A 43,039-nucleotide genomic window follows, 5' to 3' on the forward strand; every position below is an offset into this window, starting at 1 on the left:
AACTCAAATGTCAGGCTGGTAGACAATATAAGCAGTCTTTACCCAAACGTTTTGAACAAGAGGCGCAAACTCTAGCTAAACTAACCAACTGGAAAATCCAAGATATTCGCAACAAAATGAAATTGAGTGTAGGTAATCTGAGATATTCTTGGTGGGAAAATGTCCTATCCTGGCTGGGATTATATTAAAGAGAGTGATTTTCAAAAAGATCCAGTATCTTGACGAAAGGTAATTCTTTCGGGTGTTGTTATACGCAATACTAAGATATTCTTGCTTTCTTCGCCAAGATTGTCATGGTTCAATTCGATGAACAGCTACGCCGCTTAGTTACAGAAGCCTGTGGACACCAACCTGGAAGCCCTCAGCGTCAGAAGCTGCTCACGCAAATTATTCGCTTGACAGCAAGTAGACTCTGGAGGGAAACTACTCCCTACTATCAAGACGCACTACAACAAACTTGGTTGTATTTCTGTCGCAATGTTTGTGAAGGTTTGACAGGTCAAATCTACGATCCCAATTATGGCAGTGTGATCACGTGGCTGAATGCTTACCTAAAACGGAGACTACAAGACTTTTACCTTAAGCAGAACCGAGAACAAGCCACAACAGTCCCTCTGAGAATTCGTCAGTCTACATCTGGTGGAACAAGTGAAACCATCGATCCTGTAGATAATCTACCGGCTAGCCCCCAAGCACCTCCAATTTTGGAAGACTTGGAGATATGGGCGAAGACAGATTCGGATGGGGAACTGCGCGGTACTTACATTAAAGGGCGTCCAGATGTGAATTGTCAGGTGTTAATTCTCAAACGCTTACCCCCAGAAGTTAGCTGGAAAGATTTATCTGAGGAATTTGGGTTGTCAATTCCGACATTAAGCAGTTTTTATCAACGCCAATGTTTACCGCGTTTGCGTAAGTTTGCAGAATTGGAGGGATTATTATGATTGGTGCTGTTTCGGTGGGTTTTTGGTTAAGGTTCGCGATCGCCTTTTAACTATAGCTAATCAAGTTTCACTGCGATCGCCATAAATAAGAAAATTGTGGAAGCTCAAAGATTGGTGAGGAATGGGAATGGTAACATTACCCTGGTAGCCTAATATTTCATCCTATGTGTTTCTGGTTATCACCTACCTCTCGTCATGCTTATGGCTAAAACAACTAGGATTTTTGGCGCGAATTCTCTAAAGTTTAAAAGCAGGGTTCGCTGGCTTACCTCCCTAACTCACTTTTTACGTTTGCCTTTGTACTTCCTGATCGCTTTGCTATGCATTGTCGGTTCACCAGTGCTAGCAAAAGTTCCTAGCTCTATCAATTCTTTATCCCAATTGCCAATAAATAGTATAATATCGCTGGCTGTGGCCACTGATGCCGCCTCACTCCTACAGCAGGGCAAAGTTTTATACAGTAATGGCAACTTTGCCAAAGCTGTAGAAGTGTTACAACAGGCTGTCCAAATATATAAGCACACTTCGGCATTGCTCAGTGACCAGCAAGGGGAGAGCCTTGCACTGGCAGTCACATTGAGTAATCTTTCCCTCGCTTACCAGCAACTCGGTGCATGGAGTCAGGCGCAGCAGGCAATTACAGAAAGCTTAAATTTACTCAAAGGACTGGATAAAAACCAAAATTTGCCAATATTTGCCCAATCATTAGATATTCAAGGTCGTCTGCAATTGGCAATGGGACAGTCTGAGGCAGCTTTGGCAACTTGGCAGCAAACAGAAGAAATTTACAAACAAGCAGATAATCAAAGTGGTGTGGTGCGATCACTAATCAATCAAGCACAGGCGTGGCGCACCCAAGGATTTTACCCGCGAGCGTTCAAAACACTCGATAGAATAAGTCAGACGTTAAAATCTCAACCAGATTCTCTAGAAAAGACAGTGAGTTTGCGATCGCTCGGTGATGCCCTTTTGGTATTGGGCGATTTGAAAAAGTCACGCCAAGCATTAGAAGAAAGTCTGATAATTGCTCAAAATCTCCAATCAAGCGCTGATATTGGGGCTAGTCTGTTCAGCTTGGGGAATAATGCCCGTAAACAAAACCAAAAGGAACAGGCGATCGCCTATTATCAAAAAACAGTCGCAGTATCTCCCTCACCCCTGACAAAAGTTCAGGCACAACTCAATCACCTGGGACTACTGATTAAAGATAGAGAATGGGCAAAGGTGCAAACTATTTTGCCGTCGATTCAGTCCCGCCTCAAGCAACTCCCCCTCAGCCGTGCGAGTATTTACGCTCAGGTTAACTTTTCACAAAGTTTAGCAAAAGTCAATAGTGGTGTATTGCAAGCATCAAGTCAAACTTTTTACTCAGGATTAAGCACAAAAGACTCAGCAAAATTACTCGCTAGTGCCATTCAGCAATCCCGCAGTTTAGGGGACAAACGGGCAGAGGCTTATGCTCTGAAGAGTTTAGGCGGCTTGTATGAAGAAACCAAACAGTGGTCAGAAGCGCAAGATTTGACCCGGCAAGGATTAGCTTTGGCGCAGAGTAGCAATGCACCAGAAATTACCTATAGCTTGGAGTGGCAGTTAGGTAGATTGCTTTGGGCACAAAAAGATATTAATGGTGCGATCGCCGCTTATGATGCTGCTGTAGACACTCTTGAGTCTCTCCGCAGAGATTTAGTAGTCAATAAAGATGTAGTGAACCAGGATGTGCAATTTGACTTCCGAGACAGCGTAGAACCCGTCTACCGCCAGTCAGTAGAGTTACTGCTGCAATCTCAAAAAGGAAAACCAAATGAAAAAATATTGGAGAAAGCACGTCAGCGAATTGAAGCACTCCAACTAGCCGAATTAGACGACTTCTTTCAGGAAGCTTGTCTGCAAGGTCAGAAAGTAACCCTAGATCGAGTAGTAGACAAAGATAATTCCAAGGCTACCATCCTTTATCCAATTATTCTTCGTGACGAACTCCAGGTAATTGTCAAAATTCCTACACAACCTCTGCAAAGCTACAGTACCAAAATTTCCCAAGGAGAAGTAGAGAAACTCTTAATAGAACTGCGAAGAAATCTTGTCGATCCAACTGCTACTAAGATCGTCCAAACCCAATCGCAACAAGTTTACAACTGGCTACTTAAACCCATTGAGTCACAACTGCAACAAAGTCGCGTCGATACGTTAGTGTTCGTCCTAGATGGGCCATTACGCAATTTACCAATGGCAGCTCTCTACGATGGTAAACAATATTTAGTAGAGAAATATGCGATCGCCCTGAGTGTCGGTCTACAACTCCTCGACCCGAAACCGTTGGTAAAACAGCAGCTGAGAGCGCTAACCGCAGGACTGACTCAGCCACCGCCAGGATTTCCCAAATTTGCACCATTGCTGGCGATCAAATCTGAATTTGACGGTATTGCGAAAGCAGGAGTTTCGACAACCAGCCTACTGGATGGCGATTTTAAGAAAAAGAATTTGGAAAGTGAAATTGGTGCTACTTCATTCAACATAGTGCATTTGGCAACCCACGGTCAGTTTAGCTCCCGCCTCGAAGACACTTTTATTTTAGATTTCGATGGTCAGATCAATGTCAAAGATTTTGATACTCTCTTCCGCAGTCAGGGTAAAACCGTAGTAGAGTTATTGGTTTTGAGTGCTTGCCAGACAGCAACAGGAGACAGCCGTGCAGCACTCGGTCTAGCAGGAGCAGCTGTCCGAGCTGGGGCACGTAGTACCATCGCTTCCCTGTGGCAAATTGATGATGAATCAACAGCGATGTTTGTTAGTGTCTTCTATCGAGAACTTAAGAGTGGCAAGATCACCAAAGCCGAAGCAGTCCATCGTGCCCAACTACAACTGCTAAAACATCCCAACTACAGAGCGCCAAGCTTTTGGTCTGCCTATGTATTAATTGGTAATTGGTTGTGATTTGGAGAGTCAATCTTCGTAATTGAACGCTCAAATTGTCCGCTCAAAATTTGGCAATCTATCTGCTAGTTGATAAGCAGCTTTTAGCAGCTTGAAGCTATCTTGATAAAAGTATAAATACTCAAAATCTCTATCTCTAGATCATTGCAATATACAATCTTTTAATTTTGTGGGATATTTTTACCTAATCCCCAGTCCCCAATTCTCTTTTTCCAGTATTCAGTTTTGTGGCATAAATTTATTGAATGCGGGTGATATATACATAGCAGCATTGATCCCTAGAAATTGACTTATGAATAACTCCACCTATCAGCTAGATGATTTCGCTTTAACATTGCCGATTTCCCAAACAGCCCGCATAACTGCCCAGCAATTTGCTAACCAGCAACCAAATCTTGAAAAAGCAGAGCAAGTCCGGCTGAATACTTTAGCTGTATGGGTGGTGAATGACTACTTGCAGATGATGGATATTCCTACCGATCTTCAAGCTAGTGACAGTTGGAACCCCATCATGCGTCTTTGTGGGGATATCGCTGATTTAGAAGTGCCCTCAATTGGCCGTCTGGAGTGTCGCCCTGTCCATCTGCATCAGGAGATATGTTTTATTCCTCCAGAAACTTGGGAAGAACGGGTGGGTTATTTAATAGTTCAATTTGATGAATCGCTCGAAGAAGCAAGGCTGCTTGGTTTTATTCCTACTGTAGCAACTGAAACAGTTCCTTTAGCACAACTACAACCATTGGAAGCGTTTATTGACCACATCTGGGAACTGCATCAATCCCCACTTAATTCATTAGTGAATTTGAGTCAATGGTTTGCTGGTATATTTGAGACTGGTTGGGAGACTATTGAATCGCTGTGGAACGTGCCGGAACTCAGTCCAACTTATGCCTTTCGCAGTGTTGAAACTTTGGAATTAGATACCCTCAAACAACCAGAATCAATTACTAAACGGGCAAAAGTGATTGATTTAGGTATCCAAATCCACAACCAACCTGTAATGTTGATTGTGGAAATCAGCCCCGAAAAAGATCGACAAACTAATATTCATCTGCAATTGCACGCCACTGGAAATCAAATCTACTTGCCACCAGGAGTTCATCTCACTGTTATAGATAGTTCAGGAGCAATATTTCTCGACGCTCAATCTAGAAAATTAGACAACTACATTCAGTTGCAGTTTCGTGGTGAACCTACAGAGCAATTTAGTGTTAGGGTAGCCTTGGATAATACCAGTATTACCGAATATTTCCGAATTTGAAATATGTAGCTATCTTCCTTCTTTCGTCGGTAATTTATTAAGTGATAATTCATTAATTGAAAATTAAAAATCCCAGCTAGCTTTTGGGGATTTTGAAAAAATCTGTAGACGCTTGTGAAGCTTGCGATCGGACATTAGAACAGGGCACGATCTTGGATGGGGAAATAGCGACGGTTATGGGTAAATTAGTGGCGATCAAATTTGGAGAGGGTAGTTTTGAGCAGGGGTTTGCTGTCACCCTCCAAATTGGTGAAGAACACGAGCGTGCTACAACCGAAATCACCGGGAGGCTCCCTTCATTCCCGGAAATGCCGCTCTATTATAGTCATTGGCAGTCTAGTTATCGGCAGATAGGCAATCGTTATCGCCTCCATGCTGACCAAATGCAGGTGACGAATGTATCGATGGTGCAAGACTGCGAAAACGCTTCTCATATTTTGCGGGCACGCTTTAATACCTGGCTGCGAGCAGAGGAGTTTCGCCCGTTGAGGGAAAAATGGTTAGAGAGATTATCGTCCAGTGACGAAGTACGGGTGATTCTGCAAACAGAAAATAGCCAATTGCAGCTATTACCTTGGCATCTGTGGGACTTGTTAGAACGCTATCCCAAAGCTGAAATTGCCCTTTCTTCACCATCTTACGATCGCATTCACAAGCCACACACTCTCAATCAATTAGTCAATATTTTGGCAATTGTGGGCAATAGTAAAGGGATTGACACCCAAGCCGATCGAGCTTTACTGCAACAGTGTAGTAACGCAGAGGTGAGCTTTTTGGTAGAACCACAACGTAAGGAACTCACTGACCATCTTTGGGGAAAAAACTGGGATATTCTTTTCTTTGCCGGACACAGTTCCAGTAACAAAAATGGAGAAAGCGGACGAATTTACCTGAATAGAACTGATAGTCTGACCATTGGCGAGTTAAAGTACGCTCTCAAAAAAGCCATTGAAAACGGTTTGCAATTAGCTATATTCAACTCCTGCGATGGATTGGGGTTGGCGCGAGAATTGGCTGATTTGCAAATTCCTCAAATAATTGTCATGCGCGAACCCGTCCCAGACCAGGTTGCGAAGGAGTTTTTAAAATATTTTCTCCAAGGCTTTGCTGGTGGCGAGTCTTTATATCAAGCGGTACGCCAAGCGCGGGAACGCTTGCAAGGACTTGAGGATAGATTTCCTTGTGCGACTTGGCTACCAGTAATTTGCCAAAATCCGGCGCAGATACCACCAACTTGGGATCAATTAAGGTATACAAAATCTAAAGAGGAAGAGCAAGCAAGTTTACCTTTGTCTAACAGACGCAGATTTAAGAGAACTGTATTATCCAGCTTGGCAGTTACAGCTTTGGTTTTTGGCGTGAGATTGGTGGGATTGCTAGAAAATCCAGAGATTCAAGCCTTTGACCTAATGATGCGATCGCGCCCTGGCGAAGGACTCGATCCCCGACTTTTGATCATCACAATTGACGATGACGATTTAGCGACTCAAAGACAAAATGGTGAGTCCTTGATCGGAGCTTCTATTTCCGAAAAATCTCTCAATAAACTCTTAGCAAAACTGAATCAATACCAACCCCGCGCGATCGGATTGGATGTCTACCGTGATTTTCAGGCCAAAGAGCCAGATTTAATTACTCGTCTCCAGCAAACTCAGAACTTGGTTGGCGTGTGCAAGGGGAGCGATCGCTCAGGAAATATCAAAGGCATTAAGGGGCCACCAGAAATCCCTGAAGCAAATCTGGGATTCAGTGACTTTATTCACGATCGCGATGGAGTTATTCGTCGGCATCTTCTGTTCATGAATCAGGAGACGACATCATTGTGTTCTGCTCCATATTCCTTCAGTTTACAACTAGCATCCCTTTATCTACACCCTTTAGGAATTCAAACAAAGTTCACCCCTGAAGGAAATTTGCAATTGGGTAAGACTATTTTTCCAAATCTGAAGTCTCGTACTGGTGGCTATCAAAATATTGATGCTAATGGCGGTCAAATCTTACTCAACTATCGTTCTTCAAAAGAAATAGCCGAACAGGTAAAGCTAACGCAATTTTTATCTAGTCCAATTAACCCCAACGCCATCAAAAACCGGATTGTTCTCATTGGTGTGACTGCAAAGGGCGATTCTCCAGACACCTGGCCTACACCTTATGGCATTCCTTTAGATGAGCAAATGCCAGGAGTACTGGTACAAGCTCACATGGTCAGCCAGATCCTTGGTGCAGTCCAGGATGGGCGGCCTTTGCTGCGGGCTTGGTCATGGTGGGCTGAGGTCGCCTGGATTTGGGGCTGGTCTTTGATTGGGGGAGTCCTAGCTTGGCGCAGACTTTCGTTACCCTGGTTGGCATTGGCAATCGGTGTTACTTCTAGCCTTTTGTATCTACTTTGCTTTGGTCTGTTCATTTCGGGTGCTTGGGTGCCTTTCGTACCCTCGGCTTTATCGTTGGTAGCTATGGGGGTTTTGATGTCAATTTATAATAATTCAAAAACAAAAGTGCGGGCGGGGAATGGGGAATAGGGGGCAGGGGAGCAGTTGCAGTAAGTTTTTTCCCTTTGCCCCTCTGCCTCTTGTGCCCAATCTAAAATCTAAAATCTAAAATCCTATGAGGTCAGGTTTCTATGAATTTAAATTCACAACCGATAAAACTGTTGTTAGTAGTAGCTTTTAGCTGTACAAGTTTATTAGCTAGTCTGACTCCAGTACTAGCGAAACCAACCCCTAATCGCTCTGATGCTAAAACGATCCTTGCTCAAGCCAAAACCTTTAATCAACCTCCAATTCCAGCTGGCTCCCCTCCTGGAGGTCGCGTTCGTGGTGGAGCGAAGCGCGGAGAACCTGGATGTCCTACAACTAAAATTGACTTGACTGCTTTAGTGCCCTTTACTCAGGAAGCTAACTCTGTAATTAATGTCTGGGGACAAACAACAGTAGAACATCCAAGTTGGTTTTTCTATGTCCCATATACCAAAGATTCGCCATATACAGTTGAATTTGTGTTGCAAGACCAGGACGATAACGAGGTATACAAAAAAGCGATCGCTCTCCCAGATAAGCCAGGAGTCATCCGCGTTTCTTTGCCTAGCAATGCACCCGGTTTAGCAGTAGATAAACAATACCGTTGGTTTTTCACCATTAACTGTGACAAGCAAAAGAACTCGCCCCCAACTTTTGTTGAAGGGGTAATAAAACGAGTTAATCTGAGTCAACCAACAGTCAAAGAAATAGAAACCGCAGAACCTATAAAGCGCTATGCTATCTATGCCCAAAATGGGATATGGTACGAGGCACTGACAACATTGGCTGAACTGCGTCAACAAAATCCTCAAGATGCAGCCCTGAAAGCAGAGTGGCGAAATTTGTTAGGCAGCATCCGCTTAGATGATGTTGCCGGAGAACCCGTTCTTCCAGGAACACTGTAAACGAGGAAAAAAGAATGCAAAAAATAGACCACTTGTAGAGACGCGATTCATCGCGTCTTTACTTTACCCAACGATGTGTTGCAATCACTAATTGAATTGGTATAAGCAAAAATTGATGTAGAGACGTTGCAATACAACATCTCTACAGATGTGTTGTTTAGTTTGCAGCAGCACTTACTAAACCATTGTGCCTGAGCAAAGCGATCGTACTTGGTTCACGACCCCGGAAAGTCTTAAACACCTCCATTGGATGCTTGCTACCACCGAGTGCTAGTACCGTATCACGATAACGCCGACCTGTAGTTTTTATAGCTTCTTCATTTTCTAGCCCAGCTTCTTCAAAAGCGGCAAAAGCGTCAGCACTAAGTACTTCAGCCCATTTATAACTGTAGTAGCCTGCTGCATAACCACCCTCAAAAATGTGCCCAAAAGAACACAACATTGAATCTTCTGGAAGTGGTGGTAAAACAGTAGTAGTCTTAGCTATGCGATGACGCACATCTGTTGGAGTTTCATTGCTGCCAGAACGATAGCGGTAATGTAGTTCTAAATCAATACTGCTAAGGTGAATTTGCCGTAACATACCAGTACCACTCATATAATTACGCGCCGCTAGCAGCTTTTGATAATAATGCTCTGGTAGGGCTTCTCCAGTTTCGTAATGTTTAGCCATGCCAAACAAAGTGGGTCGCTCATAACACCAGTTTTCCATAAACTGGCTGGGTAGTTCCACTGCATCCCATTCCACATTATTGATACCTGCGGCTCCTGCATAGTCAACCTTGGTGAGCATGTGATGCAATCCATGACCAAATTCGTGGAACAAAGTCTCTACTTCATAGAAAGTCATCAAACTCGGCTTGCCATCTACTGGGGGAGTTTGGTTACATATCAAATAAGCCACAGGCAATCGGATGGCAGTTGCACCATTTTCAGTTTTGGCACGATTGATGCATACATCCATCCAAGCACCGCCGCGTTTTTCTGCTGGACGGCTATAGGGGTCTAAGTAGAAGTAAGCGATGGTAAAACCAGTTTCATCGGCTATTTGGAAATAACGGACATGCTCATGCCATACTGGGGCTTTACCATCGGCAGGGGTCACTGTAACACCAAAGAGCCGCTTAACAAGCCCAAACAAGCCATCTAGCACTTGGGGAAGGGGAAAGTAGGGACGTAATTCTTCAGCAGTAAAGGCAAATTTGGCTTCTCGTTGGCGTTCTGCCCAAAAGCTGATGTCCCAATGTTTTAAATCTTGATATTCTTCTCCATAAGATGCAGCAAAAGCTTGGAGTTCTTTTAAGTCTTTGACAGCAGCATCATAACTGGCCTGGCGTAGTTCTTCTAATAGTGCTTCAACTGCCTCAACATTAGGAGCCATTTTACTTGCAAGGCTCAACTCGGCAAAACTCTTAAAGCCAAGTATATCTGCGAGTTCTTGCCGTAACTCCAAAATACGCACAATTAACGGGTTATTATCTAAATCGCCACTAGAAGCGCGAGTGATATGAGCTTTGTAGAGCTTTTCACGCAAATCTCGACGGGTACTGTGCTGCATGAAAGGGCCGTAGCTGGGGAAGTCTAAAGTAATGCGCCAAGGGCCATTTTCTGGTGTGGCGTTCTCTTCTTTTGCCGCACGTGCAGCTTGGGCAGCTAAACTCACCAAACTTGGTGGTAAACCGTCAATTTCCGCTTTTGTTGTCAAGGTTAAGCTAAAGGCTTTCGTAGCATCAAGTACATGGTTAGAGAATTTAGTAGAAAGTTCTGCCAACTCCATCTGAATGGCATTGAAACGGTCTCTTGCCTCTCCTTTTAAGCCAACACCAGAAAGTTCTGCATCTCGAATAGCGGCTTCTACAATGCGCTGTTGGGCTAATTCTAAAGTTGCCCAACTATCACTGCTACGGAGTGCCTTAAAAGCATTGTAGATGGGTTGGCTTTGACCGAGTTTGTTAATAAATTGTACAACTAGTGGCTGTACGATTTCATGAGCTTCGCGCAGTTCCGGGCTATTTTTAACACCCATTAAATGATTTACCGTCCCCCAACTCCAGGTAAGCCGTTCTGTCAGCTTTTCTAAGGGTTCTACTAAATCACTCCAAGTAGGCTGTACACTAGCCTCTAAGGTAGCAAGTTGCTGGTCAAGTTCTGCTAGCAACTGATTGAAGGCGGGTACTACTCGTTCTGGTTTAATCTCTGTAAATGGAGGTAAACCAGTGCCTTGGAGTAAAGGATTATCAGAAATAATGGTACTTGCACTCATAGTTTTGTGTGAACTGCGAACGAATAAAAATCAACAATGATTTTTAGTTATATATCTTCTAATGTAACGATCGCTGTGCTATTTATTATTGCCATTGTGGCAAAAAGGTAAAAAAAACGATAATTCCTCACAAAAGTATCCTGATATGAGTATTTTGTTTAGTTTATGAACAATATTGTCGGGGACTGGGAACCGAGCAGGAAATCCTCCCCTCTGCTCCTTTCGTTTACTCCGCAGTTTTAGAAATGTTAGCGAAAGTCTCTAAGATAATATAAATGCACCCATCCTCTTAATCAGGTGGCTAATTATGACTAGCCTCTTACCCAATTCTCAATCAACAGAAGTTTTTTATCCAAGCTCGGATGGTGAACCTTTGGCAGAAAGTTATGCTCATTTATGTGCTTTACTGTCAACTTTAGAAGTATTGAGGCAATATTTGCTGGATCGGCAAGCAACGGTTTTGAGTAACCAGTTTCTCTATTATGCTCAGGGTTTTCCGAGGTTACGGATAGCTCCTGATGTAATGGTAATTTTTAATGTCGCTCCTGGAGGCCGCGATAATTACAAGATATGGGAAGAGGGACAAGTACCTGTAGTAATCTTTGAAATGACCTCCCAGGGGACTAAAAACCAGGACACGGGCTTCAAGAAGACGCTCTATGAACAGTTAGGGGTAATGGAGTACTGGTTATTTGATCCCAAGGGAGAGTGGATTAAGGAGCAATTACAAGGCTATCGGCTCAGAGGCGAGGTGTATGAGCCAATTACAGATAGTCGATGCGATCCTTTGCAGCTGCGCTTGCAAATAGAGGGGCAACTGATTGGTTTTTATCGAGAAGACACTGGAGAAAAGTTGCTGATTCCAGAGGAGTTGGCAGAGGCACTGAAACAGGAAAGATTGGCGAGGGAACAAGCAGAGTCGCAGGTGGAAAGGTTGAAGGAACAACTGCGATCGCTTGGCGTTGACCCTGATACTATCTAGCTATACATTTGCGATCGCATGTGGCGGGTGTTTCGCACTGTCGCAAAAAGACACGATAATGTAATATGTCAAACAGATAACTCCTCCGTCAGCATGGGCGTTACCTAAAAACCAGAGTTTCAGCCCGATAATTCCACGTTTTCAAGGCGTAGAAGCGTACAAATTAACTGAGCGTCAGCGAGCGTCCTTACAAACCGCAAAGGAAGGCTCCAGATTTCCATATTTATGATATTATTTGGCAACTCATCTTTTTACTCGTAAAATCGAAGACAAGATCAAGGTCAGTAGAAAAGAGTCCCTAAATTAATGAATACGTTAATCAGTCAGGGTGGAAGAGCTATCACTAAATTTCAGGTGGTAGACCGGATAAACGATATAGCTTGGCAAGCTCACCAAGGCAGCGTTGCGGCGATTATTCAGCTATTGAACGAAAAGCTAGGCCAGTCGTGTGTCAGAACTAGAGCCATTTTTTCTGATGGTGTCCTACAAATTCTGTGCGAGGCAGCTAGAGTAGAGCAACTAGAGCAATCTTCCCTGGTAGAACAAATCCACCAAATTCTTGAGTCTATCGCCCCGCGTCACATTCGCCGCGTCAAGATCAACAGTCGGATTGTTCGAGAACAACAATTGCTGTGGTTAAAAGAAATAGATAGCGATCGCGAAAATCAATTGCTTTGGTCACAGGAAATTACATTAATTCAGCCCAATATTGTAAAGCAATTAATTAAAGATTTCACAGAAGCTCAAGCTGAACTAGGAAAACCAAATTATCCTAAAACTCAAGTCTCTCGTCCTTTAGTACTCATTAACAAAGAAAAATACAAAAATAAACCTAAAACAAAGATATTAGCAGCAGCTGGTTTATGCTCGCTGTTGTTGCTTAGTTGGGTTGTTTATGCCCAGCTAGGTAATAAACTCAAAAACCTCATACAACTAGAAACTTCCAAATCTTTAACTACAGAAAATACTAACGATAGAAAAGCCCAAACACCATCCCGCGCTCCTAACAATAACTTTTCTGAGCCATCTGACGATCCATTTCAAATATCTGTGCGAATTGCAAACCTTGCTTCTGCATCTGGTAAAACAGCTACAACCTCAACTCAGTGGTTAGAGATCGCTGCCAAATGGCAACGGGCTTCAGATTTAATGAGTAAAGTACCACAAACCCACAGCCGTTATCAAGAAGCTAAGATTCGTACTCAACTTTATAAGAAATATAGTGAGGCGGCACAGAAAGAAGCTGATAAAAGTAAATCTTAGTTTTTTCTGATTGGAAGACTTCGATTAGTGATTAGTATTCCAGTAGTAGGAAATGGATTATTCACTTTACTTCTGGCGCTTAACCCAAACGCGCAAAATGAATTTAAATGCTTCGCCACTTTTCTTGGGGAATGGGAGTAAAATCCCCACTTGATAATATTAGTTGTACCACCGAATAGGCGCGAAAGGATTGTGGATATGTCTATTAAAAAAATCAAATCGACCTTATTGCGAATAAAGTCGATTGAATCAAGCGGATTGATTCATGGAGTCAATCTAAAATCCAAAATCTAAGAGGCTATTAATAAAGTAAATCTAAAGCTGGGTCATCAAGTAAAAAGGCAAGGGCTAGCCTAGAAAACCGCTAGTTCAGCGCCAGCAGAGATATATGGTAAACCATCAGCGCCGCCATCATGGCTACATACAAGTTCAATCGTGAGTGGTATACTGGAGTTCGTGACTGCAACACCGCTTATTGTGTCAGTACCAATTGGATCTGGTATTGATCCAACAACAACTCCGTGATTCGAGACTTCACTACCGTTCACTAAAACACCGCACCGGACATTTTCGTTGATTCCGGGATTAATTGCAGTTACTGAGTAATTGATTACATAACGACCAGCAGGAACTGTTTGCACCAGTAATGCACTCCTTGCACCGTCAGTTAAAGGTAATGTACTGTCTTGCGTCGTTCTTTGATAATATGCCATCGGAATTGCTGTTGCTGCTGTTGTGAAACCGATTGTCGATCCCACAATAGCTAACAACGAACCGCAAAATGTCAATTCCCTAATTTTCGGTTTGCTCTGAAACATCTTTTCTTTTCCTTCAATTTTTTAATTAAAATACCTCTTACATAAATGTCAAAATGAAGGCTGAAAGTTTTAGAGTTAAGTTGTTTTAACTGACTTACTTATGTAAGAGTTATAGTGTACTAATATTACTATATTGAAATTAAGTTTATATAAAGTTTTGCAACTTATGAATAGCCGCTAATAAGTGGATGCCTAAGTCAGGAAGTCACCCCCCTGACTTGGGTACAAAACCATACATGAAACGTTCATTTCACATGGCTCATTAGTGATTTGGTGCAAGACTTGCACACCTGTAAATTCCGAGTTAAAAGGGATTACAGTTGAGATAATCCTCATCTATCTCTGGAACTGTAACAGCAACTTTATCTGCTGCTGTTTTAATTTGGACAACAGCAATGTCCCCTAACTCAGAAGTTCTCCTGTTTCTTGTAGGGAGTGCAAGCGGCGGTAAATACCCTCGTGACGCAAGAGTTCATCGTGGCTACCCACTTCTACAATCTTTCCTTGCTCTAGAACGACAATTTTATCAGCTTCCCGGACTGTACTTAAACGGTGAGCAATCACAATGGTGGTGCAAGTGCCCTGAATCGATCGCATCGCTAGCTGAATTGAACGCTCAGACTCATAATCTAAACTAGAGGTGGCTTCGTCAAAAATCAGCACGTCTGGTTCCACTAACAGCGCCCTCGCAATTCCCAAGCGTTGTCTTTGTCCTCCAGATAACCTGACACCTCGTTCTCCCACAACGGTGTAATAACCTTGTGGTAAATGCTCTACTACTTCATCGACTCTGGCAATTCTACAGGCTTCCTTAACCTGCTCTAAACTGGCATTCGTTCTACCATAAGTCAGGTTATCCAAGATAGTACCGTTGAAAATGTCTACTTCTTGGTGAACGATCGCTAGCCTTCGTCTATACTTACCTACATTCAAAGTGCGAATATCTTGACCATCAATCAGAATTTGACCTGCTTGAGGTTCAAAATATCGCAGCAGTAATTTTACTAAAGTAGACTTACCAGAACCGGAACGCCCCACTAATGCCACTGTTTGGTATGGCTCAATCAACAAGTTGATATCTTGCAAAACTTGACGGTTGGCATCATATCCAAAACTGACGTGCGACAATTCAACTTTTCCAGTAAATTTATAAGGTGATTCTGTCTGGTTGCTCTCTTCTAAAAGACTAGCTGAATCAGATGCAGTTGGCTCTTGGAGAAATTCATGAAACCGCAACATAGAAGAATAACGACGGGCAAAAACTTCTGCCAAAGTGTTAATAGGTTCTAATTCGGCATAAGCCATGCTAGAAAAAGTTAAGGTCATGATAAAATGACCAAGAGAAATTCTTCCATCTACTGTTGCTGCTAGAGTCAAACCCAGGATAGTAAACACGCAGAACTGAATTACAGTTCTTTGCCAAGTAGCCAGTTTCACATAACCTTTATGGACACGATACTCAACCACCATTAGTTCACGATCCAAACGTTGCTTTTGCCGCTTCAGTTCTTTAGCTTCTGTAGCAAAGGCTTTCACCGTTTTAATGTTGGTGATCAGTTCAGAATTGCGACTTTCGGTATCCTCTGCATACTTATCCAGAATAGTTTCGTGCCAAATCAACCGTTGCAAATCCCTCAAGCTCAAGCTAAGAATAACTACAAAGGAAATCAGATACAAAATTGCAATTCGCCACTCAATCACCAAGATAAACACGAAAATTCCCAGTACACGAACTAGTCTAGGAATCAGCTGTCCGGCAACTTCGGGGTATGTAAAAGTGTGGTTAGAAATACCTCTAGCTATTCTTCCAGCAATGCGTCCGGGGTTATTTTCATCATAAAATTCTAGTGGGAGAGTCAGAATTTTTTCTATGGCTGTTTGGGCTTTCTGGCGACGCAATCTTAAGGTTATATCCCAATGAAACCAATGGGTTAACCAAGGTTGTGTGGGCGCTCTCACTACGGTGACAACGAAAACTAAACCCAGCAATAAACTCAAAGATAGAGTTTTGGTAACTGGATAATTAGTGATATCCGAAAAAGTTGCGATCGCACTTTGAAGTGGTTTGTCCAATGGTTGAGCAGACAAAATATTTAAAATCTGCCCGATCGCATAAGGAACAACCAAATCAATAATTTCGTAAACGCTGGATGCTGTGATACTAAAGAGACTCAGCTTCCAATCAGAGCGAAAGTAATTGACAATATCTTGAAATTTGGCCATGATGCACACCGTCCAAGAGCGCGATCGTAAACTTGGAATTTATATACTACAGACGTACTACAAAGTAGTCAAGAGCTAGATGAAAAATCACTCTTTGGGAGTAGTTGGTAGTTCTTGAGGGAAAAATTCGAGGCGATAGCGGTAGAGAGCAACTGGTTGAGAACCGGCTTTAAAGTAATCTGGATCTTGGGGTGAAAGATAGACAGCAGTTACTTGATCTGCCTCAATCGCCGGATTAGATGTTGGAAGTTTATGATAAGCCGTAGTAGATTCTACAGAGTTTAAATAGGGGCGCGAACCGCCTTTAAACAGTTGTTGAAACACTTCTGTGGTGATGAACTTGCCATTAAGAGTAGTTTCTGTGGCGCGTGCAGTCACAATGGAGACTAGTTGGCGACTGCTACGCAAGAATGTAATTTGACGATTAGGTGAATCTGGATCTACTTTGACTGATAACACTGCTTCATCCCCTAAATAAGCCCTTGCCAAATTCAAGCTATTAAATGCTCTATCCGCTACTAAGTTGGGGAATTTATCATCTATTTGAGGTAATATTTTTAACCAAGGAGTATGTGGTTGCTCTTTCACAAATCTTACTACAAAACTCACAGGCTGATTTAATTGTCGGCGATTACCTTCAAACCCTGGTGTTACAATCTCTGGTGCTAAAGGCGCAGCTAAATCTACTAAAGTACTTGTAACTTTCCAAGTACCAGCCATCCATTCAGGGTAAACCAAATCACCCGAAGCCGGTTGCACTGAAGTTAGTTTTTCCCATTGGGGAAAATTTGCTAACCTTTCAGACAACTCTCCTGCAAAAGCTGCATCACCCCATATAAGGAATAAAAACAGCAAGCAAAAACTCCAAATTACCTTCATTACAAGCATTAGCAGTTTTATATTTAATGGTTATTGTTTATCGATTAAAAATTAAGTAATTTTCTGTAATAAATTAAAACTTTGTAGTGGGATAATTAGCCCTATCCCGAATTTATAGTGATAGCATGACATTGGCATTAGGCATGATTGAAGTTTATGGCGTTCCCACAGCAGTGGAAGTGGGAGATGCCATGTGTAAAGCTGCCCGTGTAACCCTTGTTGGTTATGAAAACACTGATTTTGGACGAATTACTGTCTTAATTCGAGGGGCTATAGGCGAGGTGAATGTAGCAGTGACAGCAGGATTAAAGGCGGTGCTGCGAGTTGACGGTGGCGAGGTACTTTCTAATCACATTATTCCTCGTCCCCACGAAAATTTAGAATATATTTTACCGATTCATCGCAGCGTTAATATCGAGCAGTTCAGTGCAGATATCCGATTTCCTCCACCCCTATCAGTTTAGCTGTATTAAATTTCTGTTGGTAAAGGTTCCCAAACTTCGCCATACTTCTCTTTTAGAGTTTGCCAAGCTTCTACTTGTCCTGGTTCATATTCTCCCGGTTTACCCCATTGTAAAAAGAGGCTTAAAGCAGATTCCTGTTTATCATCTAAAAACCGGATGGCATAGGTTGTAAAGTTACCCCTCTTCGCTTCACCTGTTTCAAATTTCACCTGAGTGATTTTATCCATATTCAAGTGAAACTCAAAGCCTTCAGTATGCATATTCGCATATTTACCTTTAGGCAATTCTGCATAAAATAACTTTTCTACCTTACCTCGTGCTTCTAATACAGCAGCGCTGCTAGTAACAATTAAACGCAACGTTCCAAGAGTCTCGCAAGCTTCTAAAAATTCTTTCAATGTTGTGGTCATTTGTTATTTGTCCTTTGTCATTTGTCATTTGTCATTTGTCACTTGTCATTAGTCCTTTGTCATTTGTCACTTGTCATTTGTCATTTGTCCTACACTGTGGGTAGCCGCTGTCGCATCTACGTCATTTATTAGTTTTTTACTAATGACCAATGACTAATGACTAATGACTAATGACTATTTTTCATATTGTTCATAAGCCGCAACAATACGCTGAACTAGAGGATGGCGCACAACATCTCTTTGGGAAAATTCGCAAAAGGCAATGCCTTCAACGTGTTTTAAAATTTGTAAAGCTACTCCTAAACCCGATTGTTGATGAAGTGGTAAATCAGTTTGTGTCATGTCGCCTGTAATCACCATCCGCGAACGGAAACCCAAACGAGTCAAAACCATTTTCATCTGAGCGGGTGTAGTATTTTGAGCTTCATCGACAATTATAAAAGCGTTATTGAGAGTGCGTCCCCGCATATAGGCGAGTGGTGCAACCTCAATCACACCGCGTTCCATTAAACTGGGTACTTTTTCTGGGTCGATGAATTCATAAATAGCATCATAAAGTGGGCGAAGATAGGGATTAACTTTCTGCTGTAAATCTCCAGGCAAAAAACCGAGTTTTTCACCGGCTTCGACGGCAGGGCGAGTTAAAATTAGCTTTTCCACTTGGTTGGCAAGGAGTGCTTGGACGGCGACAACAACAGCGAGATAAGTCTTACCAGTACCAGCAGGCCCAATCCCAAAGGTGAGATCGCGTTTACGGAGTGCGTCGATATATTGGCGTTGGCGGAAGGTTTTGGCACGGACTTCTTCACCCCGGCGACTTTTGGCGAGGACATCTCGCTGTAAATCTTGCAGTTCCCCTTGGCGATCGCTATCTATGGCTTGACGGGCTGTTAAAATATCGGCACTGGAAATAGTATGGCCTTTAATCCAGAGGTCTTCAAGCGATCGCACTAATCGAGAAGCCAGATCAATTTGCTTTTCAGTACCAGAAATCACTAATTCCTGTCCGCGCAGCACTAAAGTGGCCCCTGTTTGCCGAGATAGGATTTTGAGATTTTCTTCTCCATCTCCGCCTAAAGCGATCGCACTGGTAATATTCGGCAGCTGAATTGTTAAGGCACCTGCCATAGTATTTCTTAATTGGTGAGGATCTGTATTTGACAAAGGTTAATTTTTCTCGCTAACGGCGAAATTATGCTTTTATTAACTACATTTTGAAAAATTTTTGTAATAAATGAATCGTCCGTAGGGGCGTATAGCTTGCCCTCATCCCCTAACCCCTTCTCCCAACATGGGAGAAGGGGAACTGGAGAATTTACTCCCCTCTCCCAACATGGGAGAGGGGCTGGGGGTGAGGGCATAGCCCCTACTGGTGAAGAGTCCAAAAAAAGATTTTTAAATCTTTTTGCTACTTTCCATCGTTATAAAAATTCTGAGCGGAGGTAACAACAACCGCTCAGATTTGCTCTTTAGTTTCAACCTAGCGGAGGCGCGGTTTAACAATGGGTTTAGGCCCATCATTTCGCGGTTCTCTCTTAGTCGGTGGTGGCGATCGCTCTTCTGTCTCTTCATCAAAAGACATACCCTCGCGGCCCGGAGTGGTGCTGCCGTAGATATCCAGGTATGTTGATTGCCCAGCTGCGGTTGCGGCTGCGGCAATTACTGTACGAATCGCCTGAATATTGCGTCCCCCTCGACCAAACACTTTTCCTTTATCTGCGCTTTCAAAGGCGATGCGAACCCAAACCCGGTTGAGGGCCTGAGAAATTTCACAATCGACACTTAATGTCTCTGGAGATTCCAAAAACGGCTGCACCAAAAACCGAACCAGCTCAACATAGTTGGGGCTAGCTGTTGGGAGTTTTGTTCCGAAATTATGATGCGGCTGTTGCACTGACCTGCTCAAAAACATTAGCTTTTACTAGAATGCGACGAACGGTGTCAGTGGGTTGAGCGCCTTGTTGTAGTCGCTTGACGATACCGGGAACGTCTAGTCGCACTTCATCAGTTCTGGGGTTATAAAAACCCAATTCTTCTAAAGGACGGCCATCGCGGCGAGCGAGGTTGTTAATGGCGACAATGCGGTAACTTGCTTCCCGCTTTTTACCGAATCGTTTCAAGCGCAGTTTGATCATGGTTGAAGAATCATTCTCCTGTAGTTAGATATTAATTAGCAACTAATTGGTGAGGAAGTAACCTAAATCTGGCTGTTGCCGATAAATTAAGGGTTAGTTTCCTCTGCTAATAAATTCTGAGGTCGAAATGCTAATTTTAGCACTGCCTAGCATTTGCTGCTATTAGTCATTAGTCATTAGTCCTTTGTCATTAGTCATTTGCAAATTACCAATGCCCAATGCCCAATGCCCAATAACTAAAGATTACCAAAGCCTTTTTTCTTTTTATCTTTGGGTTTTTTCTTTTTCGTGGCTGGGGCACCATCATAACCTCGCCATCCTGGGGCTGCGGGACGATTACCAGCACCTGCGAAGGCATTACCCATACCGCCACCGCCGAACATTCCCGGCATTCCAGGGAAGCCACCTTGACCCATTTGCTGCATGAGCGATCGCATTTTTTGGAAATCACCCACCAGTTTCGTGACATCTGACTCTCTATAGCCGGAACCAGAAGCAATCCGCCGCCGCCGACTGGGAGAACTGGCTAATAAATCAGGGTCGTGACGTTCTTGGCGAGTCATGGAGTTAATCATCGCCTCACAGCGCTTTAACTGGGTTTCTCCCTGTTTGAGTTGATCGTCTGAAAGCTTGTTCATCCCTGGAATCATCTTGATCAAGCCTCCCAGAGAACCCATGTTCTTCAGCATCCGCAACTGCTTGAGAAAGTCAGTAAAGTCAAACTTTGCTGACAAAATTTTCTCTTGCATTTTCTCAGCATCGGCTAAGTCAAACTCTTCTTGGGCTTTTTCTACCAGAGTTAGCACATCGCCCATTCCCAGAATCCGCGATGCCATGCGATCGGGATAAAACGGTTGCAGTGCCTCGACTTTTTCACCCACGCCCACAAATTTAATCGGCGCTCCCGAAATCTTTCGCACTGAAAGCGCTGCACCGCCACGGCTATCACCATCCATCTTGGTGAGAATCGCCCCAGTAATGCCGATCTGTTCGTGAAAGGTGCGGGTAAGATTTGCGGCCTCTTGACCAGTCATCGCGTCCACTACCAACAGAGTTTCATGGGGTTGGACAGTTGCTTTGATGCGGGCTAATTCCGCCATCATATCTTCGTCAATTTGCAGACGACCAGCAGTATCAATAATTACCGTGTTGACACCTTCTGCCTTAGCGCGTTCTACGCCTTGTCGGGCGATTTCTACAGGATCGGCGTCGCTTCCTAGTTCAAATACTGGTACGTCAATTTGCTTACCCAACGTTAGCAACTGGTCGATCGCTGCTGGGCGATATACGTCTGTCGCCACCAACAAGCAGCTACGCTCTAATTTTCTCAGATGTAAGGCTAACTTAGCGGTAGCTGTGGTTTTACCAGTACCTTGCAACCCAGCCATCAGAATAATAGTAGGCTGTTCCTGGGCTTCTGCAATAGGAACATTTTCTTCTCCCATCACCTGCACCAGTTCATCATGAACAATTTTGATGAACTGTTGCTCAGGTCGTACACCAGCAATTACCTCGGCTCCTTGTGCCTTGGCTTCGACTTCGCTAATAAAATCTTTGACTACCTGGAGATTGACATCTGCTTCCAACAGGGCGCGGCGCACTTCGCGCAATGCATCTTGAATGTTGGATTGAGAAATTTTGTCTTGTCCCCGCAGTTTTTTCCAGGCGGATTCTAAACGGTCAGATAATGCATCAAACATAATGTAATTACAGGTAGTTCGCCAATGGAGAATTCTAAACCGCCGATGAATGCGATTTGGAATTTCCGCTAAAGTTTTAACGTGCTATCTACCAGCTTAGTATTTTTCACCGCGACTGTAGCAACCAGATACGGATTGATAAAGAGGCAGAGGGGCAAAGGGGAAGGTGGGGTTCCCTCTAGGGATAAGGGGCGGAGGTAAAGGTATAGAATTTTCACTTCCCCCTCTTAATGACGATCGCGCTTTCTTATGTGTAGCGCTTATCCGATGCGATAGATTTAGACTGAGCGAATCGCACCACTTATCTCGACAAGACCCCAAATATACAAAGATAGAACTTTTTCTGGAGAAATATCAATGAGCATTTCAATGTATCAAGCTTCAGTACCAGTGTTTATTCACACACTAAATAGCCTTGTAGGTATTCTTGAAAAAGGTGCTACATACGCAGAAACCAAAAAAATAGATCGGTATGTGTTGGCCAATAGTCGTCTATTCCCAGATATGTTTCCATTGTCAAGACAAGTACAAATTGCCTCTGACATCGCAAAGAGAGGTGCTGCACAATTAGCAGGGGCAGAAGCACCCAAGTTTGAGGACAATGAAACTACATTGCCCGAACTTATTGACCGCGTTCAGAAAACTATCTCTTATTTAGACACATTTAAACCCGAACAAATAGATGGTTCGGAAGATAAAAAAATTACCATTACGCAGGGTGACAAGAGCCTATCTTTTGAAGGAATGCCATTTCTCCTATATTTTGTTTTGCCAAACGTTTATTTCCATGTCACAACAACCTATGACATTCTCAGACACTGTGGTGTAGAGCTTGGCAAAAAAGACTTTCTAGGCAAGCCTTAACGCTCCGCAATATAAGAGCGAACTGATTTCCATTCTCCGTATCGGGTGAGCATATAGCGGCTAAATCGTTGCGTCGCCCGATAATTCCTATTATTGTTATCTAACACAGTGGGGATCGGGGACTTTGTGATTGAATCTTGGCTACTGCTGCGATCGCTAATTCGTAATATTATCAGTTAGGTAGCTACAGTAGCCAAGATGTCGCAGCGAATCAAAGTATACTCCTACTCGATATACCACTCGTCAAATTCATATATTGGTATTGCTCTTGCCGAAAAAGCATTGCAGGGTTTACCTGTTGACATTGAACGACGACCAATCTACATACCGAAGGAGCGGGGTATAAAGGTAGTTGACCTGCAAGGACGAACTGAAAACGCCCTATTATCTTCATATCACAAAGAAGATTGTCTGCGGTGGGCGAAAAAGTACGGCATTGAAATTCGGCTCAAGGAATTTGAAGAATTTGGTAGGTGGGTCAAGCGCTGGGAGAAAATGAAGTTTGGTCGCGAAGAACTTCCCGCAAGAGCCTATTACGCTGCTTGTGGAACTGGGAAGGAGCATCTGCTTGATGCCGCGTTCTTTCGAGCGACGTACATTGACCAACTTGATGTTAATGATGAGTCTGTGATTAAGAAAGTTGCAAATGATGTTGGGCTGAATGGCGATCGCATTCTTGAGTTAATCTACGGAGAAGCAGCAAAACTTGCAGCAGTGGCAGCTTTGGCAGAATACGAACAATTTGGCTGTCCCGGAGTCCCGACTTGGGTAGTCGAAGGCGAGAGATTTTGGGGAAAGGATCGTGTTGATTGGGTAACAGAAAAGGTAAAACAATTATGTAATATTACTGTTACCAAAACAGCACCTAGCCCTAGCGATTAGAAATCGCGGCTATACAAACCAAGTCCGCCTGCGCGGACTAACGCAAAATCAATGTTTTCAACCCGCGCAGGTGGTCACTGAGCTTGTCGTTCGCGCGGCGTCTCGTAGAGAAGTGCGGGTTTTGCCTGTGTAGCCGCGACTTCCAGTCGCCTGGTGCAAGATATAAGCTGAGTAAAAAAGTGATAATTTTTCAGATTAACTGGTAAAAATCATCACTTGACCTCTTTGCTTATACCTGGTCTAACACCTTGACTTTAGCTACTGATTTTCTAGCTGCGACCTGACGAATCGGCAACTCAACCACAAACTCTGTACCTTTGCCAAGTTCAGATTGGCAGTATATCTTGCCGTTGTGTTTTTCTGTGACTATCTGATAGCTGATAGACAGTCCCAGTCCTGTGCCTTTACCGACAACCTTGGTAGTAAAAAATGGATCGAACAGTCGAGAGAGGACTTTTTCATCTATGCCGAATCCGTTGTCGGCGATGCGAATGACAATCCAATCTTTATTGAGCAGGGAGGTAGAAATTTTTATTTTGCTAGGGTTTTTTGCCAGTGCTTCAGAAGATTCCTGCATGGTTCGTTCTTCTAGAGCATCAATGGCATTGGACAGCAAATTCATAAATACCTGATTCAACTGACCGGGATAGCATTCTATCAAAGGTAAAGTACCATAATCTTTGCTCACATGAATGGTGAGGCTATCGGCTGAGGGCTTCAAGCGGTTTTGCAAAATCATTAATGTACTGTCGATGCCTTCGTGAATATTTGCTGGTTTGAAGTCAGCTTCGTCTAGGCGCGAGAAGTTCCGCAAAGAGGTGACAATTTCCCGAATGCGTTCAGTGCCTACCTGCATGGATTGGAATAATTGAGGTAAATCCTCGACTAAATACTCTATTTCGGCTTTTTTGAAGAACTCTTGGATTTCTGGTGCGGCATTAGGATAATGATGCCAATAAAGCTGCACGTAGCGAAGCAATTCTTGCGTGTATTGGTGGGCGTGTTCCAGGTTGCCGTGGATGAAATTAATCGGGTTATTAATTTCATGGGCAACTCCCGCCACCAGCTGCCCCAAACTGGCCATTTTTTCAGCGTGGATAATTTGCATTTGGGCAGTACGCAGTTCATTTAGTGCCTGAGCGAGTTGATTCGCTTCTTCACGAGTTTGACCCAGCAAACTGGATTGTTGAAACAAGTTGGCTTGACGCAGCGCTACACTGAGTTGAGCCGCCACTTGGGTGACAAATTCCAATTCCGCCTCTTCCCAATGACGTGTATGGGTGCATTGATGAATGCACAACAATCCCCAGAGTTCATCACCTTCCATCAATGGCACAATAATCTGTGCTTTGACTTGGAATCGCTCAATCACATCCAGATGAGGTACTTTGGAGCCAACGCTGTTGACATCAGAAATTACTTGCACTTGCCCTTGGCGATATTGGGGTGCGTATTGATCGCCAAAGCAATAGTCTTGCACCTTCACGGCGAGGGCAGAATCGAACTTGGGTAAGACATCTTCAGCAATAAATTCACCGCTGCAAAAACCGACATTCGGATCGAAGCGGAAAATGCCGACTCGATCTGTATTTAGCGATCGCCGCACTTCCTGTACTGTAGTCTTAAGGATCGTCTCCAAATCCAAAGATTCCCGAATTTTGACGACTAAATCAAATAAAATCCGCCGCTGTTCGGCTGATTGTTGCAGTTCATCAGCGCGAGTTTGAATTTGAGTCACCATTTGAGAACTTTGCAGTGCTACACCCAGTTGGCTAGCAACCTGTACCAAAAATTCCACTTCCACACTATCCCACTGGCGCGGTGCAGAATGTTGATAGGCGGCCAGCAATCCCCACAAATTCCGTCCTACAAAAATTGGGATTAGCGCATAAGCGCGAATTTTGAACTGCTCCAAAATATCGAGGTGACAGCGCGAGTGTCCAGCTTGATAAATATCCTCTACAGCAAAATTTTCGTTGTTGCGGTAGCGTCCGCCTTTGGTTTCTTGGAGGTGGGTATCTTCCCAAACGAGATTTTTGCCAAAGGGATTGATGCTGTCCCACTGTGCCTCAACCATGCCGAAATTACTGACGAATTCGCCACTCCAGTCTTCATTGAAGCGATAAACGCCAACCCGCTCAACTCGCAGTAGTTTACATACTTCTTGGCAAGTGGTTTTTAGGATTAAATCAATATTTAAAGAGGAGCGAATTTTACCGACTACTTCAGTTAATGCTCGTTGCCGAGCGATCGCATCTTGTAGGGCAGAAGCCTGTTGTTTTGACTGAGCCAAATTCTCGGCTTGCTGAATCGCGACTCCTAATTGTGCGCCTACCTGTCCGAGAAATTCCACTTCGTAATTTGCCCATTGACGCGGCCCGGAGTGTTGATATGCTGCTATCAGTCCCCAGAGTTTTGGGCCGATGAAGATGGGCGCTAAGGTATATGCCCGAATCTTGAATTGCTCCAGAATATCGATGTGACAACGCGAGTGTCCAGCTTGGTAGATGTCGTTGACAACAAAACTTTCGTTATTGCGGTAGCGTCCACCTTTCGTCTCTTGGAGGTGGGTATCTTGCCAAACGAGATTTTTGCCAAAGGGATGGATTCTATCCCACTGCGCCTCAACCATCCCGAATTGGCTGACAAATTCGCCGCTCCAGTCTTCATTAAAGCGGTAAATTGCTGCCCGCTCTAGCTTCAGGAGTTTGCAGAGTTCTTGACAGGTAGTGTCTAGAATAATTTCGGGATTCACAGAGGAGCGAATATTCCCCACTACTTCCGTCAATGCACGTTGTCGCGCGATCGCATCTTGCAGTTCTGCTGTGCGTTGTTTAGTCTGTTCTAAATTTTCTGCTTGCTGCATTGCCACACCAAGATGGCTGGCAGCTTGGGCAAAAAATTCAACTTCGTGAGGATACCATTGCCGTGGAGCGGAGTGTTGATAAGCTGCCAGCATTCCCCACAATTTTGGCCCGATGAAGATGGGTGCGATCGCATACGCCCGAATCTGAAACTGTTCTAATACTTCAATATGACAACGAGCGTGCCCTGCATCGTAAATATCAGCCACAGCAAACGGCTCATTTTTGCGATATCGCCCTCCCTGAGTTTCTTGCAAATGCGAATCTTCCCACACCAAATCCTGTCCAAAGGCAGTCAATGCATCCCAAGGATGTTCTGCAAAGCCAAAACGATTCAGAAAACTACCGCTCCAGTCAGTGTTAAAGCGATAGATTGCAACTCGCTCAATCTTCAATTGCCGACAAATATCTTGACAAGAAGTCGAACATAGAGATTCTATATTTACAGATGCGCGAATCTTAGCCAGAATTCTCGCCAATATTTTTTGATATTGAACCGTTAGCTGTAGCTGTTTGTGATACTCTTGCAGGTCTGAGTGGTTCGACGCTTCATAACTGTTCGTTGTCATAAAGTATAAAGAAAATACACTACCTGCTTTCAGTATTCCCTTGTTTATTTGTAATTGCTCAACTAGTCTTGGTTGCTGGAGAGTCTTGATTAATTGTAGTTTCCAGTGCGGTTTTTAGTTTCTGAATTTCCTTTCATAGCTCTACTATCAAGGCTTCTGCCACCTCGTTCAATACTTGTTTGAGTTCGGGCAGTTTTTCTATTTATTCAGCTAATCTCTAGCTTTAACTATTGTTAAGAATATTGAGAAATTTTAAAATAAATTCATATTAATTTGGGGTATAGAGCGGTCTAATTTCAATCATGAAAAATAGAAAACTGGTAAGTATTTTTATTCAGAGACACCGGGATTTATTCGTAGTGTAAAAATTACATAAAGAACTCATATTGATTGCGTCAAAAAGCTTAGTATAACTTAAAGAGTCTTCTTGCTCTTGCCTCTTGCCTGCTAAATCAAGTGAGTTCTCCAAATCAAAATGGATTCCGATATTTTTCTCTTACTGCCAACAGAATTCAAAATATAAAGAGCCTACCTGCTACTAAAGGTGTAATAAACACTAGTGGCGCACAGCTAGCTGTGCGCCACTACGAATCACCTATATTCCAACCTACAAAAGTTTCGGGTTATGAAATTCAGATTACTTAGTAATGATTTAGGTTAATGCCAGCTGCTTTTGCCATTGCTTCTAACCCATTAATTTGTAGGGTTTTAATTGCTTTGGTAGACAACTTTAATCTCACCCAACGATTTCCGCCTTCCCACCAAACACGCTTGTCTTGCAGATTAGCGTGCTGAAGGCGTTTTGTACGGCGGTGGGAGTGGGAAACAGAAAAAGCGTTATTTGCCTTCTTACCAGTTAGTTCACAGCGACGGGACATAGCTACTATCTCCAGATTGTTATTTTAATACAGCCTTTCCATTTTAGGTCTTAGGCAGCAGAAGTGGGGAGATGAGGGAGATGAGGGGGCAGGGGAGCAGGGGAGCAGGGGAGCAGGGGAGCAGGGAAGAAATAACTCCTAACTCCTAACTTCCCACTCAGCACTCAGCACTCAGCACTCAGCACTATTTACTCGCTTGTTCCGTCAGCTTGGTGAGTACGTCATTCGATCGCTCGACGAAGGATTTCATTCCCTCAGCGTCAAATCCTTTCTGAGACATCAGCGCTAAATCGTAGACGTGTTGGCAAATCAAGTTGACTAACTGATTTGTAGACGATTCACCGTCACCTTGAATGATACTACCTTGGTTGAGATTTGCCAGATTTTGAATCAGCGGGTGAGCAGTATTCACCAGCAAAATGTGATCTTCGGGAAACTCTGCTGTTCCCTGCTGCATCATGGCGTTCATTTCGCGCAGGCGGCGGAGAATCTCTGGTAAAAGCACGATCGCAGGTGGTGTTCCTTGAGGATCGTCTGATTTCAAGGCTTCGGTACGGATGTTGAGTTTGGGTTTGTTGAGAGATTTCTCAAATAACTCTTTAATCGTCTCACTCCGGGTTTTATTCGTCTTGGGATCGACAATTTCCTTATCTTTGTCTTGTTCTAGCAGGGTATTGTCTAAATCTGAGTCTACCCGCGTAAACTTGACATCCTGATATTCGCGCTCTAGGAAGTTGATAAAGTGAGTGTCGATGAAGGAGTCCATAAACAGGACTTCCAAGCCTTGATTTTTGTGCAGTTCTATGTATGTAGCTTGGGTTGTTTCATCAGTGCTGTAGAAAACCCGGTTTTCGTTGCGTTCTTTGTTGCGTTCTAGATACTCTTTCAGCGTAGTATAGGGAGCGCTGGGTGTTGAGTCAGAACTGGGTGAAGGAGTGACATCTTGCCAAGCATCCCCATCTGAAGATTGGACTTCAACCACTGGAGTTTCAGCAGCAACTTTTTCTGTCAACTTGGCGGTGGTGCGGAAGACGATGATATCTTCAATTTGTTTTTTGAATTTCTCGTCGTTGAGAACGCCGAATTTTACAAAAGTGCCGAGGTCTTTCCAGGCGCTAATGTACTGTTCGCGATTATCGCGGAAAAGTTCTTTGAGGCGATCGCCTACTTTTTTGGCAATGTAATCACCAATTCTCCGCACGGTGCGATCGCCTTGCAAGGCACTGCGCGATACGTTTAGGGGAATATCGGTACTATCAATCACACCCCGCATCGGCATCAGGAATTGCGGGATAATTTCTTCGCAGTTGTCGCTAACAAAAACTTGATTGCAAAATAGCTTGATCTGCCCTTTGGTAACATCTACATCCGGTCGCATTTTTGGGAAATACAAAATCCCGTTGATGATAAAGGGATAGTCAGTATTTAGATGTACCCATAACAAAGGTTCTTCCTGAAAAGGATACAGGTAGCGGTAAAACTCTAAATAATCTTCTTGAGTCAGATTACTCGGAGACTCTCGCCACGGTGCTTTTTGCTTATTTATTACTTCGCCATCTAGTTTAATTGGGACTGGCAAAAAGTCGCAGTATGTCTTGACAAGATTCTTGATTCGTGCTAATTCGAGAAATTCCTCTTCTTCCCCTTGCAGGCTGAGAATAATAGTAGTACCGCGAGTTGTCCGAGAAGATTCTTCGAGAGTAAAAGCTGGAGAACCATCACAAGACCAGTGAACCGCTTGCGCCCCTTCTTGGTAGGATAAGGTATCAATTTCTACCTTTTGCGCCACCATGAAGGAAGAGTAAAAACCAAGACCAAAGTGGCCGATTATTGGTTGATCTGATTTGCCTTCATATTTATGAATAAATTCTTCAGCACTAGAGAAGGCAACCTGATTGATATATTTCTTAACTTCATCTGCGGTCATTCCGATACCGTTATCGGAGATGGATAGGGTTTTCTTATCTTTGTCAATGGCAATTTCAATTTCTGGTTCGCCGATATCTCCAGCATAATCGCCGGCGCGGGATACCATTTTTAGCTTTTGGATGGCGTCTACAGCGTTGGATACCAGTTCCCGTAAGAAGATTTGGTGATCTGAATAGAGCGACTTCTTAATGATCGGGAAAATATTCTCAGTATGAATACTGATAGTGCCTTGTTCTAGCATAATTGGTAGTTTTCGATGTTAGTATCTGAAACGATGATAGTAGGTAATACAACCTAGCCATCTGTTTTCCAGGATAAACCCGGAGAACACAGAAGGGCATGATACCAATTAGGATTTTAAAAGCATAGCTTAGGCGATCGCTCGTTTTTTGAGCATTGTTTGCCGCCATTTTCTGATTCGGATTACCCTACTTCCGACTTCCCACTCCCCACAGATTGCTGTTTAAGAGTACTCCAAGTAAAAAAATGCCCAATTGTCATTGCGTTCGCCCTTGGCGTTCCCGTTGGCGCAGCCTCTCCAAGAGTTGGGTACGAAGCGAAACAATCCCAGTCTTTGCGATTGCTTCGCTTCGCTCGCAATGACGGGTTTTGGATCATTTATTTTTTGGAACACTCTAAGTATTACTAGAATTCTTCTCCAACACCAAAAAATAATGGTATGGATAAGTGGGATCGATAAATTCTTGCTTAACAGTTAACCCAGCTTTGGCAACAGAGTTTAAAATCCGCGTTTTCGGATATCCTTTTAAACCCATTTCCCAGCAGTGTTCGTCACAGACGGGCGTTGCACTCCAGAATTTAGGGACATTGAATAGTAAATGCCTTGGTCTGCCTGAGAAAGAGGTTTTCACCTGAAACGAGAGGTATTGAGTGCAATAGGGAATCGAAATCACCAAAAATTTCTTAGTTGCAATAGCAAGTTTTCTCAATGCTTCTTCTGACTGTTCGTAGGGGAAGTGTTCCAGAACTTGAAACAGGACAATCGCATCAAATTTATCTTTTGGTAAGGAAAAATCTGTAGTCAAATCCAAAATTATTTCTGGCTTGAGGCTGGGGTCAACATCAGCAGTGGAGACGTTGTATCCATTATTCTTCAAGATGTCTGTTAACAAAGAATTAAAAATGCCAATTTCCAGAACGTTTTTTACCTGATTACCCAGCGAAAAAATTAGACGCAACTGGTGATGATAACTGATGAGGCGATTTTTTGATAAATATTCTGAATTTCTAATATCTAACGAGCTGATGAGTTGCATAAATAAGCCTACCTAAGCTGAGAGATTAACAAATTTGGTGGGTATACAACTACAGGATTCCCGGAAAAATCATCAAAGTAACAGTACCTTGTTTCGTTTGTATACACTACATCTCCTAGAAGGCTACGGTTTACACACATCTTGGTAATGAAGCCCAAACCCTGGATTTACCCCCCTTAATCCCCCCTTGTAAAGGGGGGAAATATCCGGTTCTCCCTTTTGCAAAGGGGGGAAATATCCGGTTCTCCCCCTTGTCAAGGGGGAGTTAGAGGAGGTGAGAAGGACTTGTATACACACCGTAGCCTAGAAGGAGAGAGGCTTTGAAGGAGGATCTTTAAGAGCAAATCACTAACACCAAGCGTATTGGGTTAACGAGTAGGATTCTACGCGCTAAAGTATTTGGCTAACGGGTGATAGGTAATAATCGCAGTGGTAGACTGTTCTGGATAAAGTTGTTCGCTTTCATCCATATACAAGTTAATCCTGTCAGTCTGCAATAATTCCAGTTGCTTGTACTGATCCTGAATATTTGGACAAGCTGGATACCCAAAACTATACCGCGAACCACGATAGCGTTGTGCTAATATATCCCGAATATTGTCGGGTTCCTCAGCAGCAAAACCTAACTCCCGGCGAATTCTGGCGTGTGTCCATTCAGCTACAGCTTCCGCTACCTGCACTGCCATGCCGTGGAAATACAGATAATCGGTGTATTGATTGGCAGCAAACAACTTTTGAGCGAATTCTGTGGCAATTTCCCCTACAGTCACCGCTTGCATTGGGAAGACATCAATAATTCCCGACTCCTTCGGTGCAAAGAAATCTGCTATGCACAGCCGCCTTAAAGACTTCTGTCTGGGAAACTCGAAAGTTGCAACCTGTTGTGATTGGTTTTCTGAGTCATATATATGTAGAGAATTCCCCTCGGCTTGACAAGGGAAATACCCATAAATCACTTGGGGATGCAACAGATTCTCTTCAAGAATCCGCTGTTTCCAAGTTTCTAAAATTGGGTAAACTTTCTCAGCCAAGAAAGCCTGATATTCTTCCTTAGATTGTTCCTTTGGTTTGCGGAATTGCCACTGTCCAGCAACCAAAGCTTGTAAATCCAAGTGCCAGAATATTTCCTCAATGGGAATATCGCTAGGTTGCAATAACTTTGTTCCCCAGAAAGGCGGTGTGGGACGTTCAATATCTATAGCCACAGCATCGGAACGTCTTGTATCTACTACTTTTGGTTCAGTAGATATTTCTTCAGCAGTTGTCGCTTTTGGTTCTTTGTTACCATTCGTCGAAACTTCAGCCGTTTCGACTTCGTTCAAAAATCCCTGCAAATCTTGCCAGTTATCAGCAGCTTTTGCTGGCATTAATTTATCCATGAAGTGCAAGTCAGAAAAGGCATCTTTGCCATAAACAACCTTACCTTTGTAGGTATTTTGGCAATCTTCATAGACAAACTTGGGAGTCAGCGCCGCACCACCTAAAATTACGGGGACACTAATTCCCTTTTCGTTAAATACCTCCAAGTTCTCTTTCATAAAGGCGGTGGATTTCACCAACAAACCACTCATGGCAATACAATCAGGTTTGTACTGTTCGTAAGCATTGATGATATTTTCCACCGGCTGTTTAATTCCCAGGTTAATCACCTTGTAGCCGTTGTTGGACAAGATGATATCCACCAAGTTTTTACCAATGTCGTGGACATCGCCTTTCACTGTGGCAATGATAAAAGTTCCCTTGGCATTGTTACCTGATTCTGATTTTTCCATGAAGGGTTCTAGAAACGCTACCGCCGCTTTCATGGTTTCCGCAGATTGCAAGACAAAGGGTAGCTGCATTTGTCCAGAACCGAATAATTCCCCGACAACTTTCATCCCATCTAGCAGGAAGGTGTTGATAATCTCCAACGGGGGATGTTCTTCTAAGGCTTTTTTGAGATGTTCTTCTAAGCCAATGCGTTCACCGTCGATGATATGGCGTTTGAGACGTTCTGGAATGGGGAGACTTTCATCTAAGGAGCGATCGCGCTTAGTTGTCACCCCGGCAAACGCTGTGGTAAGCTCTCCCAAGGGATCGTATACGCAAACATTACCCTCAAACTTCCGCTCATCATAAATCAACTGCCGACAAATTTCTTGATGGCGGGCGTCAATCTTCGAGAGTGGTAAAATCTTGTTAGCGCTAACAATGGCTGCATCCATTCCCGCTGTCGTCGCCTCGTGCAAAAACACTGAGTTCAGCACCATCCGCGAGGCTGGATTTAAACCAAAGGAAATATTGGAAACACCCAAAATTACATGACATCCAGGCAATCCTTCACGAATTCGCCCGATGGATTCAATGGTGGCTTTACCGTTTTCTCGGTCTTCTTCAATCCCGGTGGAAATTGGTAACGCGAGGGTATCAAAGAATATTTCTGTGGGTGGTATGCCGTATTCTACAGCTTGACGGTATGCGCGTTGGGCGATCGCAAACTTTTTATCTGCTGTCCGCGCCATTCCATCTTCATCGATAGTACCAATGACTACACCAGCACCGTATTTCTTCGCCAACTCCAGCACCTTTAAAAAGCGTGATTCCCCGTCTTCGTAGTTGGTGGAGTTCAGCAAACACTTACCACCGGCAACCTTTAAACCCGCCTCCATCTTTTCCCATTCGGTGGAGTCAAGCATTAATGGTAATGTCACATTATTAACAATGCGCGAAACTAATTCGTGCATATCCCGCACGCCATCGCGTCCCACATAATCGACGTTGACATCGAGGATGTGTGCGCCTTCTTTTACTTGCGCCCTCGCCATTGAAACGAGTCCATCCCAATCTTCGGCATTTAGCAAATCGCGGCACTTCTTGGAACCACTGGCGTTCAGACGTTCGCCAACAATCAAGAAGGAATTATCTTGGTCGTAAGGCTGAGTGGTGTAAATTGATGCTGCTGCGGGTTCTAAACTTGGATGTCTAACTTTTGGCTTCAGGTCTTTAGCAACTTCTGCCAATTGTTGAATGTGTTCTGGACGCGTCCCACAGCAACCCCCAATCACTTGGACACCCAAATCTTCAACAAAATGCATCAATGACATCCGTAATTCTAACGGTGTCAGGCGGTAGTGCGCTTGACCGCCAACGTTCTCAGGTAAACCCGCGTTGGGAATACAGGAAACGATGAAAGGTGAATGTTCTGAAAGATACTTGATATGTGGTTTCATCAAGTCTGGGCCTGTGGCGCAGTTTAAACCCAGAATATCAATTGGGTAAGGTTCCAGAATTGTCAGCACCGCACTGATTTCGGAACCAACCAACATTGTGCCCATGCTTTCCATTGTCACAGACACCATCAACGGACGGCGATCGCCTTTCTTTGCAAATACCTCTTCAATAGCATTCAGCGCCGCCTTAATTTGCAGCACATCTTGGCAAGTTTCCACCAGGAATAAATCGACACCACCATCCCACAGCGCCTCTGCTTGTTCAGCAAAAGTAGCTTTCATGGTGTCAAAGTCAATATGTCCCAAGGTAGGGAGTTTCGTTGTGGGGCCGATGGAACCTGCCACAAACCGGGGTTTTTCTGGTGTGGAAAATTCCGCAGCGACACGCTTGGCCAATTCTGCGGCTGTCTTGCTGAGGTAATAAGCTTGGTCTGCCAAGTCATATTCTGCCAGCACCAGGGACGTACTGCCAAAGGTATCGGTTTCAATCACATCAGCACCAGCGGCGAGAAAGTCGCGGTGAACCTTGGCGACAGCTTCGGGTTTCGTGTGGACTAGGTATTCGTTACAACCTTCATACTGTGGGCCGCCGAAGTCTTCAGCAGTCAGGTTTTGGGTTTGTAAGTTGGTTCCCATCGCCCCGTCGAAAACGAGGACTGGGCTATCTGGACTACGTAGGCGTTCAAGGAAAGGATGAGTCATATTTTCCTAGAAGAATTTGGGTTAGTCGTATAATATTCGACTTACTTTATTATTTTCCCAAATTGTGATAAATCTGGCAGCTTTTAATCAAGCGCTGACATAATTAGCGACTTCCAAATAAAAAATATCCCAAAACTGACCAAAAATCCTCTCTATTTCTCCTCTCTCTGCGTTCTCTGCGCGGCAGTCGCTCATGGGGGAAACCCCCATCGCCCTTGGCGTCTCCCCTTGGGAGAAGACCGCGCTGCCTTGTCTCTGTGGTTCGTAATTTATTTCTTGGAAATGCCTAAAGCGATCGCCTTGTTGTGCGATCGCAATTATAAAGCGATCTTAGTTGTAGGGTGTGTTAGCGCGAAAGTTAAGGATAATCGTGTTGCTACCTAACCCGCCTGGAACTCAAAGTTCCAGGCTAATAGCGGAACTCCACTAAAGTGGACTGGAACTGCTTCTGAGTCTTCTTTAGAAGACTTTAGCTATTAGCCTTAGAATTCATTCTGAGGCGGTTGTTGGGAATGGTGCAAGCTTTCAGGTAGAAGGAACAATCGCCTGTAGCGTTGTTGTTGCGACGCCAAATAGCCTGTTGTAGACATCGCAATTATAAAGCGATCGTAGGTTGGGTTAAGGAAGGAAACCGAACATTTCCAGTGATTTTTGGCGCTAACCCAAGCGTATTGATTTATAATTCCAAAGCCGCTATTAGACAAAAATTCACCTGATTAATTGCCTCAGAGGAAAGAGAACCCAGCTTTCTGAGAATCATAGATTTATTTAATGTAAAAATTGACTCACAGCGAACTACAGACTCAACTCTAATACCTGCACTGGCAATTTCATCGCCCGTTATTAAGTATTGCGTCACAGTTAAAGGGCGATTAGTGTTCGAAGTACAAGGCACAACCATCAAATCATCAAGAATTTGATTCAAGTGATTTGCCGAAATGACAACAGCAGGGCGAACTTTAAACTGTGCCAATCCGGTTGAAGGCATGGGGACTCGACACAACACAACATCACCGCGCTGTAAGTTCATCAGCAAATACTTCGTCGTAAATATCATTTTCAGGGCTTACCCAATCTTGATAAGCCTGAGATTCAACAGCAGGATTAACAGATTTTTCGCCATTTTTGAAAGAAAGAGCTAAATCAAGCAATGCTGATAACTGCTCATCATTCAGTTGTTCAATCAGACTTAGAAGTTCTTGACGAATATTCATGGAATTGCCGACTGCTAACTATATTCAATGTATGCCATAAAGCGATCGCCTGTAGAGTTGGTGATGCCGCAGCTACGCCCGTCGTAGACATTGCAATTATAAAGCGATCGTAGTCGTAGGGTGGCGCGAAAGCGTAACGCACCTTTGAACTCCGTGAATGAGTCTTTTATCTCCGTTAACGAGTCTTTTATCTCCGTTAACGAGTCTTTTATCTCCGTTAACGAGTCTTTTATATCCGTTAACGAGTCTTTTATCTCCGTTAACGAGTCTTTTATCTCCGTGAATGAGTCTTTGAACTCCGTTAACGAGTCTTTTAGCTCCGTTAACGAGTCTTTTAGCTCCGTTAACGAGTCTTTTAGCTCCGTTAATGAGTGAATGTTATTGTCAGGCGATCGCCTACGGCAAGTATTGTATCCTACGCACCCTGCTAATTTAAATATTACAGCCGTTTCTACGCAGATAGAACACATTAATCTAGCCTCATTCACCATAACCTGCGATACACTAATCTGGTAAATATCGCTACAGAGTTGGTGAGGTTTGCTGATGACAAATGAAGAACTGTTGCAAATTATTGAACAAGCTGCTAGGGAAAAGGAAACGGTACTAGACCTTAATCACAATCAACTCAGCAGCCTGCCGCCAGAAATCAGCCAACTCTCCAACTTGACTGAGCTATCCCTTGAGAACAATCAATTCAGCAGCCTGTCGCCAGAAATCAGCCAACTCTCCAACTTGACTGAGCTATCCCTCTCTGGTAATCAATTCAGCAGCCTGCCGCCAGGAATCAGCCAACTCTACAACTTGACATGGCTAAACCTCGATAACAATCAACTCAGCAGCCTGTCGCCAGAAATCAGCCAACTTTCCAACTTGACTGAGCTATTCCTCTGTGGTAATCAACTCAGCAGCCTACCGCCAGAAATCAGCCAACTCTCAAACTTGACTGAGCTATTCCTCTCTGGTAATCAATTCAGCAGCCTACCGCCAGAAATCAGCCAACTCTCAAACTTAATATGGCTAGACCTCTCTTGTAATCAACTTAGCAGTCTACCGCCAGAAATCAGCCAACTCTCAAACTTGGAATGGCTAGACCTCCCTGGCAATCAACTCAGCAACCTACCGCCAGAAATCAGCCAACTCTCAAACTTGGAATGGCTAGACCTCCCTGGCAATCAACTCAGCAACCTGCCGCCAGAAATCAGCCAACTCTCAAACTTAATATGGCTAGACCTCTCTTACAATCAACTCAGCAGCCTGCCGCCAGAAATCAGCCAACTCTCAAACTTGACAATATCCCTCAAGAACAATCCACAATTAAGCTCGCCGCCGCCTGAAATTGTTGAGCAGGGAACGGAGGCAATTTTGACCTATCTTCGATCGCGGTTAGAAACTAAACAATAATATCTTTCTAAACTGCTAGTAGTTGGTGAAGAGGATGTGGGTAAAACATCATTAAGAGCGCTACACGCTGAAGACTTTCATACCCACCAATCCACTACCCACTGCATTGAAATTAAATGGCTTTTAACAGCACTATTGCAGAGATTATCAAGGTATATTTAACTAGAATTAAGGTATTATAGCGATTATTATTTGGATGCCATCTACGGTAGGGGTTTACAGAAGTATGCCTCTACAACTGACACGCCAGTTTAGCTATAAATTAATATCTACCGTTTTACGGGTATTAGAAAAATGAAGTTTACAGACTGGGTGACTAGGGTGCTACTAATCTGGCTGATGTTCGCCACTTTAATTGCAGTGCTGCTAATTGGACGAGCAACAAAATTACACAACAATCCGACAATATCCCGTGCAGCCAATTCACAGGTTACAGCTTTCAGTAAATATCCCCAGGCGCAATTTCAATCAGCGAAAGAGCCAGAGAAGAAATTTCAAAATGTTATCAAGTCCCCAGTCAAGACTAACCAGCCTCTAGCAAGGTACATAACCACTCAAGCTTTTGCACGTTACAGACCTAATTATCAAGTTGCTTCAGTAGACCCAAGTAACTATGGTGAACGTTACACCCAAGATGTTAATGGCATTCCTCTCAGCAACCAACCAATTATCGTCATCCATGAAACTGGTTATTCAGCTTCTAGTGCCATCAATTTCTTTCAAGTAGCTCATACTGATGAAGGTGTGCAAGCAAGTTACCACGCCTTAATCAAGTTAGACGGAACGGTAGTTTATCTAGTACCGCCAGAAAAACGGGCTTTTGGTGCAGCTAACTCTGTGTTTGATGGTTCGCAGGGAGTGGAAACTGTGCAGACTAATCCGGCTTTACCCGCCTCTGTGAATAATTTTGCTTATCACGTCTCTTTAGAAACACCGCCAGATAGCTATGACAGTGGTAGTCAACAAACCCATAGCGGCTACACGGAAGCTCAATATCATTCCCTTGCTTGGTTAGTTGCTCAAAGTCAAGTCCCAGACGATCGCATCACTACGCACCATTTAGTAGACCGTTCTGGTAAAAAAGTTGACCCGATAAATTTTGATGGGAATAAATTTCTCAGCTTGCTTAATACTTATCGTCAGGTTAGACCAATTTATCGAGTCAGCAAATAATTCAGGAGTCAGAATTCAGAATTCAGGAGTCAGAATTCAGGAGTCAGAAGTAAAACAGGCTTTATACCTGGCTTATGGATAAAATTTTAAATTGTTAACTTGCTCAAGAAGGCGCGATCGCGTCAAAATAAGAGTTAAGACGCTGTAATCTAACTTAACAATGGCCATAACGCAGCTTGAGCAAATTTCCCCTCAACTAACACCGCCAAATGAGCGGGGATATGAATATGATTTGGTAATTGTCGGCGGTGGGATTATTGGGTTAACTTTAGCCTCTGCTTTAAAAGATTCTGGCTTGAGTGTCTTGCTTATTGAGGCAAAAGTGGCATCAGTGGCGGTAGCGAAGGGACAAGCCTATGCAGTTCACAAACTTTCGTCACTAATTTATGAAGGTATTGGCGTTTGGGACAAAATGTTGCCGCAAATCGCCAAGTATTGCCGAGTACGTCTTTCTGATGCCGATTATCCCAATGTGGTGGAATTTACCACAGATGATATAAATACAGCAGAATTGGGTTATGTGGCGGAACACCAAGCCTTGTTGCAGCCGTTGCAAGATTTTGTCCAAAATTGCCCAAATGTGACTTATTTGTGTCCGGCGGAAGTGGTAAATACGCAGTACCAGCAAAATATAGTCGCCATAGATATTAAAGTTGCCGATCAACTAAGAACAGTTCGCAGCAAATTAGTTGTAGCAGCAGATGGATCGCGATCGCCTATTCGCCAAGCTGCTGGAATCAAAACTTCGGGCTGGAAATATTGGCAATCTTGCATTGTGGCATTTGTCAAACCAGAAAAACCCCACAATAACACCGCTTACGAAAGATTTTGGTCTAGCGGCCCCTTTGCGATTTTACCTTTACCAGGGAACCGTTGCCGCATTGTCTGGACTGCCCCCCATGAAGAAGCAAAGGCTTTGTGTGCCTTAAATGACGAGCAATTTTTGGCAGAACTAAGCCGCCGCTATGGCGATCAGATGGGAAAATTGGAATTACTAGGCGATCGCTTTGTTTTCCAGGTACAACTCATGCAAAGCGATCGCTACGTTCTCCCGCGACTAGCATTAATTGGTGATGCGGCACACAATTGCCATCCCGTCGGCGGACAAGGTTTAAATTTGGGTATTCGGGATGCAGCAGCTTTGGCGCAAGTAATTCAAGCAGCGCACAAAGCGGGTAAAGATATTGGCGATATTCAGATTCTCAAAGGTTATGAACGCTGGCGCAAGCTAGAGAATCTGACAATTTTAGGTTTCACCGATTTGTTAGATCGGATGTTCTCTAATAATTTCTTCCCTGTAGTGGTAGTTCGTCGCTTGGGTTTATGGTTCTTGCAGCGAGTACCTGTATTAAAAGTATTTATGCTGAAATTGATGATTGGTTTAAAGGGGCGGACTCCAGAATTAGCAAAACGATAAGGCTTGAGAATGTCATGGAAGAGGACAAGGGGACAAGGGGAAAACCTCATAGACAAATCTATGGGCTGCTGAAAGAAACGATCGCGATCGCTGATACAGCCAATTTCAAAGAAAGTGAAGTACACAAAGATTCGTCTCAAAGCCAGGTATAAAGCCTGTTTTCCTCCTGAATTCTGACTCCTGAATTCTGACTCCTGAATTCTACTTTTTTAAATTTGCAAAAAGTTAGCGATCGCTTGCGGTAATGGCAGAATAATTACAATCAACAAAGCCATTGCCAGTAACCCCCAAACGTCACGTTTGTTATCCAATTCAGTGACATCATTCAGCGCAGGTTCATCAATCAACGGCATAAATAATAAGATAATCGCCCACACCAAAAATTCTTCTCTAACTAAAGAAAGTAACAGTAACAACACGCGAGCAATTTGACCAATTACGATCGCAGTTCGTTGTCCAAACATCGCATGGACAATGTGACCTCCATCTAATTGTCCCACAGGCATTAAATTTAACGCTGTGACAATTAGTCCTAAAAAACCTGCTACTGCAACTGGATGCAAATCAAGGGCTGATTTTGCTGTTAACTGACTTCCCAAAGCTAACTTTGAGAGTATAGCCAGTAAAATTGAATACTTGGGATTGAGAGCATCAGGATTTAAAAGTCGGGTTTTTTCACTCAGGGAAACTATATCAGAATGAGCCAAACCCCATATTAGTAATGGCAAGGTGACAACAAAACCTGCAATTGGCCCAGCAATACTAATATCAAATAAAGCTTTGCGATTGGGAATGGGACTACGCATCTGAATAAATGCGCCAAAAGTTCCCAAAAAGAAAGGTACGGGAATAAAGTAAGGCAACGTCGAGCGAATCTTGTAAAATTTAGCTGTCAAATAATGCCCAAGTTCGTGAGTGCCCAAAATAGCCATCAGTCCTAAAGCATAAGGCAATCCCTTGAATAGGACATCTGGGTTAGATAGAAGCTTGAATAAAGATCCAATATCCCAGATAGGCGGCAGAGTAACACCAGCATTTTCCACTCCCACCAAGGTAGTAGTGATCAAAGTAGCTGCTAGCAGCATCAGCGCTAATCCTGGACGAGTTAATCGTTCCTGGTTGCGTCGTGGTATATCTGTCTGTTTCGCAGCAGCTTGAGTATTGGGAACCAAGACAAAGAAAGGTTTGCCATTGAAGCCTTCTTGAAAAATCAGCAAGAAGCGATCGCCAAATTGTGCTTCAATATTAGTCTTAATCTGCTGGTAAGCGTTGCTGGCTTTAGTTCGCAACTGACCCCGGCAAATTACAGATTGTGGTCGATACTCAATATTTTGAACGTAGTATACAGACCAAGGAAAACAATTTCGTAGTTGGGTTTCTTCGGCTGGTTCAATGGGACGCACTATTGGTTCTGGGGTAGGCTGGATAGTCGGCTGTGATTCTGAGGCTAGGGTTTGGGCTTCGTCTGTCTGTGTATCTCTTGGTACTTGACGCCCCCATTGAAACAACGCCCAGTACAAGACTGTGCAGACAAATACCGACCAGAGGATCAGCCCTGGCGGTGGAGGTTGTTTCGCCCCGTAGATTAGCGTCCATCCACTCAACAGGAATGCTGGTGTCATTAAAACCAGCCACAACAACCATACTGGTGTGCGGGTAATGAGAGCAACGCTGCGCTGCACCATTAGATAAGTAGCAAGCCCCAGCAGGAGGATAAACAGAAACCAAAATGCCATGTTCTCTTCAGTAATTTTGACAAAACGCCCCACCAGTAGCTTCAGCACCATAGCATTAACTACAAGGCAGACCTCAAATCCCAATTTTCTTCACAATGGTTAACAGTGCTGGTTAAGGCTCAAGTTGCAATTCTTGAGAATTTCCACACTGTAATCAAATTGTCCACAACTCCTCAGTTTCGGTTCTTTGATTATGTGCCCTTTACCTCAACAGCCAAGTCATACAACTAAGCCACCACGGGCTGTCTTCCCGGACGAAGTACTCAGCGGAGGTTCTCTGCAATCGGACTTCGCCCAAGAGAGCATTTTTGCCTTTCCACCCAATCGGGACACATTAGGGGGAACCTCTTATTTTATTGTAAGAAATGAAGGCAATATCCTGATAGATTGCCCTGCACTAGAAAAAACAAATCAAGATTTTTTGCGATCGCATGGAGGCGTGCGTTGGCTATTTCTCACCCATCGCGGCGCTATTGGCAAGACTGCTGAATTTCAGCAAGCCTTTGGCTGCGAGGTGCTGATTCAAGAGCAAGAAGCGTATTTATTACCAGGCTTAACCGTAACTACTTTTAAACAAGAATTTACTCTTGATGCCTCAACACAAGTGATTTGGACATCAGGGCATTCTCCCGGCTCATCTTGTCTCTACTACAGTGAACTTGGAGGTATATTATTTTCTGGTCGCCATTTACTCCCTAACCAGCATGGTCAAACAGTACCATTACGGACAGCTAAAACCTTTCACTGGCCAAGGCAAATTCAGAGCATTCGATTATTGTTAGAACGTTTTACACCAGAAACTCTTCAGTATATTTGTCCTGGAGCTAATACAGGCTTTCTTAGAGGTAGGCGGGTTATAGATCGAGCTTATCAACACCTCGCCTCTCTGGATTTACCAGATTTGCTAGGGATACAACCACTTTAGAAGTCGTATCGCTGTTGAAAACCGCAAGGATGAAATTTTGTCAATATAGCGGTTTTCATGTATTTGAAGCACACCTGTCGTAGGGGCGCAAGACCAGGTATCAACTTAACGCTAAACCCGCTTGGTGACAACGTTTTGCCCTCACCCCCAGCCCCTCTCCCCAAGGGAGAGGGGAGCTAGACATTCAATTCCCCTTCTCCCTTGGGAGAAGCAGGGTGGTTTCATACAAAGAAAGAAAAATAATAATGATTTGTAGAGGGTGGAGAAAAATTGATAGATAAAAAGTATGAATCTCATCGAAC

Annotated in this window: 36 protein-coding genes (1 of these 36 only partly in view); 17 read left to right on the plus strand and 19 right to left on the minus strand. The window is 43.6% G+C overall.

The genetic code is table 11. From position 1 onward, the window contains the following. The 6 genes from V7K61_RS26235 to V7K61_RS26260 all read left to right on the plus strand — a co-directional run. Window positions 1–188, plus strand: partial view of a DUF2330 domain-containing protein gene (locus tag V7K61_RS26235; RefSeq protein ID WP_335057927.1) — the 3' end only. The gene continues 1,189 nt to the left of window position 1, outside the view; only the last 188 of its 1,377 coding nucleotides appear in the window; its start codon lies beyond the left edge, outside the window; it ends in the stop codon at window positions 186–188. A gap of 105 nt (window positions 189–293) precedes the next feature. After that, complete coding sequence (locus tag V7K61_RS26240) at window positions 294–944, plus strand: sigma-70 family RNA polymerase sigma factor (protein WP_334716183.1); 651 nt, start codon at window positions 294–296, stop codon at window positions 942–944. 195 nt (window positions 945–1,139) lie between these two features. Then, on the plus strand, window positions 1,140–3,875 hold the full coding sequence (locus V7K61_RS26245) for a CHAT domain-containing protein (RefSeq protein WP_442936365.1): 2,736 nt from the start codon (window positions 1,140–1,142) through the stop codon (window positions 3,873–3,875). A gap of 292 nt (window positions 3,876–4,167) precedes the next feature. Further along, window positions 4,168–5,136, plus strand: coding sequence for a DUF1822 family protein (locus V7K61_RS26250; protein ID WP_335057931.1), 969 nt, complete (start codon window positions 4,168–4,170; stop codon window positions 5,134–5,136). Window positions 5,137–5,312: 176 nt separating this feature from the next. Beyond that, window positions 5,313–7,655 (plus strand): CHASE2 domain-containing protein, encoded by a 2,343-nt coding sequence (locus tag V7K61_RS26255; protein WP_335057986.1) that lies wholly within the window; start codon window positions 5,313–5,315, stop codon window positions 7,653–7,655. Between the two features lie 101 nt (window positions 7,656–7,756). After that, window positions 7,757–8,557: a DUF928 domain-containing protein gene (locus tag V7K61_RS26260; protein WP_335057933.1), complete on the plus strand. Its 801-nt coding sequence runs from the start codon at window positions 7,757–7,759 to the stop codon at window positions 8,555–8,557. A gap of 157 nt (window positions 8,558–8,714) precedes the next feature. Here V7K61_RS26260 and V7K61_RS26265 read toward each other — a convergent pair whose 3' ends face one another. Further along, window positions 8,715–10,820, minus strand: a complete 2,106-nt coding sequence (locus tag V7K61_RS26265; RefSeq protein ID WP_335057935.1) for a M3 family metallopeptidase — start codon at window positions 10,818–10,820, stop codon at window positions 8,715–8,717. A gap of 307 nt (window positions 10,821–11,127) precedes the next feature. On the opposite strand from V7K61_RS26265, the gene V7K61_RS26270 reads away from it, so the two are divergent. Together V7K61_RS26270 and V7K61_RS26275 are read left to right on the plus strand one after the other, a co-directional pair. Next, window positions 11,128–11,802: a Uma2 family endonuclease gene (locus tag V7K61_RS26270; RefSeq protein WP_335057937.1), complete on the plus strand. Its 675-nt coding sequence runs from the start codon at window positions 11,128–11,130 to the stop codon at window positions 11,800–11,802. Between the two features lie 306 nt (window positions 11,803–12,108). After that, window positions 12,109–13,065, plus strand: a complete 957-nt coding sequence (locus V7K61_RS26275) for a hypothetical protein (RefSeq protein WP_335057939.1) — start codon at window positions 12,109–12,111, stop codon at window positions 13,063–13,065. Window positions 13,066–13,418: 353 nt separating this feature from the next. Here the strand turns inward: V7K61_RS26275 and V7K61_RS26280 are convergent, their stop codons facing one another. The 3 genes from V7K61_RS26280 to V7K61_RS26290 all read right to left on the minus strand — a co-directional run bounded on the left by V7K61_RS26280 (window position 13,419) and on the right by V7K61_RS26290 (window position 16,994). Further along, window positions 13,419–13,883 (minus strand): hypothetical protein, encoded by a 465-nt coding sequence (locus V7K61_RS26280; protein WP_335057941.1) that lies wholly within the window; start codon window positions 13,881–13,883, stop codon window positions 13,419–13,421. A gap of 402 nt (window positions 13,884–14,285) precedes the next feature. Next, window positions 14,286–16,106 (minus strand): ABC transporter ATP-binding protein, encoded by a 1,821-nt coding sequence (locus tag V7K61_RS26285; protein ID WP_335057943.1) that lies wholly within the window; start codon window positions 16,104–16,106, stop codon window positions 14,286–14,288. An 87-nt stretch (window positions 16,107–16,193) separates the two neighbouring features. Beyond that, window positions 16,194–16,994 (minus strand): DUF6816 family protein, encoded by an 801-nt coding sequence (locus V7K61_RS26290; protein WP_335057946.1) that lies wholly within the window; start codon window positions 16,992–16,994, stop codon window positions 16,194–16,196. A gap of 116 nt (window positions 16,995–17,110) precedes the next feature. Here V7K61_RS26290 and V7K61_RS26295 point away from each other — a divergent pair, with 116 nt between their 5' ends. Continuing rightward, window positions 17,111–17,449, plus strand: coding sequence for a carbon dioxide-concentrating mechanism protein CcmK (locus V7K61_RS26295; RefSeq protein ID WP_335057948.1), 339 nt, complete (start codon window positions 17,111–17,113; stop codon window positions 17,447–17,449). 5 nt (window positions 17,450–17,454) lie between these two features. Here the strand turns inward: V7K61_RS26295 and V7K61_RS26300 are convergent, their stop codons facing one another. From V7K61_RS26300 to ffh, 5 genes are all read right to left on the minus strand, one after another. After that, window positions 17,455–17,859 carry a ChuX/HutX family heme-like substrate-binding protein gene (locus V7K61_RS26300; protein WP_335057950.1) on the minus strand — a complete coding sequence of 135 codons (405 nt, stop codon included), beginning with the start codon at window positions 17,857–17,859 and terminating at the stop codon, window positions 17,455–17,457. A gap of 174 nt (window positions 17,860–18,033) precedes the next feature. Continuing rightward, window positions 18,034–18,987: a PhoH family protein gene (locus tag V7K61_RS26305; RefSeq protein ID WP_335057952.1), complete on the minus strand. Its 954-nt coding sequence runs from the start codon at window positions 18,985–18,987 to the stop codon at window positions 18,034–18,036. Between the two features lie 352 nt (window positions 18,988–19,339). Beyond that, complete coding sequence (locus tag V7K61_RS26310; protein ID WP_335057954.1) at window positions 19,340–19,771, minus strand: KH domain-containing protein; 432 nt, start codon at window positions 19,769–19,771, stop codon at window positions 19,340–19,342. Continuing rightward, window positions 19,734–19,994 carry a 30S ribosomal protein S16 gene (gene rpsP, locus V7K61_RS26315; RefSeq protein ID WP_012409382.1) on the minus strand — a complete coding sequence of 87 codons (261 nt, stop codon included), beginning with the start codon at window positions 19,992–19,994 and terminating at the stop codon, window positions 19,734–19,736. Before rpsP ends, V7K61_RS26310 begins: the two co-directional genes overlap by 38 nt. A gap of 236 nt (window positions 19,995–20,230) precedes the next feature. Then, window positions 20,231–21,694: a signal recognition particle protein gene (ffh, locus tag V7K61_RS26320; protein WP_335057956.1), complete on the minus strand. Its 1,464-nt coding sequence runs from the start codon at window positions 21,692–21,694 to the stop codon at window positions 20,231–20,233. A 357-nt stretch (window positions 21,695–22,051) separates the two neighbouring features. On the opposite strand from ffh, the gene V7K61_RS26325 reads away from it, so the two are divergent. Both V7K61_RS26325 and V7K61_RS26330 read left to right on the plus strand, forming a co-directional pair. Then, window positions 22,052–22,558: a DUF1993 domain-containing protein gene (locus tag V7K61_RS26325; protein WP_335057958.1), complete on the plus strand. Its 507-nt coding sequence runs from the start codon at window positions 22,052–22,054 to the stop codon at window positions 22,556–22,558. Window positions 22,559–22,756: 198 nt separating this feature from the next. Further along, window positions 22,757–23,440, plus strand: coding sequence for a DsbA family protein (locus V7K61_RS26330; RefSeq protein WP_335057960.1), 684 nt, complete (start codon window positions 22,757–22,759; stop codon window positions 23,438–23,440). 229 nt (window positions 23,441–23,669) lie between these two features. Here the strand turns inward: V7K61_RS26330 and V7K61_RS26335 are convergent, their stop codons facing one another. From V7K61_RS26335 to metH, 5 genes are all read right to left on the minus strand, one after another. Next, the gene (locus V7K61_RS26335; RefSeq protein WP_335057962.1) at window positions 23,670–26,873 is read right to left on the minus strand and encodes a GAF domain-containing sensor histidine kinase; all 3,204 of its coding nucleotides are present in this window, start codon (window positions 26,871–26,873) and stop codon (window positions 23,670–23,672) included. A gap of 641 nt (window positions 26,874–27,514) precedes the next feature. Beyond that, on the minus strand, window positions 27,515–27,751 hold the full coding sequence (rpmB, locus tag V7K61_RS26340) for a 50S ribosomal protein L28 (protein ID WP_289797780.1): 237 nt from the start codon (window positions 27,749–27,751) through the stop codon (window positions 27,515–27,517). 184 nt (window positions 27,752–27,935) lie between these two features. Then, window positions 27,936–29,921: a molecular chaperone HtpG gene (gene htpG / locus V7K61_RS26345; RefSeq protein ID WP_335057964.1), complete on the minus strand. Its 1,986-nt coding sequence runs from the start codon at window positions 29,919–29,921 to the stop codon at window positions 27,936–27,938. A 394-nt stretch (window positions 29,922–30,315) separates the two neighbouring features. Further along, window positions 30,316–30,957, minus strand: coding sequence for a class I SAM-dependent methyltransferase (locus tag V7K61_RS26350; RefSeq protein ID WP_335057966.1), 642 nt, complete (start codon window positions 30,955–30,957; stop codon window positions 30,316–30,318). Window positions 30,958–31,340: 383 nt separating this feature from the next. Then, window positions 31,341–34,868: a methionine synthase gene (metH, locus tag V7K61_RS26355; protein WP_335057968.1), complete on the minus strand. Its 3,528-nt coding sequence runs from the start codon at window positions 34,866–34,868 to the stop codon at window positions 31,341–31,343. 228 nt (window positions 34,869–35,096) lie between these two features. Here metH and V7K61_RS26360 point away from each other — a divergent pair, with 228 nt between their 5' ends. After that, on the plus strand, window positions 35,097–35,252 hold the full coding sequence (locus V7K61_RS26360) for a hypothetical protein (protein WP_335057970.1): 156 nt from the start codon (window positions 35,097–35,099) through the stop codon (window positions 35,250–35,252). 292 nt (window positions 35,253–35,544) lie between these two features. Here V7K61_RS26360 and V7K61_RS26365 read toward each other — a convergent pair whose 3' ends face one another. Genes V7K61_RS26365 through V7K61_RS34240 form a run of 4 tightly spaced genes read right to left on the minus strand, consistent with a single transcriptional unit; the run spans window position 35,545 to window position 36,451 of the window. Continuing rightward, window positions 35,545–35,898 carry a type II toxin-antitoxin system PemK/MazF family toxin gene (locus V7K61_RS26365; RefSeq protein WP_335057972.1) on the minus strand — a complete coding sequence of 118 codons (354 nt, stop codon included), beginning with the start codon at window positions 35,896–35,898 and terminating at the stop codon, window positions 35,545–35,547. Continuing rightward, entirely contained in the window at window positions 35,879–36,082 is a 204-nt protein-coding gene (locus V7K61_RS26370) for a hypothetical protein (RefSeq protein WP_069068461.1), read from the minus strand. The genes V7K61_RS26365 and V7K61_RS26370 overlap by 20 nt, the downstream gene beginning before the upstream one ends. Then, window positions 36,048–36,224, minus strand: a complete 177-nt coding sequence (locus tag V7K61_RS26375) for a hypothetical protein (RefSeq protein WP_335057974.1) — start codon at window positions 36,222–36,224, stop codon at window positions 36,048–36,050. Before V7K61_RS26375 ends, V7K61_RS26370 begins: the two co-directional genes overlap by 35 nt. Continuing rightward, window positions 36,179–36,451: a hypothetical protein gene (locus V7K61_RS34240; RefSeq protein ID WP_442936367.1), complete on the minus strand. Its 273-nt coding sequence runs from the start codon at window positions 36,449–36,451 to the stop codon at window positions 36,179–36,181. The genes V7K61_RS26375 and V7K61_RS34240 overlap by 46 nt, the downstream gene beginning before the upstream one ends. Window positions 36,452–36,628: 177 nt before the next feature. On the opposite strand from V7K61_RS34240, the gene V7K61_RS26380 reads away from it, so the two are divergent. From V7K61_RS26380 to V7K61_RS26395, 4 genes are all read left to right on the plus strand, one after another. After that, window positions 36,629–37,486 carry a leucine-rich repeat domain-containing protein gene (locus tag V7K61_RS26380; RefSeq protein WP_335057976.1) on the plus strand — a complete coding sequence of 286 codons (858 nt, stop codon included), beginning with the start codon at window positions 36,629–36,631 and terminating at the stop codon, window positions 37,484–37,486. 294 nt (window positions 37,487–37,780) lie between these two features. Continuing rightward, window positions 37,781–38,659, plus strand: a complete 879-nt coding sequence (locus V7K61_RS26385; protein WP_335057978.1) for an N-acetylmuramoyl-L-alanine amidase — start codon at window positions 37,781–37,783, stop codon at window positions 38,657–38,659. Window positions 38,660–38,819: 160 nt separating this feature from the next. Then, window positions 38,820–40,076: an FAD-dependent hydroxylase gene (locus V7K61_RS26390; protein WP_335057980.1), complete on the plus strand. Its 1,257-nt coding sequence runs from the start codon at window positions 38,820–38,822 to the stop codon at window positions 40,074–40,076. Between the two features lie 14 nt (window positions 40,077–40,090). Beyond that, window positions 40,091–40,228, plus strand: a complete 138-nt coding sequence (locus tag V7K61_RS26395) for a hypothetical protein (RefSeq protein WP_335057982.1) — start codon at window positions 40,091–40,093, stop codon at window positions 40,226–40,228. Between the two features lie 57 nt (window positions 40,229–40,285). Here the strand turns inward: V7K61_RS26395 and V7K61_RS26400 are convergent, their stop codons facing one another. After that, window positions 40,286–41,812 (minus strand): site-2 protease family protein, encoded by a 1,527-nt coding sequence (locus V7K61_RS26400; RefSeq protein WP_335057988.1) that lies wholly within the window; start codon window positions 41,810–41,812, stop codon window positions 40,286–40,288. A 193-nt stretch (window positions 41,813–42,005) separates the two neighbouring features. Between V7K61_RS26400 and V7K61_RS26405 the strand changes: the two genes are divergently transcribed. Next, the gene (locus V7K61_RS26405; protein WP_335057984.1) at window positions 42,006–42,737 is read left to right on the plus strand and encodes an MBL fold metallo-hydrolase; all 732 of its coding nucleotides are present in this window, start codon (window positions 42,006–42,008) and stop codon (window positions 42,735–42,737) included. Window positions 42,738–43,039 lie beyond the last annotated feature (302 nt).

The organism is Nostoc sp. (genome assembly GCF_036918015.1).
In the GTDB taxonomy this organism is placed as follows: Bacteria; Cyanobacteriota; Cyanobacteriia; order Cyanobacteriales; family Nostocaceae; genus Nostoc.

What these genes read in the sequence shown, in the direction of transcription:
- V7K61_RS26240 (WP_334716183.1), top strand. Translation starts at nt 294, where the DNA reads ATGGTTCAATTCGATGAACAGCTACGCCGCTTAGTTACAGAAGCCTGT.
- V7K61_RS26245 (WP_442936365.1), top strand. Translation starts at nt 1,140, where the DNA reads ATGCTTATGGCTAAAACAACTAGGATTTTTGGCGCGAATTCTCTAAAG.
- V7K61_RS26250 (WP_335057931.1), top strand. Translation starts at nt 4,168, where the DNA reads ATGAATAACTCCACCTATCAGCTAGATGATTTCGCTTTAACATTGCCG.
- V7K61_RS26255 (WP_335057986.1), top strand. Translation starts at nt 5,313, where the DNA reads ATGGGTAAATTAGTGGCGATCAAATTTGGAGAGGGTAGTTTTGAGCAG.
- V7K61_RS26260 (WP_335057933.1), top strand. Translation starts at nt 7,757, where the DNA reads ATGAATTTAAATTCACAACCGATAAAACTGTTGTTAGTAGTAGCTTTT.
- V7K61_RS26265 (WP_335057935.1), bottom strand. Translation starts at nt 10,820, where the DNA reads ATGAGTGCAAGTACCATTATTTCTGATAATCCTTTACTCCAAGGCACT.
- V7K61_RS26270 (WP_335057937.1), top strand. Translation starts at nt 11,128, where the DNA reads ATGACTAGCCTCTTACCCAATTCTCAATCAACAGAAGTTTTTTATCCA.
- V7K61_RS26275 (WP_335057939.1), top strand. Translation starts at nt 12,109, where the DNA reads ATGAATACGTTAATCAGTCAGGGTGGAAGAGCTATCACTAAATTTCAG.
- V7K61_RS26280 (WP_335057941.1), bottom strand. Translation starts at nt 13,883, where the DNA reads ATGTTTCAGAGCAAACCGAAAATTAGGGAATTGACATTTTGCGGTTCG.
- V7K61_RS26285 (WP_335057943.1), bottom strand. Translation starts at nt 16,106, where the DNA reads ATGGCCAAATTTCAAGATATTGTCAATTACTTTCGCTCTGATTGGAAG.
- V7K61_RS26290 (WP_335057946.1), bottom strand. Translation starts at nt 16,994, where the DNA reads ATGCTTGTAATGAAGGTAATTTGGAGTTTTTGCTTGCTGTTTTTATTC.
- V7K61_RS26295 (WP_335057948.1), top strand. Translation starts at nt 17,111, where the DNA reads ATGACATTGGCATTAGGCATGATTGAAGTTTATGGCGTTCCCACAGCA.
- V7K61_RS26300 (WP_335057950.1), bottom strand. Translation starts at nt 17,859, where the DNA reads ATGACCACAACATTGAAAGAATTTTTAGAAGCTTGCGAGACTCTTGGA.
- V7K61_RS26305 (WP_335057952.1), bottom strand. Translation starts at nt 18,987, where the DNA reads ATGGCAGGTGCCTTAACAATTCAGCTGCCGAATATTACCAGTGCGATC.
- V7K61_RS26310 (WP_335057954.1), bottom strand. Translation starts at nt 19,771, where the DNA reads ATGTTTTTGAGCAGGTCAGTGCAACAGCCGCATCATAATTTCGGAACA.
- rpsP (WP_012409382.1), bottom strand. Translation starts at nt 19,994, where the DNA reads ATGATCAAACTGCGCTTGAAACGATTCGGTAAAAAGCGGGAAGCAAGT.
- ffh (WP_335057956.1), bottom strand. Translation starts at nt 21,694, where the DNA reads ATGTTTGATGCATTATCTGACCGTTTAGAATCCGCCTGGAAAAAACTG.
- V7K61_RS26325 (WP_335057958.1), top strand. Translation starts at nt 22,052, where the DNA reads ATGAGCATTTCAATGTATCAAGCTTCAGTACCAGTGTTTATTCACACA.
- V7K61_RS26330 (WP_335057960.1), top strand. Translation starts at nt 22,757, where the DNA reads ATGTCGCAGCGAATCAAAGTATACTCCTACTCGATATACCACTCGTCA.
- V7K61_RS26335 (WP_335057962.1), bottom strand. Translation starts at nt 26,873, where the DNA reads ATGACAACGAACAGTTATGAAGCGTCGAACCACTCAGACCTGCAAGAG.
- rpmB (WP_289797780.1), bottom strand. Translation starts at nt 27,751, where the DNA reads ATGTCCCGTCGCTGTGAACTAACTGGTAAGAAGGCAAATAACGCTTTT.
- htpG (WP_335057964.1), bottom strand. Translation starts at nt 29,921, where the DNA reads ATGCTAGAACAAGGCACTATCAGTATTCATACTGAGAATATTTTCCCG.
- V7K61_RS26350 (WP_335057966.1), bottom strand. Translation starts at nt 30,957, where the DNA reads ATGCAACTCATCAGCTCGTTAGATATTAGAAATTCAGAATATTTATCA.
- metH (WP_335057968.1), bottom strand. Translation starts at nt 34,868, where the DNA reads ATGACTCATCCTTTCCTTGAACGCCTACGTAGTCCAGATAGCCCAGTC.
- V7K61_RS26365 (WP_335057972.1), bottom strand. Translation starts at nt 35,898, where the DNA reads ATGAACTTACAGCGCGGTGATGTTGTGTTGTGTCGAGTCCCCATGCCT.
- V7K61_RS26370 (WP_069068461.1), bottom strand. Translation starts at nt 36,082, where the DNA reads ATGAATATTCGTCAAGAACTTCTAAGTCTGATTGAACAACTGAATGAT.
- V7K61_RS26380 (WP_335057976.1), top strand. Translation starts at nt 36,629, where the DNA reads ATGACAAATGAAGAACTGTTGCAAATTATTGAACAAGCTGCTAGGGAA.
- V7K61_RS26385 (WP_335057978.1), top strand. Translation starts at nt 37,781, where the DNA reads ATGAAGTTTACAGACTGGGTGACTAGGGTGCTACTAATCTGGCTGATG.
- V7K61_RS26390 (WP_335057980.1), top strand. Translation starts at nt 38,820, where the DNA reads ATGGCCATAACGCAGCTTGAGCAAATTTCCCCTCAACTAACACCGCCA.
- V7K61_RS26395 (WP_335057982.1), top strand. Translation starts at nt 40,091, where the DNA reads ATGGAAGAGGACAAGGGGACAAGGGGAAAACCTCATAGACAAATCTAT.
- V7K61_RS26400 (WP_335057988.1), bottom strand. Translation starts at nt 41,812, where the DNA reads ATGGCATTTTGGTTTCTGTTTATCCTCCTGCTGGGGCTTGCTACTTAT.
- V7K61_RS26405 (WP_335057984.1), top strand. Translation starts at nt 42,006, where the DNA reads ATGTGCCCTTTACCTCAACAGCCAAGTCATACAACTAAGCCACCACGG.